Source organism: Niallia circulans (genome assembly GCF_003726095.1).
GTDB lineage: Bacteria > Bacillota > Bacilli > Bacillales > Cytobacillaceae > Niallia > Niallia circulans_A.
The window spans coordinates 3,863,994-3,921,664 of record NZ_CP026031.1 but is presented as its reverse complement, the minus strand read 5'-3'; the positions used below and the strand labels follow the sequence as shown (position 1 = coordinate 3,921,664).

Genomic DNA, 57,671 nt, shown 5'->3' with positions numbered 1-57,671 from the left:
GTTGGTCTACTTTTTTTAATGACCATTCTAACAGGATGTACAGAGTTTAATCAACCAATAACTTCTGAAAGTGAAGGGATTTGGAATGAATACATTGTATATCCATTATCTCAATTGATTATTAAAACAGCAGCATTCGCTGGGGGTAGTTATGGTATCTCTATTATTATCGTAACTATTTTAGTTCGATTGGTTATTTTACCGCTTATGATTAAACAAACAAGAAACAGTAAGGCAATGCAGGCAATCCAGCCACAGATGAAAGAGCTGCAGCAAAAATATAGCTCGAAAGACCAAAAGACACAACAAAAGCTTCAAGAAGAAACAATGAAGTTATTCCAAGAGAATAAAGTAAATCCATTAGCGGGTTGTTTCCCTCTAATCGTACAAATGCCTATATTGATTGGATTTTATCATGCAATTTCTCGTACAAGAGAAATTGCTTCCCATGATTTCTTATGGTTCAGTTTAGGACAGCCTGATCCAATCTATTTACTACCGATTATAGCTGGTGTAACAACATTTATTCAAACAAAACTATCAATGGCAGGAGCACCGCCAAATCCGCAAATGCAAATGATGGTTTGGATTATGCCAGTGATGATTTTAGTATTTGCTATTAATTTTCCGGCAGCATTATCTCTTTACTGGGTAGTAGGGAATATCTTTACAATTGTTCAAACGTATTTTATCAAAGGTCCTGAAATTAAAACTGCTGGACAAACTAGCAAAGCAGGAGGAGCGAAGAAGTGAAAGAAGTTACTGCCGTAGGACAAACAGTCGACGCAGCAGTGGAGTCAGCTTTAGCTCAGCTTAAGACAACAAAGAATCAAGTTGAAATCATTGTTGTTGAGGAAGGAAAAAAGGGATTTCTTGGTTTTGGTTCTAGAACAGCAAAGGTAATTGTAAAGAAAAAAGTGAATCCAGTGGAATTAGTAGAGGAATTTCTCAAAGATGTTTGCGAAAAAATGGGCGTTCCGGTTAAGATTCAAGTAAAACAAAATGGCAGAAATATATTGTATGAATTATCTGGTGAAAAAATTGCTCTATTAATCGGTAAAAGAGGGCAGACCCTTAATTCTATTCAATATCTAGCACAATTGGTCATTAATAGAGAATCAAAAGAATACTTAAAAGTATTATTAGATGCAGAAGGCTACCGTGAACGAAGAAAACAGGCGTTAATTCAGTTAGCGGAAAGAATTGCTTATAAAGCGGTTAAAATAGGCAAAGAGATTCCGCTCGAACCGATGCCCGCTGATGAAAGAAAAACAATTCATACTGCTTTGGTATCTTTCAAAGGAATAAAAACTTACTCTTCGGGAGAAGATGCGAAAAGGCATATAATTATTGCACCGATTAAGATGAAAAATAGATAGAAAAAGAGATTGTCTCTCAAGAAAGAGACAATCTCTTTTTTTGCCTTTAAAAGAAGTTAGTGGTTATTTCCCATTATGGATGGTTCGTTGGTTATTTAGTTTTGGAGGCAGAGCCATGAAAGAAGGAACAAAAGCAGTTATCGATTAAAAGTGATTTAGAAAAAAGTAATAGGAGCTAATAAACTGGATCTAAGCATCCATAAAATTAGTAAGAAGAAGGGCATTGCTTTTGTAATTTTATTTTTCGTTTTATTGTTATTCACATGTGGATAAGATAAAATGGTAAGTAATGATAAAAATGAATGTGGATAAGTGTGCGGATTTTTTTCTTTTTTTACATTTGTGGATATGTTAATCTAATCTATTGTAATCATGTCAAAGGTGAATACAATCATTTAAATAGATATTATTTTTTTGAATTGAGGTGAAAAAGATGGAATTAGATACAATTGCTGCGATATCGACGCCAATGGGCGAGGGAGCGATCGCAATCGTTCGATTAAGTGGACCGGATTCAATAAAAATCGCAGACAAGCTCTTTAAGAGTATAGGAAATAAAAAGTTAAGTGAGGTAGCAACTCATACGATACATTATGGACATATCATGGATCCAGCAACAAATGAGGTTGTGGAAGAAGTAATGGTATCGTTGATGAGAGGGCCGAAAACTTTTACAAAAGAAGATGTTGTCGAAATTAATTGCCATGGTGGACTTGCCTCGGTGAATCGCTTATTGCAGTTGACTACTTCTCATGGTGCAAGAATTGCCGAACCAGGTGAATTTACAAAAAGAGCCTTTTTGAATGGAAGAATCGATCTTTCTCAGGCAGAAGCGGTAATGGATTTAATAAGAGCCAAAACAGATCGAGCGATGAATGTAGCACTTGGACAAATGGAAGGAAGATTATCGAAATTAATCAAGCATTTGCGCCAAGAAATTTTAGAGACATTAGCTCAAGTAGAGGTTAATATAGATTATCCAGAGTATGATGATGTGGAAGAGATGACACAGCAAGTGATGTTCGAGAAATCGAAGTATATTAAGACGGAGATTGAAAAATTACTGCAAACATCACAACAAGGAAAGATTCTGCGAGAAGGTCTAGCAACCGTTATTGTGGGAAGACCAAATGTAGGGAAATCCTCTTTATTAAATAGTTTAGTGCAAGAAAATAAAGCAATCGTTACAGATATCCCTGGTACAACAAGAGATGTCATTGAAGAATATGTAAATGTGCGCGGAGTTCCTCTTCGTTTGCTGGATACTGCCGGTATTCGAGAAACAGAAGATATTGTAGAGCGAATAGGGGTAGAGAAATCTCGGAAGGTACTACGAGAAGCAGATTTAATTTTGCTTGTCTTAAATTATGCGGATGATTTAACAGAAGAAGATAAGAATATTTTTAAGGCAACAGAAGGTATGGATTTTATTGTAATAGTTAATAAAACAGACTTACCACAAAAGATTGATTTAGAAAAAGTAAAAGAACTTGCCGGTAATCGAAAAGTCATTACGACTTCTTTAGTAGAAGAAAATGGTGTAGATCAATTAGAAGAGGCAATATCCAGCCTATTCTTTGAAGGTTCCATTGAAGCAAGTGATATGACTTATGTTTCTAACTCTAGACATATTTCCTTATTGAATCAAGCATTAAATGCTATTAGTGATGCAATAGTAGGCGCAGAAACTGGAACACCAATCGATATTGTACAAATTGATTTGACAAGAACGTGGGAAATACTTGGTGAGATTATTGGTGAAAGTGTTCATGAAAGCTTAATTAATCAGTTGTTCTCGCAATTTTGTTTGGGGAAATAAATGAATTAACATAAATAGTACAGAGCCTCGAAATCAAGCTAAAAGAAAGACTTAGAAAGAAGGAGGCATCATGATGCAGTACGAAGCTGGAAATTATGATGTAATTGTTATTGGTGCAGGCCATGCAGGTTGTGAAGCAGGACTTGCGGCAGCAAGACTAGGCGCCAAAACATTAATGTTAACAATTAATTTAGATATGGTTGCTTTTATGCCATGTAATCCATCTGTTGGAGGACCGGCAAAAGGGATTGTTGTTAGAGAAATTGATGCCCTTGGCGGCGAAATGGGTAAAAATATTGATAAGACCTATATTCAGATGAGAATGTTGAATACAGGAAAAGGACCTGCAGTCCGTGCACTAAGAGCTCAGGCAGATAAATATATGTATCAACATGAAATGAAAAAGACATTAGAAAATGAACCTAATCTGACATTAATTCAAGGGATGGTAGAAGAATTAATAGTAGAGGATCAAGTTGCAAAAGGTGTCATTACGAAAACGGGTGCTACGTATCGTGCAAAAACAATTGTCGTCACTACTGGAACATATCTTCGCGGCGAAATTATTTTAGGGGAGCTTAAATATTCAAGCGGTCCGAATAACCAGCAGCCATCCATTCGATTATCAGAGCATTTACAGGAGCTAGGTTTTGACTTAGTTCGCTTTAAAACAGGAACACCTCCTCGTGTAAATAGTCATACTATTGACTACTCTAAAACAGAAATACAGCCAGGAGATGATGTTCCAAGAGCATTTTCTTATGAAACAACGAAATTTATTACAGAACAGCTTCCTTGCTGGTTAACATATACAAATGAAACAACACACCAAATTATTGATGCAAACTTACATCGTTCTCCGATGTACTCAGGGATGATTAAAGGAACTGGACCACGTTATTGCCCATCAATTGAAGATAAAGTGGTTCGATTTAACGATAAACCGCGACATCAAATTTTCTTAGAGCCAGAGGGAAAAAACACTCAAGAAGTTTATGTGCAAGGATTATCCACAAGCTTGCCTGAAGATGTTCAACAGGAAATTCTAAGAACGATACCAGGATTAGAAAATGTGCAAATGATGCGTGCGGGATATGCAATTGAGTATGATGCAATTGTGCCAACACAGCTATGGCCAACATTGGAAACAAAGAAAATCAAAAATCTTTATACTGCTGGTCAAATTAATGGAACTTCAGGATACGAAGAGGCAGCAGGGCAAGGATTAATGGCTGGGATAAATGCAGGCTTAAATGCTTTAGAAAAAGAAGAAGTTATTTTAAGTCGTTCTGATGCATATATTGGCGTTTTAATTGATGATTTAGTTACAAAGGGTACAAATGAACCTTACCGTCTTTTAACTTCTCGAGCAGAATATCGTTTATTACTTCGCCATGATAATGCAGATTTGCGTTTAACGGATATTGGCTATAGAATTGGTCTTATTTCTGAAGAACGTTACGCAAAATTCTCGGAGAAAAAGCAATTAATTGAAAAAGAAAAGCAACGTTTAAGCGAAGTCATGCTAAAGCCAAATGAACAAGTTCAAAACGTTATTAAAGAACAAGGCGGCAGTGAATTAAAAGATGGCATAAGAGCAGGAGACTTATTAAAGCGACCTGAAATGAATTATAGTCATATTGAAGGACTGGCACCTAGTGAGATAGAATTAACGGAAGATATAAAAGAGCAAGTAGAAATTCAGATAAAGTATGAAGGCTATATTGAGAAATCCTTACAGCAAGTAGAAAGACTAAAGAAAATGGAGAATAAAAAAATTCCTGAGAACATTGATTATGATGCTATCTCTAGTCTTGCAACAGAAGCAGTACAGAAATTAAAAAAAGTTCGACCATTGTCCATTGCGCAGGCATCAAGAATATCTGGGGTAAATCCAGCAGATATATCCATTTTATTAGTTTATTTAGAACAAGGGAAAATTGCTCGAGTTTAATCTCTGGATAGAAAGGGTTCATGCATGAATACGGAAGAATTTATTCAAATGCTCTCCGATAAAGGAATCACTTTATCGGAAAAGCAAATAAATCAGTTTGAGCTCTACTATGAAACATTGGTAGAGTGGAATGAAAAAATGAATTTAACAGCTATTACGGAAAAATCAGATGTTTATTTGAAGCATTTTTATGATTCCATTACTGCTGGATTTTACTATGAAGGGTTTCATCATCCTGCACAGCTATGTGATGTGGGAGCTGGGGCTGGCTTTCCAAGTATTCCTTTAAAAATTGTCTTTCCTGATTTAAAGGTAACAATTGTTGACTCCTTGAAGAAAAGAATTCACTTTCTTGAGCATCTAGCGTCCGTTTTAGAGTTAGAAGAGGTTAACTTTATTCATGACCGAGCAGAAACCTTTGGCCAAAATAAAGAGTATCGTGAAACATTTGATATTGTTACGGCCAGAGCTGTAGCAAGACTTTCCGTCTTAAGTGAACTTTGTCTACCACTAGTAAAGGTTGGAGGTACTTTTGTTGCTATGAAAGCAGCAAGTGCCAAAGAAGAACTGGAAGCTGGAAAAAAGGCTGTAAACCTATTAGGAGGAAAGGTGAATGCAACACACGCCTTTTTGTTGCCAATTGAAGAAAGCGAAAGAAATATCATCACAATCGCAAAGGAAAAGCCAACACCTAAAAAGTATCCTAGAAAACCAGGAACTCCTAATAAGGAACCAATCGAATAGGGAAAGCCTAAGCAATTTAGCGGGATGAAATGTTAGCTGTCTTAAAGCTAATTTCACGTCTTTCGAAGATACTCTTTTTTCCACCCCTCTTTAAAGTGAAGTTTGTCGAATGATAAGGGGTGGAATCTTACTATGAAGACAGTAAAAATAGGCGATTAATTTTAAGCTATTACGAAAGAGAAAAGAGAATGATATAATCATTCATAGGATTAGGACTATATCAATTATCATATCTACTATATAATATACCTATAATTGTCATATTCTATTAAATTTCGAGAAGTTTCTTTCTATAAGTTAGATGACTTTGCAGGGATTAATGTTTCATATAGAGAATAATTAATAGGGAGTTTTGTAAAGGTGGTGCAGGGTGATGAAGCCTTCTTTCTCACGATTTTTTGGACTAGGCGAAAAAGGAGATCCAATAGAAGATGCTAGTCAATTAGGTGCAGATGCTGCTCAAGAGGAGATCGAGAATATGGGAAACAGTGAAGAAGTTAGAAAAATCCCAATTCATCAGATTGTTCCTAACCGTTTTCAACCAAGAACGGTATTTGATGATGAAAAAATTGAAGAATTAGCTCGTACAATCCATACCCATGGTATTATTCAACCAATAGTAATTAGAGAGTATGAGCAAGATAAATTTGAAATCATTGCTGGAGAACGAAGATGGAGAGCAATGAAAAAGCTTGGTTGGGAAGAAGCGCCAGCTATCATAAAAAACTTGAGTGATACAGAAACTGCGTCTGTTGCACTTATTGAAAATCTTCAAAGAGAAGAGCTTTCTCCAATTGAAGAAGCAATTGCATATGGAAAATTATTAGAGCTGCACAATCTTACCCAGGAGGCCCTTGCGCAAAGATTAGGGAAAGGGCAATCGACTGTTGCGAATAAATTGAGACTTCTTAAATTGCCAGAAGAAATTCAAGAAGCTTTATTAAATAAAGAGATTTCTGAGCGTCATGCTCGTTCGATGATTCCATTAAAAGAACGCGAAAAACAAATTCAGCTTTTACAAGAAATCATTGAAAAGGGCTTAAACGTAAAGCAAACAGAAGAGCGTGTAGTGAGAATGCTCGAACAGACGAAGCAGAAGCCAAAGCCAAAAAGAAAGGCTTTTAGTAAAGATATGCGGATAGCTGTAAATACAATCCGCCAATCATTAAATATGGTTTCTGATAGTGGTATTAATCTGAATGCTCAAGAAGAAGAATTTGAAGATTTTTACCAATTTACGATTAAAATACCGAAAAAGAAATAATAGGTTAATAGATTTTATATAGCATAATTATTTATATTTCCTTGAAGATTTTGAGCTCTGTTAAATTCCATTTGTATTAAGAATTCCTTTTCGTCATTATATTTATTTAACAGAGCATATTTTTTGTGAGAATAATAGCCATTTATGCTGATTCTCACTTTTTTATAGGATGATTTTTTCCTCAAAGGACACCACAAATAAAAATTTAAAACCTCCATTGCTTATTTACGATGATTATTTTTAGGCCAATCAAATAGAGAAATTCTCCAAAAATACTTGTAATAATAAGGTTTTATCCCTTATTTTATTGTAGGAGTTTCTTTTCATTTTCCATCATTAATCGAGATTAAAAGAAAAAATAACGAAATTTAGAAGTTTTCATGATAAAATAATATACGTGATTACAATAGGTAGGAAATGAGCCATGTTGTAGTCTATTCTGTTTTTTTACTAATAAATTGTTTTATAGTTTTAAATGAGCTATTAAACGGTTCAATCATTTTATATTAAGTAGCCATCTTGCGTCGATTTATATTTCGTAGCTAGTATGGAATAAAAGGTAGGTGACATCATGGGTAAAATTATTACTGTTGCTAACCAAAAAGGTGGAGTTGGAAAAACAACTACATCAGTCAATCTTGGCTCTTGTTTAGCATATATCGGGAAAAGTGTATTATTAGTAGATATTGATCCACAAGGAAATGCTACTAGTGGTGTAGGTATTGAAAAAGCTGATGTTGATCATTGTATCTATGATGTGTTAGTCGATGATCTAGAAGCAAGTATGGTGATTAAACAGACAAATGTAGAGAATTTGGATGTTATTCCAGCTACTATTCAGTTAGCTGGGGCAGAAATAGAACTTGTTTCTACTATTTCGAGAGAAGTTAGATTAAAAAGGGCATTAGATGAAGTCAAACATAACTATGACTACGTATTAATAGATTGTCCTCCTTCTTTAGGGTTATTAACGATTAATGCATTAACTGCTTCAGATGCGGTATTAATTCCAGTTCAATGTGAATATTATGCGTTAGAGGGATTAAGTCAATTATTAAATACAGTTCGACTTGTTCAAAAACATTTAAATCATGATTTGGCCATAGAGGGTGTGCTGCTAACAATGTTAGATGCTAGAACAAATCTAGGTTTACAAGTTATTGAAGAGGTTAAAAAGTATTTCCAAGACAAAGTCTATAAAACAATTATTCCAAGAAATATTCGATTATCAGAAGCACCGAGTCATGGGGAACCAATTATCATTTACGATCCAAAGTCACGTGGTGCAGAAGTATATTTGGACCTTGCGAAGGAAGTGGTTACTAGTGGCTAAAGGACTTGGAAAAGGATTAGATGCCTTTTTTCCTAAAATAGATGTTGAGAAGGAAGAAAATGTTCAAGAAATAAGTCTAAATGAATTACGTCCGAATCCTTATCAGCCAAGAAAATTCTTTGATGAGGAAGCGATTGAAGAATTGAAGCTTTCTATACTAGAACATGGAATTCTTCAACCGATAATCGTTAGAAAGAGTATTAAAGGCTATGAAATAGTTGTTGGTGAACGTAGATATCGAGCAGCTAAAGAAGCTAGGCTAGAGACAGTTCCAGCAGTTGTCCGTCAATTAACAGAGCAACAAATGATGGAATTAGCAGTACTAGAGAATCTTCAAAGAGAAGATTTATCACCTATTGAAGAAGGACATGCCTATCAGACTTTAATGAAGAAGCTAAAGCTGACTCAAGAGGAACTTGCAAAGCGTTTAGGTAAAAGCAGACCCCATATTGCCAACCATGTTCGCTTATTGACTCTTCCAAAGGCTGTGCAAAATTATATTTCTGACGGTAAAATATCCATGGGACATGGAAGAACTTTATTAGGACTGAAAAATAAAGATAAGCTTCCAGCAATAGTTGATAAAATTATTAAAGACGGATTAAACGTGCGTCAGCTGGAACAATTGATTCAGCAACTAAATGAGAATGTTCCACGTGAAACAAAAAAAGAAAAAGCGCCTGTGAAAAATGTCTTTTTAAAAGAGCAAGAGTCATTTCTGCGTGAAAGATTTGGTACTACTGTTCATATTAAACAGAAGAAAAATAAAGGGAAAATTGAAATTGAATTTTTCTCTGAAGACGACTTAGCGCGTATTCTTCAATTATTTGAATTAGAAAATGAAAAGTAAAAAGCCACCTAAGAAAGGGGAGTTTACAGAGGATGTGAACTACACCTTTTTTAGGGGGCTTTTATATTAGAAAAGATAGAAGGCGATTAAACGGGTTCCTCCTTCACCTGATATTCTCTAGTATGCATATAGCGAAGGCTAGTATGATAAATGCCTTTTGAAATGATTTTGGCCATATTTAATACTAAGCTTAATCTAGTATTCTGAAGAACCAAGAATTCCATAAAACCACTAATATTTACTATCCCTGTAATATGAATATTTCCTACAGGAGGAAGCTCTTTATTGACACCACTACCCGGTTTTACAGGCCCATCACCAATTTGTACGATACCTACACTTTTCATTCTACCAAGACAAGCATCAATCCCTATAATGTAAGGATTTTTATGTTTTTCATGCACTTCTTTTAATTTTTCCTCTAAATTAAGAGCGTGTATTGGAGCATCTAGTGTTCCATAAACATGAAAAGGAGAAATATTCTTTTCGCTTAACAAGGTACCAATAAGCGGACCTAATGAATCTCCAGTAGAACGATCAGTGCCAATACACATAAAGACAATTGGCTGATTGATTGAAATGGATGGCAAATGTTTAGCTAATGAATCTGCAATCTTAAAGGCGGCTAATTGTTCATCATATGCTATTCTAACGGGAAGTTCATTTTTTTCGAAAAGGCTGGAATATAAGGTCATTGAATCTACTCCTTTTATTTAGGATTCGATAATATCTATAGGAGAAAGCAATTATTAAGTTAATGGATGTTTTGACCAACCATCAAAGATGGAAATCTATCGAACCATTAGTTGTTTTTAAGCAAAGTTATTGTAGTATTCAGTATATGGAAAAGAGACATATTCTATACATATCCATCAAAATAAAGGAAAAAAGAGTGAGACAAATAGGAGGGGAATTTATGGTAATAAGGGCAAAAGTCCTTTGTTTTAGGAAATATCGTACTACAAAGCAAATAGAAAAACTGTTAAAATAAACTTACCCAATATGAAGGCTTTTGAAGAGTAAAATAGAAAAATAGTTAGCATTATTTTTTATTTGATGTAACTTTATAGAAATTGTTTCATCCATTACGTTGCATGAATAGAGGATAAAAGGAAAATAATCTAGTAGAAGTTTATATTTAGAGGTGTTCTAAATGGATAAAAATATAAAAGAAGGTATAGATAGTCTTATGAATGAGAATTTGTGGAGGGATGTCGGCTTTGGCGCACTAAAACTTGTCCTTATTTTTCTAATAAGCGGAATTATCATCAGGATAGGGAAGGCTGCGGTACGGAATATATTTAAAGTAAGAACACATTCTGCCTTACGCGTATCTGAAAGAAGAGAAGCAACATTAATTAAGCTGTTAGAAAACACGATTACTTATGTTGTTTATTTCATAGCTATCATGATGGCATTATCTGTCTTTCATATTGATGTTAAAGCATTATTAGCAGGAGCAGGAATTGTCGGCCTAGCTATTGGTTTTGGAGCTCAAAGTCTTGTGAAAGATATTATTACTGGGTTTTTTATAATTTTTGAAGACCAGTTTTCTGTAGGAGACCAAGTACGTATAGGTACTTACGAGGGCGTAGTCGAGGAAATTGGATTACGTACAACAAAAATAAAAGGATTTACTGGAGAGGTAAACATTATCCCGAATGGAAGTATTGTGGATGTCACGAATTTCTCCATCAATAATAGTAAAGCGATTGTCGATGTAAGTATTGCTTATCAAGGTGATATTAATCGAGCAGAAAAAGTAATACAGGAACTAATCGAAAAATTACCAGAGCAATATGAAGATATTGTTGGTGTTCCTGAATTATTAGGGGTACAAAATATTCAAGCAGCAGAAGTAACCATTCGTGTTGTCGCTGAAACATTGCCAACGAAGCATCATGCTATTGCAAGGATATTAAGGAAAGAAATAAAAAATGTTTTAGATGAAAATGGAATTGAAAGTCCTGTCCCAAAATTAGTTATGTATTCGCAACCACAGTAATTCATTTTTTAGGAGGTATTATGGAACAGAAAGAATTTGCTCTAAATGATGTAGTTGAGATGAAAAAAGCCCATCCTTGCGGTACAAACCGCTGGAAAATAATACGATTAGGAATGGATATTCGCATTAAATGCGAGGGATGCGGGCATAGTGTTCTTATTCCGCGAAGAGAATTTGCAAGGAAAATGAAAAAGGTATTAGTAAAGCATGAACAAGAATAGACTATTTTTCTCAGAAAAGACTGCAAATAATATTTGTGGTCTTTTTATTGATGGGAAAGGAACACTACTTGTCTTTTTCTCTCGTTAAAACTATAATTGTTAGAGGTTTATAATAATAATGAAATTACTTTCTATTTTGTACGATAGAGGTAGAAAGTTTATATAAGGGAGTGGCATAATGGCGTTAACTGCTGGAATAGTTGGTTTACCCAATGTTGGTAAGTCTACATTATTTAATGCAATTACACAAGCAGGTGCAGAATCAGCAAACTATCCGTTCTGTACAATTGATCCAAATGTTGGAATTGTAGAAGTACCTGATCATCGTTTAACAAAATTAACAGAATTAGTACAACCGAAAAAAACAGTACCTACTACTTTTGAATTTACAGATATTGCCGGAATTGTAAAAGGGGCAAGTAAAGGAGAAGGGCTTGGTAATAAATTCTTATCTCATATTCGTGAAGTAGATGCAATTTGCCAAGTAGTACGTTGTTTTGCTGATGATAATATTACCCATGTCTCAGGAAAAGTAGATCCAATTTCTGATATAGAAACAATCAACCTAGAGTTAATTCTTGCTGATTTAGAATCGGTAGAAAAAAGAATTGCCCGAGTTGGGAAAATGGCGAAACAAAAAGATAAAGAAGCAGTTGCGGAATTAGAAGTATTAGAACTATTAAAAGCTGCTTTTGAAGAAGAAAAACCAGCAAGAACCGTAGAATTTACAGAAGAACAAGCAAAAATTGCTAAGGGGCTACATCTCTTAACCATTAAGCCGGTATTATATGTTGCGAATGTAGGCGAAGATGAAATTGCTGATGCAGCAAATAATGAATATGTAAAGCGAGTAAAAGAATTTGCTGCAAATGAAAATGCAGAAGTTATTATTATTTGTGCAAAAATCGAAGAAGAAATTGCGGAGCTTGAAGGGGAAGAAAAAGAAATGTTCTTACAAGAGCTTGGCATTGAAGAATCTGGTTTAGATCAGTTAATTCGTGCGGCTTATCATCTTCTTGGGCTAGCAACATACTTTACTGCTGGTGTGCAAGAAGTACGTGCTTGGACATTTGTACAAGGAATGAAAGCACCACAATGTGCAGGAATTATTCATTCCGATTTTGAAAGAGGCTTTATTCGTGCCGAAACCGTTTCTTATGAGGATTTATTAGCGAGCGGTAATATGGTTGCAGCAAAGGAAGCTGGTAAAGTTCGCTTGGAAGGTAAAGAATATGTTGTGAGAGATGGAGATATTATCCACTTCCGTTTCAACGTTTAATACAATAAATAGGAAAATCACTCCTGCTAAGGAATAGCGGGAGTGATTTTTTATATGGAAGAAGATAACTGTACAATCTTTTTACAATTCTTTAAAACTCTCCAAGCATTCGATTGTTAAAATAAATATAACATAAAATAGTTTGCTAAAAAGGGAGTGAGGCTTTTGAAAATTGCCATTTTTTCAGACACTTATTTTCCTCAAGTAAATGGTGTTGCTCAGACTTTAAAAAGACTTACTAATCATTTTGACAACAGACAAATAGCTTATCAAGTTTATTCTCCTGAAAATAAAACTTCTACTACATACCCTAATATAAACCAATTTCCAAGTCTTCCGTTTTTTCTTTATCCTGAGTGCCGAACTGTTATCACCAATCCAAAGAAAATAGAAAATAGTTTAAAAAAATTCCAACCAGACCTTATTCATCTAGCAACACCATACATGATGGGATTATACGGGTTATTTGCTGCTAAGAAATTAAATATTCCAGTGGTATCCTCCTATCACACCAACTTTGATCAATATCTTAAATACTACCATGCCTCCTTGCTAGAACCATTTTTATGGAAATATTTAAAATGGTTTCATCAAGCAACGGAAAAAATATTTGTTCCCAGTAAAGAAACACAAAGAAAGTTAGAGTCCTTACATTTTGATGGCTTAAAAGTTTGGGGAAGAGGGATTGATTCAAAGCTTTTTGCGCCTAATCATGATGCTAAAGAACAACTAAGAAAGAAATACCATATAAAAGAAAAATATATTTTATTGTATGTAGGTAGGTTAGCTCCAGAGAAAGATTTAGATACATTAAATAAAATTATTCATTTTCCTTCTGATATCAAAGATTCGGTCCATTGGCTAATTGTTGGAGATGGACCAAACAAAGTAGCCTGGAGGGAAAAAGAGAGAGTACAAAAAAATATTACCTTAACTGGTTATATAAAGGGGGAAGAGTTGGCAAGGATATATGCAGGAGCAGATCTTTTTGTTTTCCCTTCCTTTACAGAAACTTTTGGGAATGTCGTTTTAGAAGCCATGTCTAGCGGTACTCCGGCTGTGGTTGCGAATGCAGGAGGGGTAAAAGAGTTTGTAATGAACGATGTGAATGGAAGAATATGTGAACAGCAAAATGCTGAGAGTTTTGTTCATGCAATAAGTGAGCTATTGGAAGATGAAACGATGCGATTGAGAATGGGAGTAGAAGCTAGAAATTATGCTTTAACTCAATCATGGGATACTATTTTTGATGGGTTAATAAGTGATTACTATGAAGTTTTACAATCCAGTCGTAATATTAATCAAAAGTACGCTTAAAAGAGCTAGTACTTTTCATTATTTGTATAATAAAAAAGAAAAGATATCAGCTCATTTTCCTGCATTGCTATTTAGTATGAAGTATGCTATACTTTTACATTGTGAGTAATGTATAGTTGCTCCTTGCCCAATATGGGCCGTCTAGACCAAAAGGAGGTGAAAGTGATGAAAAAGTACGAAATTATGTACATCATCCGTCCAAATATTGAAGATGAGGCTAAGAAAGCTCTTGTTGAGCGTTTCAACTCTATTCTTACAGATAATGGAGCGGAATTAGCAGAATCAAAAGAGTGGGGTAAACGTCGCCTTGCATATGAAATCAATGATTTCCGCGATGGTTACTATCAATTAGTAAAAGTTAACGCTGCACCAGTAGCGGTTGAAGAATTCTCTCGTTTAGCTAAGATCAACGAAGATATCATTCGCCACATCGTAGTTAAAGATGAAGCAAAATAATAATAGATAAGTGATGTTTCACGTGAAACATTTAAAATGGAAGGGAGTTGAAACTGATGATGAATCGGGTAGTTCTTGTTGGCCGTCTAACGAAGGATCCTGACTTGCGTTATACACCGAGTGGAGTTGCTGTGGCATCTTTTACACTTGCGGTTAACCGTACTTTTACGAACCAGCAAGGGGAAAGAGAAGCAGACTTCATTAACTGTGTTATTTGGAGAAAACCAGCAGAAAACGTTGCTAACTTCTTGAAAAAAGGAAGTTTAGCAGGTGTTGATGGTCGTATTCAAACTCGTAGCTATGATGGACAAGACGGAAAACGCGTGTATGTAACAGAAGTATTAGCAGAAAGTGTTCAGTTCTTAGAACCTAGAAACAGCTCTGGTAATAATAGAAGTGACAACATGAATTATGGGGCCCCAAGAGAACAAGATAATCCTTTTGGAGGATCAAATAATTATCAGAATCAGCGACCTCAAACAAATAGAAACAATCAAGATTATACAAAAGTGGATGAAGATCCATTTGCAAATAGCGGTCAAATCGATATTTCAGATGATGATCTACCGTTCTAAACAGTAATTTTGATAATAAAAAGGAGGTTAATCTCATGGCAATGGGTGGACGCAGAGGTGGCCGTGCAAAGCGTCGTAAAGTATGTTACTTTACAGCTAACGGTATCACTCACATCGATTATAAAGATGTAGATTTACTTAAAAAATTCATCTCAGAACGTGGTAAAATTTTACCTCGTCGTGTAACTGGTACAAGCGCTAAATATCAACGTAAATTAACGATTGCTATTAAACGTGCTCGTACTATGGCTTTACTACCATACGTAAGTGGAGAATAATTAGCCTATACAAAACCCTATTAGACATTTGTTTAATAGGGTTTTTATATTATCTATATGAAAACACTTGCATTTTATTTTTTTTGTTCGCTATACTCACGTTGTAACTAAATTGAAGAAGTAGATAAATGATAGTAAAATATTAGATGAAGATGCAAACCCTTTCTTCTGGTAAAATCCCTTTTTCTAATGCCATAATAAGAAATTAATTATGTGGAAAATCTTATTCATCCATCATGGAGTAAACGAACAGAGATAGACCTTTTTATATTTTAATTTAGTATAATGGGGTATAATAGTATCAGGTTTAATGAATACATAGTAAGGATTATGTGAAAATCTCACGAGTTTTAGGAGGAGAAAAATTGCCTACTTTTTTAGAGAAAGGATCCATACGGTATCCATTAATAAGTTTAATCGGTATTACCATTATCATGCTTGGAATCCTCTCTTTTTATAATTGGTTCTTTTCCTTAATTGGGTTATTTCTTTTTGTTATTCCTTTTTATTTTATTTTACGAATAGATAGTCGTCAGAGAAAGGAAACGGAAGAATATATAACCACTCTTTCCTACCGTGTTAAAAAAGTAGGGGAAGAGGCATTAATGGAAATGCCAATAGGAATCATGCTTATAAATGATGATTATTATATCGAATGGACAAATCCCTTTTTAGCATCTTGTTTTACAGAGGATACACTTGTTGGAAGGTCTTTATATGATGTTTCTCCATCCATTATCCCATTAATTAAACAAGAGGTAGAAACAGAAATCATTACATTACATGAAAGAAAGTTCCGAGTCATTCATAAAGTGGAAGAACGACTATTATACTTTTTCGATGTGACAGAGCAAACGGAAATTGAAAAGCTGTATGAAGACGAACGTACCGCAATTGCCATTATCTTTCTAGATAATTATGATGACTTAACGCAAGGTATGGATGATCAGACAAGAAGTAGCATTAATAATACAGTCACAGCCATTTTAAATAAATGGGCTACAGATAATGGAGTCTTATTAAAACGGATTTCCTCTGATCGTTTTATTGCTATTTTCAATGAACATATTCTACAAAATTTGGAAAAGGGCAAGTTTACAATATTAGATGATGTTCGAGAATTAACTACGAAGCAAAATGTACCTTTAACACTTAGTATTGGAGTTGGATCTGGTGTATCTTCCTTGCCTGAGCTGGGAAATATTGCACAATCCAGTCTTGATTTAGCCTTAGGAAGAGGGGGAGATCAAGTAGCGATAAAGCAGCCAAATGGAAAAGTGAAGTTTTTTGGAGGTAAAACAAATCCTGTAGAAAAACGAACTAGGGTTAGAGCACGTGTAATTTCTCATGCTTTAAAGGAATTAGTTTTAGAGAGTGATAAAGTCATTATTATGGGACATAAGAACCCGGATATGGATGCAATTGGCGCAGCGATTGGGATACATAAAGTAGCCCAGATGAACCAAAAGGAAGCATATATAGTCATTAATTTTCAAGAGATAGATACAGCTGTTCGAAGGTTGATGGAAGAAATAAAAAAACAAGAGACCTTGTTTACGAAATTTATCACACCTGATCAAGCATTAGAAATCGCTACAGGCGATACACTTCTAGTAGTAGTTGATACCCATAAGCCTTCTTTAGTGATTGAAGAGCATTTATTGAATAAAATAGAAGATGTAGTAGTAATTGACCATCATCGTCGTGGAGAGGAATTTATAGAGAATCCGATCCTTGTCTATATGGAACCATATGCTTCCTCTACTGCCGAACTAGTAACAGAATTACTAGAATATCAGCCGAAAACTGTTAAAATTGAAATGTTAGAAGCAACAGCCCTTTTAGCAGGAATTATTGTGGATACAAAAAGCTTTACTCTTAGAACAGGGGCACGAACATTTGATGCTGCTTCTTATTTAAGAGGGCAGGGAGCAGACACTGTACTTGTTCAAAAATTCCTAAAAGAGGATATTGAAAACTATGTGAAAAGAGCAAGAATTATTGAAAATGTTCAATTTTATAAAGAGGGAATTGCAATAGCAATAGCGAAGGAAGAAGAAGCAGTAGATGGTGTTTTAATTGCCCAAACAGCTGATACACTATTAACAATGGATGGTATCATCGCCTCCTTTGTTATAGCACCTAGAGGGGAAACGATGATAGGAATTAGCGCACGCTCCTTAGGAGAAATCAATGTCCAAATTATTATGGAAAGTCTCCATGGTGGTGGCCATTTGACCAACGCTGCTACACAGCTATCCAATATGCCGATGGAAGAAGTAGAGGCAAGGCTTAAGTTAGCGATTGATGAGTATTTTGAAGGGAGAAGAAAAGAATGAAAGTTATTTTTCTAAAAGATGTAAAAGGAAAAGGGAAAAAAGGGGAAGTTAAAAACGTAGCAGATGGCTATGCACATAACTTTCTTTTAAAAAAAGGTTTGGCTGTAGAGGCGAATGCTTCCGCTGTTAGTACATTAAATGCACAAAAGAAAAAAGAAGAGAAAGAAGCTATTGAAGAGCTTAATAGAGCAAAGGAATTAAAAGAAAAGCTAGAAAAAGTAACAGTAGAGCTGCATGCTAAATCAGGTGAAGGCGGCAGATTGTTTGGGTCGATTACAAGTAAGCAAATTGCTGAAGAGCTAAATAAAAAGCATCAAATTAAAATCGATAAACGAAAAATTGAATTAAATGATGCTATTCGTTCATTAGGTGTGACAAAGGTTCCAGTAAAGCTTCATCATGAAGTGTCTGCAACATTAAATGTACATGTAAAAGAATTAAGCTAATATTGGAAGTTCCATTTGCCGCTAAACATGTTAAAATAGAATAAGCTTAAGAAAATGTGATACAGGTTGAGCTGGTCACATTTTTTGTTTGACTGTTTTTAATAGAAAATATTTAAAAGAAATGAAAAGGGCACAGCGGATACAAAAATCTCTTTAGGCAAATGAAAGAATCTTTTTGTATAGATTGTTGCTTTTTTTCACCTAGGCTATGTTTATTATCATATCCTCTCATTTAAGGAGGTTTTATAGATTGAGTGAAATGTTAAATGATCGAATGCCCCCTCAAAATATCGAGGCTGAACAGGCCGTATTAGGGGCCATATTTCTTGAACCACAAAGCTTAACACTAGCTTCTGAAATATTAATACCGGAAGACTTTTATCGTGGCGCACATCAAAGAATATATTCAACGATGCTTAAATTAAATGATGAAGGAAAAGCAGTCGATTTAATAACTGTGACGTCTGAATTAGCAGCTACTAATAACTTAGAAGATACAGGTGGAGTTAGCTATTTGAGCGAGCTGGCAGCATCTGTGCCAACTGCTGCCAATATAGAATATTATGCGAAGATCGTAGAAGAGAAGTCATTGCTGCGCCGATTAATTCGAACAGCAACAAATATTGCCCAAGACGGATATTCCCGCGAGGATGAAGTAGAAGCCCTTCTAAGTGAAGCGGAAAAGAATATTTTAGAAGTAGCACAGCGGAAAAATGCCGGTGCGTTTCATAATATCAAAGATGTTCTCGTGCGAACATACGATAATATTGAAGAGATGCATAATCGTAAAGGAGATATAACAGGGATAGCAACAGGGTTTGCTGAGCTTGATAAAATGACGGCTGGATTCCAGCGCAATGATCTAATTATCGTTGGAGCGAGACCATCCGTTGGTAAAACGGCCTTTGCCTTAAATATTGCTCAGAATGTTGCCGTAAAAACAGGAGAAAATGTAGCAATCTTCAGTTTGGAGATGGGAGCAGAGCAACTTGTTATGCGTATGCTTTGTGCAGAAGGTAATATAGATGCACAGCGTCTTCGTACAGGGTCATTAACGGACGAGGACTGGGGCAAGCTGACAATGGCAATGGGGAGTCTATCCAATGCTGGTATTTTCATTGATGATACACCAGGGGTGAAGATTACCGATATAAGAGCTAAATGTCGCCGCTTAAAGCAGGAGCATGGCTTAGGAATGATATTAATTGATTATCTTCAGCTTATTTTAGGAAGTGGGCGAGCAGGCGAAAATAGACAGCAAGAGGTTTCGGAAATTTCCCGTTCCTTAAAACAGCTTGCACGTGAGCTTCAAGTGCCTGTAATCGCCTTGTCGCAGCTATCACGTGGGGTAGAGCAAAGACAAGATAAGCGTCCGATGATGTCTGATATCCGGGAATCAGGAAGTATTGAGCAGGATGCCGATATTGTAGCATTCTTGTACCGTGATGATTACTATGACAAGGAATCAGAAAGCAAGAATATTATAGAGATCATTATTGCGAAACAGCGTAATGGACCAACAGGAACAGTACAATTAGCTTTTGTTAAAGAATATAATAAATTCGTCAATTTAGAACGGCGCTTTGAAGATGGGGCAATGCCGACAGGCGCTTAGGGAAAAAAGATTAGTAGCTAAAAAACTATATCTATTTATTAAAATTACATGCACCTGATAAAGAAGTAACTTTTGATATGTTATTACGTATGTACAATAATTCCTAATTAGTACGACATATGCACGTTAAAATGATATTGGAGCTAACATCTTAATTAGAAGAGTTTTATTAGGAAAATCTAATTTCTCTTTTGACGAGCACCTTGAAAAAAACCATAACCATCTTAACCCAAAAAATTAAGATGGTTATGGTTTTTTCTTATCTTTACCTTAGTAACACTGGTTGATTTCTTCCCTAATTTCTCAAATTGTTTTAAAAGATCCTTCGGGATTTTTTCTCCCCTTAAAATCGATTTAGCCATATATTATCCTCCTACCTTATGTAAATATTCGTCTAGTTAAAGTTTGTCCAGATTTCTAGATTATATACATTCTAATCCTCTCTCCCCTCTCATACTCTAGCAATATAACAATTTGACACTGAGATAAAAGACCAAAATATAAGAAGCAGAGGGGAAAGAGGAAGAGATGAAACAAATGGAACTACTAAATCCTATATTCAATATCAGCAACCGTCCAAAAGAAATTCCATCTATTAAAGAGAATGTTCGGAAACGGTCTATAACCAAAGAAGAAGGCAGACAAACAAGGAGCGATAAAAAGAAAGATGTGAAGATTCCTCTTTCGGAAGAGGAAAGGCAAATGGTAAAAAGAGTAGCAAGAAGAAGAGGTGGAGCCTGATAATGAATTTATTGTGGAAGATATTTTACGGTTACTTTACAGTGATTTTATATAGCAGTATAAGTCTGGAAATTTAAAAAACAGCATTCCAAATATAATTAGAAGGTTAAATCAATGAGGACTGATAAACTGTTTTCAAAAAGTTTATATTCTATGAGTATGTTATTATTATAATGGAAAAATGTCTCCATTTAATTTTGGTTTTTAAACAAATATCTATAGAAAAGCAGTAGACTAAAAGAAATTTTATTAATGCAAAGATCCATTAAATATTCATAATAAAAATAACGAGGGGAATTTTAATGAGTTCAATTAACAATAAAATTGCTAAACTGTCTCCCAAAAAGTTAAAAGTAAGGAACAGGTTAAAAAATAAATCCATAAAAGATTATGAATTTCCCCCTGTTTCTAGATTAATTTTATTATACTTGACAAGTTTAATTTTTTATTTTTTTAATATCATTTCGGGATTTATTTTTGTTACTGCTTTACTATTTTTGTTTATATTTTTAATAATTCACTATTCTAATTTAAGAAAAAAAAGTAATTCCAACCGGGTATTTGTTATGCCATTTTTACTCCCATTTTTGATAGTATTATATGAATTTCCGATTATATTCTTTGACGAGTACAAATTCCTAGTTACGAGTTTCAATCAACCAGAAGAAATAATTAGTGGTACTAATATATATTTTTTATCGGTTAAAGAAGATACGGTAAGTAATATACAAAATGAGAAAGAAGTTAGAAATATTTATGCTACTAATCATCAAGAGATTTATGAAATAGTTCCTGTTACCAACTTTATTCGATATACCAGTAAAAACCAATTCATTTATGAGTTAGTAGGATTAAAAAATCCCGAATTTGAACAATATTATCAGGACATTTCAGCATATATAGGATCAGATAATACTCTTATTAAAGAATTTTTGTCACGAAAAAATTCACAAGGAAACAGTGCTGGCCTAGCGTTAGTCTTATCTAGTTATCTAATTGAACAGAATTTCCAGAATGATATATTAATCGGAGTTACTGGATCAGTTAATAAAAGTGGAAAGGTCGAAGAGGTAGGTTATATAAAAGAAAAGATATTAAGTGCAGAGAGAAGTGGTCTCACGTTTATAATAGTTCCAAATAAGAACATTATCGAAGCAAATGAAATAAAAGACGATTTAAACCTCTCGATAAATATAATTGGTGTTAGTAAAATTGACGAAGCGATTCAACTTATAGAAGATTTGCATAATGGTAAAAATTAAATTTGCAAGCATTACTGATTTATTAAAGAACACTTAAGTTAAAACTTTAAAACTTATTATAGTGAAAGGGTCTCAAAAAAGTGTCATATAATCGAAAAATTGTAGTTATGACACTTTTGCGACCCTTAAGTATAGCTAAATTGACCAATTTACCACTCAGCTTAAAGGAAAAGTTCCCTTTTCCAGTGTAGAACGCTTTTTAAATTACTCTCTTGCTATTGCTGGAGAACCCATTCCTACCCTCATTGAAGAAAAGGAAGTAGAAAAAAAACAGAAATAGAAAAAGTCCCCAAAGAAAAAAACATTGTTATAGGAAGCTTATACCCCAGAAACGGAACCACTTTTGTATCATATCTGATAGCAAGAAGTATCGCCCATTATCAGGTAAGCACGTTATATGTTGAGGACTCTCTTTTAGTTCCATATACATATGACCGGTTTTATGGACATGAATTTGCTCCTTATGCAAATGGGGGAAGCAGCAAGAAGATCTTCCTGATATCCAAGATGAATGGGTTAGAGATGAGTGGAGCTACTATGTCATAATCCTACAATGTCAGAGATATTAAATAGACTGCTAGCTACTAGTCTTTTTTTACCTTTTCAGATGGATAGAAGCCTTAATCGGAGCAAATACTTCAACTTATATCGTTTTTTATTAATCTCTTTTCACGAACATAATATTAAAATATCAAAAAGATTGTTCGTGTTTTATTGACTTTTATCTTGAAAAATTGATAAAATAGGAATGTTGATTAAGGATATAATAAAAAGATATAGAAACCTGTGGAGGTGCTCTAGGATATGTCATCAGTAGTGGTCGTAGGAACGCAATGGGGAGACGAAGGAAAAGGTAAAATTACCGATTTCCTATCTGAAAATGCAGAAGTGATTGCACGTTATCAAGGCGGTAACAATGCAGGTCATACAATTAAGTTTAATGGAGAAACTTATAAGTTACACTTAATTCCATCTGGGATATTTTATAAAGAAAAAATTAGTGTGGTTGGAAACGGAATGGTCGTTGATCCAAAAGCGATCATTGAAGAATTAAAATATTTACATGACCGTAATATCAATACAGATAATTTGAGAATTAGTAATCGTGCACATGTTATTCTTCCCTATCATCTAAAATTAGATGAGGTTGAGGAAGAAAGCAAAGGTGCTAATAAAATTGGAACAACGAAAAAAGGAATTGGACCAGCTTATATGGATAAAGCGGCGCGTACTGGTATCCGTATTGCTGACTTATTAGATAAAGAAGTATTTGAAGAAAAGCTTGCAAGAAATTTAATTGAAAAAAACCGTTTATTAGAGCGTATTTATGAAACGGAAGGCTTTAAATTAGAAGATATTTTAGATGAATATTATGAGTATGGGCAGCAAATTAAGAAATATGTTTGTGACACTTCTGTTGTATTGAATGATGCATTAGATGAAGGCCGCAGAGTATTATTTGAAGGTGCTCAAGGGGTAATGCTTGATATCGATCAAGGTACGTATCCGTTTGTTACATCTTCTAATCCAGTGGCTGGAGGGGTAACAATTGGTTCAGGTGTTGGTCCAACGAAAATTAAACATGTAGTTGGTGTATCCAAAGCCTATACATCAAGAGTAGGGGATGGACCTTTCCCAACAGAACTAAATGACGAAATTGGACATCATATTAGAGAAGTTGGCCGTGAATATGGAACAACAACTGGTAGACCACGCCGTGTCGGCTGGTTTGATAGTGTCGTTGTACGTCATGCACGTCGTGTTAGCGGTATTACTGATCTTTCTCTGAATTCCATTGATGTTTTAACAGGAATTGAAACAGTAAAGATTTGTGTTGCTTATAAATACAAAGGGGAAGTAATGGAAGAGTTCCCAGCAAGCCTTAAAGTACTAGCTGATTGTGAGCCAGTATATGAAGAATTACCAGGCTGGTCAGAGGACATTACTGGATGTAAAACATTAAGTGAGCTTCCTGAAAATGCCCGTCATTATTTAGAAAGAGTTTCACAGTTAACAGGGATCCCATTATCCATGTTCTCAGTTGGTCCAGATCGTACACAAACAAATGTGATACACAGCCCTTGGAGACAAATCTAAACATGGTAAGAGGTCGTTCTAAACGTGTTAGAACGACCTTTTCTTTTCTAAATAGATAATAGAAGCAGGCTGGCTTGATTCGTTTACAGAAATGGCATGAGGGTATGATAAGTATACAGCATTCTTTATGTTGGGTATTTAATTTTAGTAACCTTGCGGAGGAAAAATAGTTACGTAGGAGTTTAAAAATTTTTTTGAAAAAAACTTTTAAAAAAAGTATTGCTTTTTATTTTAATAATATGCTAATATAAAAAGCGTCGCAAATGACAAAAAATACGAGCCATTAGCTCAGTCGGTAGAGCATCTGACTTTTAATCAGAGGGTCGGAGGTTCGAATCCTCCATGGCTCACCATTTCTTGTAATAATTCACGGCCCATTGGTCAAGCGGTTAAGACACCGCCCTTTCACGGCGGTAACACGGGTTCGAATCCCGTATGGGTCATAATATCTTTTTAAAGGTATTAATAGTAAAAAATGGTCCGGTAGTTCAGTTGGTTAGAATGCCTGCCTGTCACGCAGGAGGTCGCGGGTTCGAGTCCCGTCCGGACCGCCATTTTTTCTTCCTATGCATTTGCATATTTAATATATATTTTTTATCTAATACATATTGAAGACAAGTAAGAATTTCGACCTGTGCTGCTAGTAAGCATCTGTCACAATAGTTTGGCTCAGTAGCTCAGTCGGTAGAGCAAAGGACTGAAAATCCTTGTGTCGGCGGTTCGATTCCGTCCTGAGCCACCTTGATTTATCATTACAACGACTGTTCGTTGTTTTTTTTATGCCAAATTATTTCCCCGTAAATAAATGTGAAGAAATCCGCGATTATTACAAATCCCCACAGAACATATAAATTTAACAACAATTTTATTACAATATAATAGCAAACCATTTTTCTTTATAAAAGTATGATAAAGTTAATGTATATGTCTTCTTTGAAAGGAACTTTATAAAATAATGAAGTGAATGGAGTAGAGACAGAAGAGTTTTATTTAATTTAGAAAAAACGTATGTAAGAGGATGCTATAGACAAAAAAAGGACAAGGGATCCATTCTATTAAAAAGGATATCCTTGCCAAAATTAAGGGAAAATGAAACTCATATATATAGACGATTAACTCGTCTAAAAGGTTTCAATAATTTATCCATCTATCTATGTATTTTTTCTTATTGTAAAATAATGCTCTCATTAATCTTTTTCTACAGAAAGAAGACATATAGAAGCCTAGTATGTATTGATGATGTATACTTTTAGTTCCCATGCATATGAATAAAACACTAATAAGGAAAAATAAGTAATTCTCTCTTTAATAGAGAGATTTTTTATTCGGGGATGGAAGGAATGGTCAGTGGGCTAATGAAAAGCTTCACTGTTTTTTTATGTGGGACTATTTAGTGAATAGCCGTTCTTTATAGACTTTTGTCTTCCTGTTAACTATTTTTGGTTTCGCTTGGTAAAGGGAGATGAAAGCGGGATAAACTTATAATAGAAAAAAAGTGATTATATAAATTTAAAATGGTAAAGTAGACATTAGAAGTAAACAATAAAAGAATGAAATAACCATAGATAAAACTTGATATAAGGAGAATAGCGGAATGAACAAAAAGATTCTAGTTGTAGATGATGAAAAACCAATTGCGGATATTTTGCAATTTAATTTAAAGAAAGAAGGATTTGAAGTTTATTGTGCTTATGATGGCAACGAGGCGTTAGAGAAGGTAGAAGAACTTCAGCCGGATTTAGTATTATTAGATATTATGCTGCCACAAAGAGATGGAATGGAAGTATGTCGTGAGGTTAGAAAGAAATATGAGATGCCGATTATTATGTTAACGGCTAAGGACTCGGAGATAGATAAGGTATTAGGCCTTGAATTAGGGGCTGACGATTATGTAACAAAGCCTTTCAGTACGAGAGAGCTGATTGCACGTGTTAAAGCAAATCTTCGTAGACACCAGCAAGTTTCTTCTGCTGCAGAAGAGGAGAAAGAAACAAATGAAATTGAAGTGGGTTCCCTTATAATTCACCCAGATGCTTATATCGTATCAAAAAGAGGTGAAATGATTGAGCTGACTCATCGTGAATTTGAATTGCTTTACTATTTAGCAAAACATATCGGACAAGTTATGACGAGAGAGCACTTGCTTCAAACTGTATGGGGTTACGACTACTATGGAGACGTAAGAACAGTAGATGTAACAGTAAGAAGGTTAAGAGAAAAAATTGAAGATAATCCTAGTCATCCAACTTGGATTGTGACAAGAAGAGGCGTTGGATACTATTTGAGAAATCCTGAGCAGGAGTAAATTTATTAATGAAAAAAGTGAGTTTTTTTCGTTCTATTCATTTGAAGCTTGTGGTAGTAATTGTTTTGCTTATTCTAATTTCTATTCAGATTATTGGAGTCTATTTTGTAAAGACTTTACAGACAACCTTATTGGATAGTTTTAAAGTATCGATTCAAGAGAAAGTAAATATCTTATCGATTTATTTAGAAGAGCAGCTTGTAAAGGAAAGAGTCGTCGAAAATGGGGATTCAACGTTAGAAGATGATATTAGAAGAATTCTAAGTGATAATAATTCTTCTGATATTAAGGAAATTAGAGTAGTGAATAGTAATGGTATTATAGTTGGAACTTCGGACCCGGAAAATCAAAATTTAGTTGGCCAGAGAATGGTCGACTATTCGGTAAGACGAGTTTTATCTAATTCTTCCCAGCCAGATAATCCGATCAAGCAGAAAAATGGCGAGAAAATCTATGAGCTGATTACTCCTATAAAGACAAATGGAGATGAAATAGTCGGAGCCATTTATTTGGTAGGGAAAATTGAGAATGTGTATAAACAAATTGATAAGATCAATCAAATCTTCCAAAAAGGAACCATTATTACATTGGTTGTTACCGCTATTTTGGGAGTCCTGTTAGCAAGAACGATCACTAAGCCAATCTCTGATATGCAAAAGCATGCCTTTGCTTTATCCAAGGGGAATTTCTCTCGAAAGGTAAAAGTGTATGGATTTGATGAAATTGGCCAGCTGGCGATCACTTTTAATAATTTGACTAAGAAGCTTCAAGAGTCACAGGCTACAACAGAAAGTGAAAGAAGAAAACTATCTTCAGTATTAGCCTATATGACAGACGGAGTAATTGCGACAGATAGAAAAGGACGGATTATTCTTATTAATGAGCCAGCTGCAAAAATGCTGGATGTTTCACGTGAAACAGTCCTTTCTGAACCAATTGTTAATCTTCTTGATCTTAATGGAAAGTATACATTTGAGGAACTTCTCGAGGAAAGAGAATCGGTTATTTTGGATTATAGTACCCATTATGAGCCATATGTATTACGGGCGAATTTTTCGGTTATCCAAAAAGAAACAGGATTTGTAAATGGTTTAATTACGGTTCTCCACGATATTACCGAACAAGAAAAGATTGATATGGAAAGAAAAGAGTTTGTGGCAAATGTTTCCCATGAATTGCGCACGCCGTTAACAACAATGCGCAGTTATGTAGAGGCTCTATATGATGGGGCATGGAAAGATGACGAATTAGCTCCGAAATTCCTTAATGTTACACAAACGGAAACAGAGCGTATGATACGTCTTGTAAATGACTTATTACAGCTTTCTAAATTGGATAGTCGTGATTATCAGTTAAATAAAGAACTTGTTGATTTCATCGTATTTTATAATCGTATTATTGATCGTTTTGAATTGACGAAGGAACAAAATGTTATTTTTATAAGAAAATTGCCTAAGAAAGCAGCCTTTGTGGAAATTGATGAAGATAAATTGACACAGGTTCTTGATAATATAATTTCTAATGCCTTGAAATACTCTCCTGAAGGTGGGAAAATTACTTTTTCTATAAAGGAGCAAGAACAGCAAATTATCGTAAGTGTATCGGATAATGGCGTAGGTATTCCAAAAGAAAACATTGATAAAATATTTGATCGTTTCTACCGTGTTGATAAAGCGAGAACACGTAAGCTTGGCGGAACAGGACTTGGCCTTGCTATTGCGAAAGAAATGGTAGAGGCACATGGGGGAAGAATTTGGGCATCCAGTAAAGAAGGAAAAGGAACAAAAATATCTTTCACCCTACCGTATATTCAATCGGAAGAGGATGATTGGGGATGAAATATGAGAACGTAAAAAGTGGCATTTTAATCTTGCTGGTAGCATTAAGCGTGTTATTATATTATCTCCTTTGGACAGACCAAGGTGCAGAGTTTGATGCGATGGATACTAGTGGTTCTACTATGAAGCAAGAGGCATTAGGGGCTAAAAAGGAAGTCAGTGAAGTAATAAAACCTGATGAAATTTACCAACACATCGATGGGCAGCATTATGGTACAATTTCCAAGGAGGAAGTAGATCATATTCTAAATAGATTGAAAGAATTTGATTATGGGAATTTCCGTAATATATCTTCCACCATTCCTAGTATAGCTACTTTTTTAGAAAAGCAGAATAATGGTCTAGAAATAAGGTTTCCAGGGCAAGTTCCTTTTCGCATTTACAAAGATATTTTAAGAATTGATCAAGATAATTCCTTTGATTTTGATATGATTTTGTTTTCTTATAAAGATGGAAATGTTTATTTTCTGTCTAAGGAAACAGGGAAAGTATATGAAACATCGATAAATACAACTTATATAGAGCAGCTTAATAAATTGAAAGAAAATGTTTATGCGGAAAAGACAGTGTACTCCACTTATTTTTCTTATAAACCTAATGACCAGTATTTAATTTACTTGCCTAATGGTAAGCAGGAAGTAAATAAATATAAATACTTTACAAGACAAATTGAATCTATTCGCTTAAGCAGAGCATTATTTGAAGAGCCTAGTATTGCTCAAAAAGAAATTCTGACAAATTGGGAAGAGTATACGGATGATTCAGGTTTATTACGAATATATAAAGATACCCATATAGTTAGTTTCTTTAAACCTGCAGGCATTTCGAATGAAATGACTCAGAACCATATAATAAATAATAGTATTGAATTGATTAATGAACGTGGCGGCTGGATTAATGACTATCTTTATGTAGGACGAGATGAAGATAGAAAGGTTACCTTTCGTTTATACAATACAAATGGGATGCCTGTGTTCAATCTAAATACGGAGTTGTCCGATATTCGATTATACTGGGAAGATAATAAGGCAAAGCGCCTGTTAACGAGTAATTTAATTATTATTAATACAACCACTCCGTTTGATTTTTCGAAAGAGACTGTCTCATCAGGAGAGGATGTTCTAAAATATCTTAAAAGCAATAAAAAACTGAAGATGGAAAAACTCCAGAAGATCGTACTGGGATACGATATGCAGGTTGATTCGCAAAGTATCGTTTCTTTACAGCCAACTTGGTTTTACCAATATGATCATAAATGGTATTCCCTATATTCGGAAGGAACAGGGGGCAGCTTAGATGGACTGGAGTAAGATAAAGACGATATTTATCATTGCCTTTTTACTATTAGATGTTTATTTAATTTATGAATATGTAAAAATTAAGGAGTACCAGCGGGCCGATGATTTACCAACAGAACCACCAACACACACATTGTCACGGCTAGGAATTGATTACGATAAAGAGAAACTGCCAGTGAATAATGTGAAGGATCAATATTTATCTGCCAAATCGAAGAAATTTACCGATGATGAGATCAAGAAGTTGGAAAAGGGATTATTAAGCGGTCAAGAAATTACGGTAAGAGATAGCATATATCTTCAAGCAGTCCTAGAGAAACCGATCAGTATAGATAAAGAATTCGATCCCGATGAGTTGTCTGATTTTCTGCTTAATTCCGTACTTAACGGTGCAGAGTATCGCTTTTTGGAAAAGAAGGGGAACACGATAAAGTTCTATCAGCAGCATGCAGGAAAGACATTGTATCGTAATCCTAAAGCGGAGCTTACCTTTAATGTCAATGAAGAAAACAAAATTGTTTCTTATAACCAGACGTATTTAGAAAACATTAAAGAGATGGATAAAGAAGAGGTCATTATGCAGCCGCCTGATGCTATTCTTAACTTATTTAAGAATAATTTCATTGAAAGTGGTTCATATGTAAGTCATATAGAACTAGGGTATTATACACAGCTTGATACTTCGGCACAGCTGCTTGCGCCAACTTGGAAAGTAACAGTGAACGAAGAAGATTTTTATGTGAACGCGCTAGATGGACAAGTTATTCAGCCAGAAACAGAGGAAATGAAAGTGGAGTGAGAGAAAATGCGGTTTAGTGTTCTCGCAAGTGGCAGTACAGGAAATGCCATTTTTGTTGAATCAGGAGAACATTCCTTTTTAGTGGATGCCGGATTAAGCGGAAAGCAAATGGAAGGCTTATTCCAAGGCATTGAACGAAAAATGAGTGATCTAACAGGCATATTAGTAACACATGAGCATAGTGACCATATTAAAGGGGTAGGTATTGTTGCAAGAAAGTATAAACTGCCGATCTATGCGAATGAAAAAACATGGAAAGCAATGGATCCACTCATTGGGGAAATTCCCGTCGAGCAGAAATTTCATTTTGATATGGAAACAGTAAAGACATTCGGCAATGTCTCCATTGAATCCTTTGGTGTATCTCATGATGCAGCAGAGCCAATGTTTTATGTATTTCATGAAGGGGAGAAAAAGCTCGTTCTTATCACAGATACTGGGTACGTAAGTGATCGAATGAAAGGAATTATTTCCAATGCAGATTCGTATGTATTTGAAAGCAATCATGATGTGCAGATGCTGCGGATGGGAAAATATCCATGGAATATTAAAAGACGTATCTTAAGTGATGTGGGACATGTCTGTAACGAGGATGCTGCGATAGCCATGAGTGAAGTGATTGGAGATCGTACAAAGCATATATACCTTGCGCACTTAAGCTTAGATAATAATATGAAGGATCTAGCAAGGATGTCAGTTGGGCAGACATTAGAAAGCCGTGGCGTTGGATTGGGGGAACAAGTTCATTTATTTGATACCGATCCAAGAATACCAACAAAGCTAATGGCTATATAGCAGGATCGAAAAAAGCGGATAGTCAGATATTCGCTTTTTTTACTAGAGAAATAAAAGTATGGCAGGAAGGCTTTTGGGCATGATAGGGAGAAAACTTCTTGAAGTATTTCGTTTGTTTTTTTGAAAAATAGGAAAAATAATAAGGATATAGGTTAAGGATGATTTTTAGATTATGTCTTTAGAAAGGAATGAAGCTTGTGGAGTATGATTACGGTAATCGGGGAGATGGGCCAAAGAGAGGCTCAAGAAGAGGCTATTTCTTCTCTGGATTTATAGGTGCGGTGATAGGAGCATTACTAGTATTATTATTAAGCCCCCGTTTGACGGACTTAGCAATTTTTCAGAACGGAAATGAAAATGAGCAAATCGTAACTAATTCTGATGGAATAAAAACACAGAATATTTCATTGAACGTGGAAACGGATATTACTAAGGCAGTGGATAAAGCAGCGGACTCAGTTGTCGGTATTACCAATCTGCAGTCCTCTAATTTCTGGGCAGATGAAACAACAGCCCAAGAAGCGGGCACAGGTTCTGGAGTTATTTATAAGAAAAGTGGCGGCAAAGCATTTATTGTCACAAATAATCATGTAGTCCAAGGAGCAACGGAACTTGAGGTCACGTTATCCGATGGAAAAAAAATTAACGCTAAGCTAATAGGTGCCGATATTTGGACAGATTTAGCAGTAGTTGAAGTAGCTGCAAAAGAGATAACAAAAGTAGCAGAGTTTGGCAATTCCGACAGCTTAAAGACAGGAGAACCAGTCATTGCAATTGGGAATCCTCTCGGATTAACGTTTTCTGGTTCTGTCACGCAAGGAATCATATCTGGCTTACAGCGAACTATCCCTGTCGATATAAATGAAGATGGGACACCTGATTGGCAATCAGAAGTTATTCAAACAGATGCAGCGATTAATCCAGGAAATAGTGGTGGTGCACTGGTTAATATCGAAGGACAGCTTATCGGCATTAATAGCATGAAGATTGCTGAATCTGCGGTAGAGGGAATTGGACTTGCGATTCCCATTAACTCAGCGATTCCAATTATTGAGGATTTAGAACAACATGGAGAAGTGCAGCGCCCTTATATGGGGGTAGAACTGCAATCTGTTAGTGATATTCCAGGCTATTATCAGCAGGAAGCTTTGAAATTACCGAATGATGTTACAACAGGCGTTGCGGTAAAAGATGTTTCACGAAATTCTCCAGCGCAAAAAGCAGGATTAAAAGAGCTAGATGTTATCGTAGAACTAGATGGGGAAGAAATAGTCGATTTAATTGCGTTAAGAAAGCATTTATATACGGAGAAGAAAATCGGCGATAAAATGGAAGTGAAATATTATCGAAACGGTAAACTAGAAACAACAGAGCTTACGTTATCAGAGGAAGAAATGTAGTTAAGAAAGTAGAGCGAAGCCTTATTTAGGTATCGCTCTACTTTTTTTATGTGTACGTATTTTTTGAATGGAGATACTATTGCTGAATAGATGTAATGGAGCGAAATAGTTTCTGAAAAAAATAAAGAAATGCTTGTGGATAAGGTTTTATCGAAAAAAGCAGAGGAATTTCATTAGAGTAGTTGCAGTTTTTAGGTAGAATGATAAGATGGAATGTGGATAACTAATAATAAGGTCAAGAAGAAATATTATCCACAATTATTTTTAGAAGAATGAAAACAGTAAGAGGTAAAAGGAGAAGAAGATATGATTTATAGTTGTGCTGAACACGTTGATATAGCAATAGATTCCGTTGTAAATGAGTATAAAACCTTTCCGATTTTAGAACAAATTTCAGAAGAAAAAAAGTTATCAACAACCTGTGAATATTGTAAAAATAATGCCATATATATGGTGGCGAACAAGTGATTCCATACTATATGTGGATTAAAATTGTGGATATGTGGATAAGTATTGTGGATATCTTGTTTGTAAAGTGAGGAAAGCATGTGAATATCTCAATTATTACAGTAGGAAAGTTAAAAGAAAAATATTTAAAGCTTGGAATCGAAGAATATACAAAAAGACTTTCAAGCTATTCTAAAATAGAAATTATTGAGGTGCCAGACGAAAAGGCACCCGAAATCTTAAGCGATGCCGAGATGCTGCAAGTGAAGAAAAAAGAAGGAGAAAGAATCCTTGCCAAAGTTCAAGCTGATGCACACGTTATTGCACTTGCGATAGAGGGCAAGCAAAAGTCATCCGAGGAGTTAGCCGACACACTAGATAAGTTAGGTACATACGGGAAGAGCAAAGTGACATTTATTATTGGCGGATCGTTGGGATTAAGCGATGAAGTGTTAAGGCGAGCAGATGATAAGTTGTCGTTTAGCAAGATGACATTTCCCCATCAGCTGATGCGGTTGATTTTGGTGGAGCAGGTTTATCGGGCTTTTCGGATTATGAGGGGAGAACCGTATCATAAATAGAGGCAAAAAAAGTTGAAGATAGGGCGGATATTTACCATTACCATTAGAAGCAGGGATAGAAGGTGTTGATAAGCCTTCTTTTTCTGTTTCTAAATAGAGCATGTGGATAAGTGTAAACGTATTTGAAAGGTTCACTTCCATAAAATCAAATTCAAGCTCAACCTTATCAATTTGACGTAGCTGATCATTTGTTAGTTCAACAGTGATCTGTTTAACCAACAGCTGTAGCAATTGCTTTTGTTTATCTCTAGTAGAGGACTTATAGACTTCTACAAATTTTCCTAATAGAAGATGTACCAATTCTGGAGGAATAACTTTTGTATCGGATTTACTTATTTCTGTTATTAAGTTATTCCTCTTTTGTTCAATTGCACTCTTTTCGATAGCCACTTGCTGTAAGCGTTCTTGCAAAACCGTAACAGGAAAAAGATTTTGTTCAAAAGCTTCTAGATATCTATTCTGAAGTGCTAGTGTTTCCTCTAACTTTAAATCAGTTTCTTCCAGTTCTTTTTTTAGTTTTTTTATGGATTCAATTGAGGTTTTTGTTAGTGAGTTAATAGTTTCATAAAACTTTTGTTTATTGGATAAAAATCTCTCTATACGATGAAACAGAGCGTTTTCAGCATCATAAGCTTTAACTAAATTGGCTTTACAGGCTGCTGATCCCTTGTTGTGAAAATCACTACACACATAATATCTGTGTTTTCTTTTGGTACCGTCAATTAAAGTATATGTAGTAATTGAAGGTACCATCCCTTGTCCGCAATCAGGACAGCGTAAGATACTGCTCAATAGAAACGGTTCGTTAGATTGTCTTTGCTTGAACGATTTACTTTTCCTTCGAGATTGAACAAGACTCCAGAGTTCATCATTGATTATAGCTTCATGCTGACCTTCTACTAGAATGGGATTATCATTTCTACCTTTCCTTCTCTTCTTATCCCAGTTTTCAACCTTTAACCAACTAATTTTTCCGTTATAGACGGGATTGTCTAAAATAGTTGCTATTCCATTTATAGAAAAATGACGGTCACGTTTGGTTCGATACCCATTTTTATTGAGCTGATTTGCTATGGCTTTTAAGCCCTTATCTTGTGAATAAAGAGTGAATATCATTCTTACTACTTTTGCTTCCTCTGCGTTTATTACAAGTTTCTTTTCGATAGAATCATAACCAAATATAACACCACCATTCCATGAACCTTCTAAGGCTCGTTGTTTCATACCAAGCTTAACGTTCTCGGCCAATGTATTTCGTTCCATTTCGGCAATAGAGGCCATTAGCTGAACGACTAGGCGGCCTATGGGACTACTGGTATCAAAGTTCTCGGAATAAGAGATAAACTTTACTCCGTAATCTTCAAATTTATCTAACAGAGTAAGAGTATCTAACATATTCCGCGATAAACGTGAGATTTTCCAGACAAGTACCGCCTGAAATTTTTCCTGCTCAACGTCTGCTATAAGTCTTTGCATAGCAGGGCGGCCGGTAATATTCTTTCCGGAAATCCCTTCATCCACATACTCGTCGACGATTTCCCAATTATAAAGTTGTGCATATTGTCGTAGAGTTTGTAATTGAGCGCTAATACTATAGCCTTCCGAGGCTTGTTCTTCAGTACTTACTCTTACATAAATAGCTACTTTTTTTATATCCATCTCATTACCTCCTTCAAGTTGATTTTACAATGAAATATTAGAAAGGAGAAATGAAGGTTCTGAGATAGCTTCATCATATTCTTTACGAATTGTCATAAGAATACTAATTAATGTCAACATGCTTACCATTAGAAGGCCAATATTTTTAAGTTTAACAGTTTCTACTCCCTTCTCTTTAACAAAGAATTAGTCTTTAATTTAATTGAACGACATACTTCAAAATACCCCTTGAATTTCCAATTTATGATAAAATTTTCTTTAAGGGGGTGGTTATCTTGGCTCAAATTCCATTTGCTGACACTAACAATTCCTTGTCAGTTGAAGTCCAATTGAAACATGCTGCTGATGTGTTTCTGGTGGATAGTATCAACTTACAGCACTATAAAGCTGGACGGAAATTCAAGTATTATGGCGGCCACTATACTCGCACGCCTGTAAATATTTCTGTCGAAGGAGCTGGAAGGTGGTATCTTATTGTCCATGGTGGAGGACAGTACAAATACCGATTCTATAATATTCATCTTTTTTGGTCTATCGTTTTATTGCGGTAGTTTCTTTTATCATTTAAACTAAGGTTCAAAAAAAGCTATTGCTTTAAATATATTTGTCCTAAAGATGGAAGACTTATATTCAAAATCAAAGTAAAGGGGTCGCTATTATGAGTGCTACAATGTATCGGAACAAAGTTCAGGGTTTAGAAAAGGAGATCGCTAATATTGAAAAGGATATAGGTAAAGAGCAAGAAAAGTTGGCAAAAGCATTAAAAACTATACAGAGTACAAAAAGTGCCTCGACTCTTAATTCTAAACAAAGAGAACTGATTAATACCCAAAAAAAAATAGGTGACCTTAAAGGAAAAAAGGCTAATAAAATTAAATCTTTAAATCACGCGTTGGATCAATTACGGCGCTCAGAAGATAGAGAATTAAAGAAGAATAAAACTGCTGAGTTAAGACATACAAAAGCTATTACAGATGAGTTAAAAAAACAACAAAGAATTAGCCAAGAAATATCAGCCAATCCCATTTCAATTAACTTCGAGTCACTTCCAGAAAAAATAAACGTTCTATTCTTAGCATCCAATCCTATTGACCAAAGTTCATTAAGATTAGATCAGGAAATTCGTCTCATACACGAAAAGATTCGTGCTTCTGAATACCGAGATTCAATCAATTTACAATCTCGATGGGCAGTACGTTCCAATGATATTTTGCAAGCTATAAACGAAGTAAAACCTCATATAATTCATTTTAGTGGTCACGGTTCTTCTGACCATGATATTGTACTAGAAACGCCGGAAGGGTCTACAAGTCTTCTATCTAAAGAGGCGGTTACCCTATTAATGAAGACAATGTCTGATTCAATTAAACTCGTTATTTTTAATAACTGTTTTTCAAGTGGACAAGCAGAAGCTGTAACGGAACACATTGACTGTGCAATAGGTATGAATGAAGCCGTCTACGATGATGCTGCAAGAGAATTCGCTGCACAGTTTTATTCTGCTATTGCTTTCGGAAAATCCGTACAAAATGCCTTTGAACAAGGGAAGCTTGCTTTAATGTTAGCGGGGCTAGAAGGAGAAAAAATACCTGAGTTATACACTCGGACGGGCCTTAAACCTAATGAAATAATATTAGTCAAACCTGAACTGTAAGCTATATTTCTTTTAGTAGTTATATAACAAAAACTCTAATTTTCTTAACTTATTTAAAAGCAATAGCAGTCTATTATAAAATAGACTGCTACCTTCACCTGTAATAGATGGTGATTTAGCAACTAGCTTGCCTTAAAGATTGACCATACTCATTAAATTCATCTTCAGTAAAGTGAAAGATTACGTTTTTAATTAATCTATCCTTTGGTTTTGGTCCATTTGTAACATGCACCTCTTTAATAATACTGTGAAATAATAACTTCTTTTCTTCTTCGGATATAATATTTATAAATTCTTTTAAATGGTTAGCTACATATTCAATATTAGTTTTGATATTTAAGTTGTTTTGTAGGTTAATCTCCTTATTTAATTTATTTAATCGAGATAAAGTATCTGCCTCTTCCTTTTCATATTCATCAATGAGATAGAAAAACGTACTTTTATTATTTTTAGTAGAATCTTTATCATTGTCCAAAAATAAATCTGCAGCCCTTTTTATTTTCTTGCGAATAGATTTTAATGATCTATTTAATAGAACGACTTCATCAGTAAGGGATTTAAGATTACTTACTAGATTAGATTTTATAATACTAAACAGTAGTGGAGATAAATGTAATTTATCAATATAGGTAATTAGATTAACAAGTACAACTTCATCCGCATTTTCCTTTAAAACTAGATTAGCGGAGCAAGCTTTTCTCCCGCTGTTTTTATTTTTATTACACTGGTAATATTTATACTTTTCACTACTATTCCCTTGAACCATGGGAGAACCACATTGAGGACACTTTAATAACCCTGAAAGTGGAAAAGTTCCCGGATGTATCTTAGTGGGTGTATAGGATTTTTTCGCTCTAAGCTCTTGTGCTTTATTCCAAAGTTCTTCAGAAATGATGGAATCATGTTGCCCCTTTGTATATTTGTTTCTCCATTTGATAAAGCCAATGTAGATTTTATTTTCTAATATGGTTTTAACAGCATTGATGGTCCAGTCGTTCTTTCTTTTTGTCTTAAACCCTTGAAGGTTTAGGTTGCTTGCTATTTTCTTGTAACCCCATTGTTCATAAACGTATTTATTAAAAATATACTTAATTACCGCTGCTTCCTCTGGAATAATCCTCAGACACTTACTTATAGATTCATAACCAAATACTTCACCACCATTAAAATTACCATCAGCAGCATTTTTTTCCATTCCAAAGTTTGTTCTAAAAGCAATATCTTCCCTTTCCATATCTGCTTTCAAAGCATTTACTAGGAACATCATTTTAGCATTCGGTTCTTTTGTATTAATATTATCTGTAATTGAAATAAAATGTTTATTTTTCCTTTTTAATTGATCCCAGAAGAAAATTGAATCTAGGAAGTTTCTAAAGAGACGATCTAATTTAAACACAATAATATACTCAATTTCCTCATTGTTAATAAAATGTTTATACATCTTTTTGAATACTTCTCTACCATCAATATTTTTCGCTGATGCTTCTTCTTCATATATATAAACTATTTCAAAACCTTGCGCTTCACAATATTCTTCTAAAGTTTCTATTTGCTTTGAAATAGAAGTATTGTTAGTTTGCTTATCAGTACTAACACGAACATATATAAGTACTTTTATCCTTTTCATTTATATTTTCCTTCCGTATCTCTATTTCTTATTTCAATTTCCTCATTATATTTAAGTATTAAATCTGAAAGAAAATTTATTAGCTCAGCTGCCATCACTATGCCCATTTCATCTTTAGTAACCAATACTGAGTCATAATAGTTTTTGTAATCATAATCTATATTTTTATGCATCTTACATCCCTCTATAATTCGGTTATATTAACCAAATAATTGCCGGCTATATCTGGTTGAAAGACATAGTACCTTCGGAATTTGAATATTTTAAGATATTAAGAGAAAAAAATTAAGTTTAAATATTTTGAAAAGTATAATGGTATTTATGGGTGAAAGGATTGGTTAAAAATGCTAAAATGAGGAAAGCAAGGGATTAAACCCCTTGCTTCCATATGGCAAGGCCATTGTGGAATTAGAGCAAAATAATCCACCCTAACGATTCACAGTGTAGCGGGGTGGATTATTTATTTACAGCAATGTTTTTATATAAGAAAAATAACATGATGTTTAAATCTATGATTTCTTTTTATAAATTAAGAGGGGACAGGGGACGAATATGTATTTGTTACTATTTTTCGTAGTTCTTATGGTATTACTTCTTCTAATTGTTATAAAGAGAAACAATAAAAAAGTAGTCATAGTTTTAGCTGTTATACTGTTTCTGCTTACTATTGGTGGGATTATGTTTATTAGAGATGTTGTGCAAAATTTTGCCCCATAGTTTATAAACAGAGATAAGAATACAAACAGGAGTATGTATAATGAAAAGTTCAAATAAAATAGTTGTTGCCCTTAAAGGTGTCATTGTAAATGAAGGCAGGGTATTAATAGTTCAACGTGCAAAAGAAGATAAAATCGGTGCGGGACTTGGGAATGTGTAGGTGGGAAAATAGAGTTTGGAGAGGATTTAGAATCTGCACTCTTACGGGAAATTAAAGAAGAAGTAGGGTTATCTGTTACAGTAGAGAAACTTTTATATGCTACTACATTCAAAACTGATCCAATAAGACAAGTTGTTATTTTGACTTACCTATGTAGTAGCAATAGTAGTAATACTATTCTTTCTAAGGAACACTCTAGTTTTAAGTGGGCCACTAAAGAACAACTGAAATTATTATTGTCTCCGGAAATAATAACTGATTTTGAGAAAAATAATGTTTTCTCTATAGAAGTATTGAATTAATATCATTTTCCTTGAAAAATGATTGTATCAATAAGTGGTTCACTTATCTTGTGGGAAAATCATAACAAAACAATCACAAAATAATTTAAGTTAGAACAAATAGTAAGAGGGAAAACAATTTGATAAGATACGTAATTAGTATAATTAGCTGCCTTCTTCTATTTTTGAGTGGACTATACAATATTATTACTTATGGATTTCCATTTCTACTTCTACTTCTTTCTATGGGAGGTTTTATTTATTTTATAAAGTGAAGAAAAAAGAAGCTTAACAACCTTATGGACTGAATCATAACTTTAGATTAGCGATGAAAGAACGTATCATTGATTTTGTTATTGATCGTATGGACGCAAATGAAAAATATACACATGAAATTTTAGGCGACCAAGAATTCCAATCATACTTTATTGATAAGATTATTACTGAAGTATATGCAGAGATTTACGCTGGATAACTTTATAAGAATTAGAATAACAAAAATGAAGGGTGGTTTATCAACCCTTCATTTTTATTGTAGAAAAGGTGGAGTGCGGAAATTACCATTATCGCACTCCCGTATTAAAACATTTATTCTTATAAGAATCATACAAGAAATGTGCAGTTCACTTAGGATTTTTTCAATATAAAAAGGGTAAGATCAGTTCACTCTCCTTTAAAGACTCGTGAACATCTCAAACCCTGTCGCTAGTGTATTTAAGTATATGCAAAATTAATAATAATTATAACTGGAAAGTAATTTTTAAAGTAACTCCATATAATTTAACTTTCTAAAGAAATAATATCATACTTATATATAATATGCAATAATTAAAGTAAAAGTTCGTCATAAGGAGTTAAATTAGAATATGTATGATATTGAGAAGTTAATGCAAAACTATAATCCCTCGTTAAAATCTCATGAGCAGTATTTCATTCTAAGGTGGTCGGAACTACTTGAGGGAGGTCCTCTACATTTTAGAAAGCTTATTAACCCATGTACAAGAGCATTAATTAGTGAGTTTATTGGGGTGACTAATCTGTTTAATGCAGGGGTATTAAAGATTTATAATATTAATAATGCTGCAAAAGAATTAAAGATCGCTTTAAAAAACGATAAAATAATTAAAGGTTTTCTAAATAATGATTATACATTTATTATTGGGAAGTTAAGTAACTTTATTTCTCAATTAACATCTGAACAAGAATCTTCTAATGCAGAAGAAAATAAGAGATTAATAAAAGAGATTGACATAATTAATGAGTTTATAAAGGCTTTCTTAAATAAATTAGAGTCAAAAAATATAATAGAACTATATTCAATTTATTTCAGAGAACACTTACCCACTGATTCTTATAGTTATTCAAAAATAGATAGAGAACTATCAATGCTTATTAGTGAATTACTTTATGAAGGAAATTCAAAAGCGTACCTTTATAGGTGGGGCGCAGGTGTATTTGTTTATGATAGAGAGAAAACAACATTAATAGAGAAGTTAGAGAGATTGGGACAAGACTTAGGAAAAAAAAACCTTAGAACGTTTAAATGTTATTTACAAGCAAATTTACCAAATATATATGATTTCTGGGAGAAGTTAGAGGGGAAAATTAAGATCTTTAAAGACTCTAATGAAGCAAGATTAGGATTGGAAGAGATATCTCAAAATGCATTAGAAAAATCAGTTAACGATTATTTTAATATTGATAATAGCCTGAAGATCCTCCAAATTGAAATAGAAGCAGCCGATGAAGAAGCAGCAATAAACCAGGCAAGGATTTTACTGTTAACAAAGTTATCCTTGATTAATCTTGACAAAAAATCAAAGGTTTATATTCCTTCTGTTAAAAATAGAGTAGTATTATTGGATACTAGATCCAATAATATATCAATAAGAACAGATAATGATGATGGTGATGGAATAAAAATTGCTAAATTCTCAGATTACTTACATATCCTCTTTACAGCGAATGAAAATAAATATAAATCATTAAATAGACTAATGGGGTGGCTTCGAGTTGTTCAAGATTCACCGAAAGAAACCGCACTTGTAGCTATGTGGAGCATGATGGAGCTACTATTTGTACATGATTACAGCGACAAGAATAATAAAGTAATCAGTCAAGCAAAACCATATATATCTCATTATTTTGCTAAGAACATGGTAGTAAAAGCTACACAAATATTAAAAACCAAAGAGGCAAATTATAACCTATTAAAAGAGAAGATAAAGGAAGAATATGGGGATGTTGCTCTAAGGAGACAAGACAATAATATAAAATTAGAATATTTACTTGATTATATTAAACTACATGAGAACGAGGTGCTAAATGTATATGATAATTTAATTTTGGAGCAGCGTTATATACAATATTTAAATTCATTTACAACAGTAGTGAAAGAAAGAAAACATCAGGCATTTATTCACTTAAAAGGATACATACTGCAATTGGAAGAAAATATGGACAATGATCTTGCCAGAGCATATAGGATAAGGAATATTCTTGCTCACGAAGCTTCAATTCAGTCAGATTTCTTTGAAGATATTTATGAGAAAATGGTCTTTTATCTTCAAATAATCCTTGACGATATATTGTTTTCAATGATTAAGCAGAATAAGAATACAATTGAGCAATTGACAATGATTAAAGAGGAAAGTTATAAACAATATATCAAACACCTTGATAATGTTGCCAAAGTATTGTTAGCAACCAACGATGATTTAAAGGATAAAGATGGAGAAGTGATGGATGAAGAGAAAGAAAGTCAAAAAACACAGGAAAGATTAGATATCTATAAAGGAATTGTAAATACTAAAAACCTTTTAATTTAATAATCAGTCCCTATATTAAGTCACAAATAAGTATAATATAAAATTATATGGAACTATTGAAATAACAAGGAACTATTAGAGTGCGAAAATAGATATTATCGCACTCTCATTTTTCTGCAATCATTTCAGATTGGTGAAGATAAAGGTAAAAATAGAATAAGATAGTGAAGAGATGTATTCAAAGTAAAGCGCAGAATGCAGAGTGATAGAACAGTCAAATACTTCTATCAGAGTGTCATAACTAAGTCATATAATTAAATACCAATATTTTCATATAGGAAAATTTAAAAAGTATAACTAAAAGCAGTTGTGTATAGATAACTTATATTAATTTTTCACTGCTAGTCAATTAAAAACTTCCAAATAAACAGAGATTCCATTGTTCTTTTTCTACTCGATGCCATCTGTAATGAATTGTTATAAGATGTTTTCCACTTAATTTTTTTGTTTCTTCATATTCCTTTTGAGAGTATCCTAGAATATATGGAATTACAGGATCGTGTGAAATATCCCAATGGAAGAAATAGTTTTCTTCCATGTCATCCCAATCAATATCGTATTGTTCATGAAAGCAATTTAGATTTTCAAGTACATAATTAAGAATCTTTTCTTTATCCTTTTGGAAAGCAGCTGCATGAATATTATTAAAGCTGTGACGTTGTAATTGTAAAACTTTAAGTTTGAGATGTGGGTCAATTTGATTTATTGAATTACTCATTTTTTGTTCTCCTTCTAATATTTAATTTAAAATATTATATATAAATATTGAAAGGATTTTAAGATGTCATAAGTAAAAAGTGGTTGCGAAGGGCATGTATGATAATCATCTTACCAATCTATGCTGGCCTCTATTTGATCGTTTCAACATTTAATTTATGTAAATCTTTGTAGTTTCTATTCCATATTCAATTAAAAACGAATTTGAAATTTATACCAATTTGGGATGTGTTGTGGTCTACACTATCGGGGCAGTTAGTTTAATAGTGGATTAATAGTTTATCCTCAATTCTAAAAAAATAATTTATCTGTTGACAAATTGCAAGCGTTTTTATATTATGAACTCACAAGGTGTTATCGAAAGAGCATCACTTGATTGTTAATTAACAAATCAAATTAAATATCCATAGGGTGTTATTATTCTTATAAGCAAAACCTAGTAATGATTCTTATTACTAGGTTTTTTATGCTTTTTTGGGAAGGGGGGAAAGAATATGAAAATAGTTAGCATTCTAAATAATAATGCTTTATTAGTTGAAGAACAAAAAGGCGTTGAATTTATTGTTATTGGTAAAGGAATAGGATTTGGAAAAAAGAATGGTGACTTAGTAGATAAATCCAAAGTTGATAAAATATTTGAATCTAATAATAAGAAAACTAATGAATTACTAGACTTATTAGAATATGTACCAACTGAATTCTTTGAAAGTGTCACAATAATTGTGCGACATGCTAATAAAAAGTTAGGTAAAGAATTAAATAAAGGTATTTATGTGACACTTACAGACCACATACACAGTGCTATTGAGAGATATAAAGAAGGAAAAACACTAAACTTTGCATTAGTCTCTGAAATGCATCAACTATATCCTAATGAGTATAAAGTTAGTGAATGGGCAGTTGATTATTTGAATGCAACCTATGATATTGAGTTACCAATTGATGAAGTAGGTTTCATAACAGTCCATATCATTGCTGCTACTATGGATAATGATAATTTATCATTAGTTAAAAAGGTGACCAAAATAGTAAAGAATATTACTGATATAGTAGTAGATCACTATGGTTCCGATATTAACAAAGATAGTATTAACTATACAAGATTCTTAACTCATCTAAAGTTTTTTGCAATACGCTTTTTAAGTAAAGAACAATTTAGGGAACAATCAGATATAAATTTTGTGATTAATGAAGAAGGTTTGAAAGAAACAAGCTTAGTTATTCACAAGATCGACGATTTTATGAAAGTGTCTTATGGAAATGAACTAACCGTATACGAAAAAAAATACTTAATATTGCATTTATTAAGGCTAAATATTAAATAGAGTGTTACTACTTTAAGTAGGCAAAATCTAATCATCTGTATATTTAATGTACAGTTAATTAGATTTTTTTATTGTCTTATTTTAAATCTAAATGTTATTTAATGAATTTTCAGGTGAAAATTTGCTAAAAAACAAATTTATAATAAACTAACAATTTTTTAAGGGGGATATAACATGAATTTCCATGACACCGCAAAAGAAATTTTAAGTTCTATTGGTGGAAGTAATAATGTTTCAGACGTTACACATTGTATGACTAGATTAAGAGTAAGTGCAGCTGACCCAACAAAAGTAGATATTGAGAAGATTGAGAATGTCGATCTTGTAAAAAAAGTAATTCAAAGGGGACAAAACTTTCAAATTGTTATTGGTGAGGAAGTTGATGATGTTTATGAGGAATTTGTCAAATTAAAAGAAGAAGGAAAAGATTCGAAGGTTGAAGTGGATAAAGATTCTGCTAGTACTAACCAAGCAGATTTTAAGAAGCCGAATCCAATATTAAGAGTTATTGATACCATTTCTGGATGTCTTGTGCCGATTCTTCCAGCATTAATTGCTAGTGGTTTATTTTCAGGGATATTATCCTTAGTTACATCATTAGGATGGGTGGATAATAAGACTTCTACCTATACAATTTTGAGTGCATTCAGCTCAGCACCACTATATTTCTTACCATTTTTACTTGCTTATAGTAGTTCTACTAGATTAAAAGTAAATCCTGCTATTACATTAGGAGTTGCAGCTATTTCATTATACCCGCAATTAACTCAATTGTTTGCGTCTGGAGATCCAATAGATTTATTCGGTTTACCAGTAAGTGCAGTAACTTATTCTCAGAACTTAATTCCTATACTATTAATTGTTTGGATACAGAGTTTAATTGAACCGAAATTAAGTAAAGCAATACCTACTTATTTAAGAACTTTATTTTTACCTTTGATTGAATATATAGTACTAGGAGCTATAATGCTATTGATTGTTGGACCAATAGCGGGGTTACTAAATGATGGACTATATAATCTTTTCCATACATTATCCCAAGGATATAGCTGGTTAATTGTTTCTGTACTAGGTGGTTTTAACGCTATTAGAATTGGTGCTGGTTTGAATCATTCTATATTACCGATAGCAGTAGCTAACTTTTCAGCGTTAGGTTATGACAATATTGTAGGACCTGCAATGCATGCAACTGTATTCTCTTTAGCTGGTGCATGTTTCGGATTAATGTTTAAGTCAAAAAATCCTACGGTAAGACAAACCTCAGTATCTGCTGGATTCACAGCTTTGATGGGGATTTCAGAGCCTGCTGTTTTTAGTGTTATGTTAACAAATAAACGAACACTACTGGCTACTTCTATAGCAGGATTTGTTGGGGGATTAGCAATGGGTATTTTACATGTGTCGGTTAATGCCCTAGGTACTAAAGGTATACCAGGAATAGCCTTGCTAATTGGGCCAACATTTATTTCTGGAATAATTGGTTGTGTAATTTCTTTTGTATTAGCATTTATCCTGGCATATGTGCTAGGTGAAGATAAAAGACTTAGTCTGTAAATTGGAGGAACTTTAAATGAAAACCAATCTTATTAGCCCAGTATTAGGAACTGTAAAGGATATAGCAGAGAGTTCAGATTTTATGTTTGCGGAAAAAATTCTAGGAGATGGGATTTTCGTTTCTCCAACTGATTCATATGTAATTGCCCCTTGCGATGGGAAAATTAATTCAATTACTAAAAGTAAACATGCAATTACCCTATATACAGATAATCAGGTTCCCGTTCTGCTTCACATCGGAATTGATACAGTAGAGCTTAATGGTAAAGGATTTGATTTATTTGTTAAAGAAGGTCAGTTAGTAAAAGCAGGACAGAAATTAGCAAAAGTAGATTTTGATTTTATTAAAGAACAGGGTTATGACAATGCAACAATTATGATTATTCCTGAAAAAAAATATAAAGTAGATAAAATGAATTTAGATAAAAATTTAGTATCATATGAACAAATTTTAGAAGTTTATTAATGAAAGGAGATTATTATGAATTTTCCTAAAGATTTTTTATGGGGGGCAGCTATTGCTGCTAACCAGGCAGAGGGAGCATGGAACATTGATGGTAAAGGTGTCAGTGGGCCAGATATTTATGCATTTGGTGGTAAAAATAATCCTAGAAGAATTACTAGAGTAATCGAAGAGAACACATTCTATCCAAGTCACGAGGCAGTAGATTTTTATCATCATTATAAAGAAGATATTGCTTTATTTGCAGAAATGGGACTTAAAATTTTTAGATTTTCTATTAATTGGACTAGAATCTTTCCAACTGGTGAAGAACCAGAACCTAATGAAAAAGGACTTCTTTTCTATGAGCGTGTCATAGATGAATGTCTAAAACATGGTATAGAACCACTTATTACTATCTCTCACTACGAAGTGCCATATGCTTTGACAGAGAAATATAATGGATGGTCTAGTAGAGATATGATAGATATTTACTTGAATTTTTGTAAGGCTTTATTTACTCGTTATAAAGGAAAGGTAAAATATTGGATTACATTTAACGAGATAAATAGTGCAACAAGAAAGACTGGAGGATTTAGAAATCAAGGGATTTTGAATCCAGGAACGACTAGTAATAGAGATATAGATGATATTCCTCAGTTAAGATTTCAAGGCTTGCATCATCAATTTTTAGCATCTGCAAAAGCAGTGAAACTAGCTCATGAAATTGATCCTAACTATCAAGTTGGGTGTATGATTCTTTTTGGTACAGCATATCCACTTACATGTAAACCAGAGGATGTTCTAATCACTCAAAGTAAAAACCAAATTACTAACTGGTTTTGTGGAGATGTAATGGTTAGAGGAAGTTATCCAACCTACATGAAGAGATATTTTAAAGAAAATAACATTACAATTGAATCCCAAGAAGATGATTCAAATATATTGTTAGAAGGAGTAGTAGACTTTTATAGCTTTTCCTATTATATGTCTATTTGTCATACTTCTGACGAGGGATTACCAAAAACCCAAGGTAATATGCTTGGGGGAGCTTCCAATCCGTACCTATCAGAAAGTGAATGGGGTTGGCAAATAGACCCTATAGGCTTGAGATATACATTAAATGAAGTATATGACAGATACCAAATTCCATTAATGATTACAGAGAATGGTCTTGGGGCTACTGATACAGTTAATGAAGATGGAACAATAGATGATGATTATCGAATCTCGTATTTAAAGCAACACATTGAACAAATGGGAGAAGCTATTGAAGATGGCGTTGATCTATTAGGATATACAGCTTGGAGTTGTATTGACATGGTTAGTGCTGCTTCTGGAGAAATGGAAAAACGATATGGCTTTATTTATGTAGATGCTGATAATTTGGGAAATGGAACAAAGAAAAGAATTAAGAAGAAATCATTTCATTGGTACAAGGAAGTTATTGAAACTAACGGGGAAAGTTTGAAAAAAGATTTTTAATAAAAGTACTATCATATTAGATTAAGGTAGACAAAACTATGTCTGCCTTTTTAATTTAATTAATAATTTCTCTTGAACTGTAACAACTGTGGAATACTCTACTCAACTAACCTATTGGTAATCTCAATATAAATAGTCAATAACTTGACTATTTATATTGAATAAGCTATTATTATCTAAGTGCGAGTTAGTATTATATAATATTATAGTCAATTAGTTGACTAAATTAGGAGGTCTAAATGGAACATTTAAAAACGGATATCACTTTAGATTTTTTTAAAATTTCTAATCTTTTAAGTAGATATGGTTCAAAAATGGTTTCTGAAGTTGGTTTAACTAGTATACAACAATGGATTATCCTTCGAACTATTATTGAAAAAGGAGATATTTCTATTGGTGAATTAAAAGAAGAGACTCTAGTAACAAAACAAAACATGACTGGCATGATGAATCGCCTTCAAGAGTCTAGTATTGTTTTGTTATATCCAGATCCTGAAGATAAAAGACGTACTAGAGTAAAACTTACAGAGGAAGGACTTCAGATTTATGAACAATTAAAATCATCACGTAATGATTTTAATATGCAAACTTATAGTATCTATACGGAGGAAGAAATAATAGTTCTCAATGACCTACTTAGTAGACTGGTCAATCATTTAAAAATGAACTAATGTAATTTAGAAAGAAGGTTAAAGCATGAATAAGAAATATTTAATATTATTTACTGTCATCATTGGAGCTTTTGTAGGTAACCTAGAAGCAGTTTTACCTAATACGGCAGTAAGTGTTATAAGTCAAAGTCTTGGTACTTCTGTAGAAGTGACTACCTGGGTTCTAACTATCTATACATTGCTTTTTGCTACTTTTATGCCACTTGCTAGTAAAATTGGTAGTATTATTGGTAATCGTAATTTATATATTTGGAGTTTAGCAATGTTCACTCTATTTTCATTGTTATGTGGTTTTACAAATAGCTTAGGACTATTAATAATATTTAGAGCTCTTCAAGGAATTTCTATTGCAGCTTGTCTTCCATGTGCAATGGTCATTATTTCTCAGCACTTTGATGCAAAAGAACGAGGAAAAGCAATGGGGATTTTGGGGATGGTTGTGGCAAGTTCAACAGCGATTGGTGCTCCACTAGGAGGTATTTTGACTGACTACTTAGGTTGGCATTCTATTTTTTACATTATTGTACCTGTTACTGTAATAGGTTTCCTTTTAAGTCTGTATGTCTTACCGAAAGAAGAGGTTACAAGAACAAGATCGTCCTTTGATTTAAAAGGAGCAATATACTTTTCAGCATTTATTATCTTTTTAATGTTGCTTATCTCAAATGCAGGTAAATATGGTGTTGTTTCTCTTGTTAATGGTATTTTTGCAATATTAATTATTGTTGCGTTTATAGCTTTTATAAGAACTGAAAAACAAGTGAATTCACCTTTTATTCCATTGGATTTATTCCAAAACGGAGCTTTTAATAGTGTCTCTATAAGTAGAGCGTTACAAATGGCAATGTTATACGGCGCATTATTTTTAATCCCTTTATATTGGAGTAATGTATATAATTTAACTCCAAAAGAAACAGGGTTAGCACTTTTCTTACTTCCGGTTACAATTATGATTATCTCCCCAATTGTTGGTGGATTAATTGACCGATTTGGTAGCAAACCTTTCATGGTAATTGGGATGATTTTTACTTCTCTAGGCTCATTAGGCTTAGTATTTATGCCAGGAACAATCTGGAGCATAAATATGACCATAAATCTTATACTGTTAGGAATAGGATTTGCCATGATGCAATCTTCATCTATGGCTGCAGTAACACTTGTTTTACCAAAGAACTTATTAAATGTAGGTGTGGGTATTTTTAATATGTTAACTTTTACAGGAGGTACTCTTGGACTAACTATATTTAGTTCTCTTGTGAATTATATACACTTTAAAGGAGTTTTTCTGATTATGTTGATTGCTGGCCTATTAGGGGTATTGATATTATTAAAAGTGAAAGCATCTTCTAAAGTAGAATCTCAAAAAATGGCATAGTTAAAGCAATTACTTATTACGAAATAGAAAGGGTGAGATAATTGAAAATTCTAGTCAGTAAAGAAGCTATAAAGTGGTTTAAGGAAGAAGTTGGATTGGAAGAAGGAAGTGCAATTAGATTTTACTCTCAGATATACGGAACAAGTCCCATTCAAGAGGGATATGCTCTAGCTTTTACCATAGATACTCTTCATGAAGATGTTGCTGTTCAAACAGTTTCAGAAGGTTTGACCTTTTTTATAGAAGATGCAGACTTATGGTTTTTTAATGGCCATGATTTGTATGTGGAATATAATAATAATATTGATGAATTAGAATATAGATATGTAAAATCTTAAAACAAGAACAAAAAGAGCATTAATCACTATGGATTAATGCTCTTTTTCAAACAAATTGGCAGCGTCCATGTAATAAAAAACATTATTATGTGGTATGGTATTTGTGAATAGGATGTACTTAAACTAACAGGTACTTTACTGAAATAAGGAATAAAACTAATTGAGATGAATTATACAAGATTCTATACACTACTTGTAAATTTCAGCTCTTTTTTATATTTATAAAACATACTGCTATAAATAGCTTTATTAATCATAGTAGATGATACTGAGTTTTAATTTAATTTTAAATAAGTGTTTCACTTAAATAAGCAAAAAATCTGTCATGTTAATTGACAGACAAAGGTGTTCACAAGGTAAGAGAGTACACTGAAATGGAGAACTTTTTAAGAGAAATACACGAGAAAAAGAGATAATTTATGGAGAAAAAACGTTAATTGCAATCAGCGGGTTGACCCATAAGTAAGAGAGTACACCAAAATGGAGAACTTTTAGGAGAAAGTATATATAAAAGCCAGTTATTCATAAGACTAGAATAACTGGCTTTTATCGATTTGTTTCTTATTAGCATTGTAAAGAAGAAGTTTACCTTTGGATATATCATCTATAGCAACGAATACTATATTGTCTATATCCATTCCGTTATTATCAACAATTTCTTTCGTTATCTTATTGGTGACTACTTTCTTTGTTTTCCGAATGACATCATTTAATAGTTCCTCTTTTCTTTTATACAATGCCAATATCTTTGCATTGTATTTGAACCGACCATCGGCTGTAGGAATTGCATAATATGCCAACCTCTCCATGTCTTTTACGTTTCCTTCTCTAATAAATACAGGAATAAAATATTGTTCGTATTTATCTTCTGTATCCTGATAGTATTTAAACAAAAAGTCTGGAATAAAGTTTAAATTGTTTGCTAATATTCCATGAGCTTGATATGAGAGCTTACGGACAAGCCTGAATTTTAGGTTTTTCCAATTTGGTCTTAACCCGGTCATAATTAAAGTGATAAATGCTTCTTTGTATACTTCATAGGTGTCTGATTTTATGTTAGTATTCAGTTCTTTACTTACTGCTTCTACAACTGAGTAAAATCTTTTCATACCGGTAACATAAATCTCGATTTTCCAGTCTTTGTAGTCGTTCATATGAGCAATTTCATGTTTTAAGTTGGCAATACGAATGTCTTTGTTGCTATGGATGTTCTTGGTTATTACCACATCACTATCATCCATTAAAGCGAAGATAACTTTGTGGTTATGCTCTCTATCGTTCCTAGCCAACTCTTCATAACGGTACAGTTTTCCTTCGATAGATCTTACATCATGCTTTTCAATTATAGTATTGGTATGATCACGTTTTGTTTTAATTTTTTCATTTCCACTATCCACTTCGATGTAGAGGAATGTGTCCCTAATTTTAAATATCCAATCTGGTATTAATCCAGTCCTTTCACCAAGTTGCTCTTTAATATGGGGGAATTCCTGTGGTACAAAAGATTGCAGCACACCTAATTCTTTGTGTCTGTCGATGAAAGTAGCATTGTACTGGGATAACGATTTTAAAGAGGGAATAAGGTCATTACCGAAATTTTGCTTTTTAAAGATAATAATAGGTTGTTCTAAATCTTCATAGTTATCTTCTTTGAACGGAATAACATACTTTCCTCCATCAGCGATATAAAAAGGCTCTTTCTGACTAATGCACTTTAAAACTTCTATAACAGATTGTTTAATAGCGAGTGTGTGATCTAAGTTGCTCTTTGCTTGGTATTTCAGTTTTTCTTCCATATCCAAGTAACCGAGTTTTTTGAGAATTGTTTGACCTGCAGGTGTTAAGTTGATGATTGCCATTTCATATCCATTTTGCATTTTTTCTTTTCTTTTTTCTATAATGTTAGCATTGTCCCAACGGCTCATTTTTCTTCGGAAAGCAGCATCACTTATATGTTTTAAGAGAGAGTAAAATTCATAAAACTGAGGTTGTGATAATATGCCCTGTTCGTTCAAGAAAAGAAGTGCGTATATATCTATGCTTTCTAATTGAATACGCCGTTTTTTTGATTTAGATAAATAATAATATACTTTCAAATTCCTAATCTCCTTTTTTACTTTCATAAGATAAAGGCACACTCCCTAGAGGAAAATGTGCCATCGGGTTTACGACCTCTATATTCTTTTCGTAAATCGCATCATACTCCTTTTTATTTAATATCACATAAATTCCTCCAATGTATTTTATGCAAAAATAAAAGCCCCATAGTTAAGTTTAGACGCAATAGTACGTTCGTTTAAACTCAACTATGGGGTTTTCCCTTATTCCATTTTAAATTTATATAAATTACACGCATCGATGATTTATGAATGGTTTAATTAAAATGACATGTAACTTAAAGGAAGTTAAAAAGTGTTTTACTTTTTTCTGCCGGAGAACCATCTATCCCAAAGTTCTTGAAAAAGTGTATTTCTTTTAATCATGACAACATATCCAATTGCAAGCATAGCAATAGCAACAGGCTGAACAGGGAGTCCGAAAATAATGTTAAATATAATAATATATGTCAAAGCTACGGTAAAACAGATACCTAGTATGTTGGCATATAGAATTAGTTTGTTGAAGTCCATGGGCCGTCCTCCCTTAAATTATATCCTAAATATTTCTATATTGTGATTATAAATTAGTAGCATCCTAGTTACAATCTAATATACGTAATAATATCCGAATGATTTGTGTAGGTTTAATTTATATCAAAAAGGTCTTTCTTTTTCAATATAGTCGGCATTTAAAAGGAGTGACCTTATGGAACATAAACCATTGATATTACTGGTATTAGAGAAAGAGATAGTATACTCGTTGAACGGACCCTTTTAACGGATATATTTCAACGTGCATAGTTATCCTTTCTGTTGCTTGAAAAGCATACTTGATCTAACTTTTATATGCCTCTTTACACTATAAGTTTATTATTGGAAATTGCCATCATATAAATCTAAAAACGTCTCAATTGCTTTGTTAACAATGAATTTCTTCTCAAGTCCACTAGTGTTGGCAAAGTCGTCTAGTCGCTGCATTACATGCTCTTGGACTGGAACGTTCAGCTGTTTTGTTAAGGAATCTGTATTCCTATAAGCAGCATGTTCAAACAGAAGTTTTCCAAACAATTCGTATTTTAGCGTTTCAGTCTCCCTTTCATAATTCCCTTTTATATATTCCTCCACAATTTTCTTTAGGGTGGTTAATTCCTCCTCATTCAAATCTAAACTTTCAACGGTGGTTTTTGATCTATCTTTTGAGTAGGATATTGTCCAAAATTGCTTAGTTAGGATACTTGGATCAATTTGGGTGAAGTTCCATTCGCCGTTGAACTCACAGGTGGCTCCAACGGCTTTTAATCTATTAGAAACAGTGGAAGCAGCTTTGTAGCCTTTCGAGTTACATATTTCTTGTTCTGTAGTTCCACCTTCAATTAGTAAAATGATTTCTTGTAAAGTTGCTTTATCGATGTCTATCTCCATTTTAATTATTCCCTCCTTTCATTTAAAGGTAAAAACATTTTAGCTTGAACTTTTTCCAAATCGAATAGAAAATAAAAATTATTTACTTAATCTTGAATTTTTATTGGTGTTTCCTTTTAATGAAGTTAAAACAAATAGATGTTAGTTTTTTCTAATGAAACTGATTAAGTTATTGCTAAGTTTCATTTAAGTTAAAGTAGACTTTAATAAAATTTAATAGTTAGTAGGACAATGAGCACGTTTTAAATCCAAAATCTATTGATTCATAGAAATTGAAATTTTTTTTTGAAAAGGGGTTCGAATATCAAAAACAATAATTATAATATTTTAAGATTTTAGCTTGAAATTAAATTATCAAAGTAGTAAGAAGGAGTTACTTTATATAAGTTGTCTAATAATTTTCTTGCTAAAAAAATATAAAAAAAGGGAGAACCCCAAACTTGGTTAAGATTGGCCTTATGACCATCTTTACTTGTTTGGGGTTTTTATTTTGGAGGAAGAAGTATGAATAAAAAGAACAAATTCGAAAATGAAGCCAAAAATCGAAAAAGGTCCAGTGTAGGAAGAAGTATAGGCCTATATAATGATGTGATGGTGGGCATTGAAGATTCTCCTGTGCGTAATGAACCGGATAATAATAAGCAGAAAGATAATAATTTCCAGTCTCAGTCTGCTTTGTATCCAACAAGAGAAAATATCTTTAATAGTAATCTTCTTCGAATTAATAATGAAAAGAAATATTATTACGTACGAGTAAAAACAGAGGAAAAAACGTATAAAGAAAATCCAATCTCAAATTTTATTGTAGTACCACTCTATACGACTGTAAAACAAGGTGGCAAACAGATTTATATGTTAAAACTAATCTCTGACAATCAGGCAAAAGTGGTCGAATTTGATGGTGAGACTTTAGCAATTCACACAGCTTTTAAAAAACATTGCATGAATAACGGAAGGTTTAATTGGTTTGGTAAACAAGCAAACCTAGATAGTCTGATAAACATGATTTTTACAAGCCCTATGAAAGAACTTGAGTTTATACCATATATGGGGTGGAATGAAAAGGAGGGGATCTGGATTTACCCATCACAAGCGTATTATCGTGATAAGGTAATTTTTGCAGATGAAGATGGAATTATAGCAATAAACGGGAAGTATTTTAAAGTGGATGTTGATAAAGATGACGAATATAGAATACATCCACATATTGATACTTCACCTTCTAAGGAGGATTTGGTCTCTTACTTTAAGTGTCTTAAACTACTCTATGGTCAATATTCAATTCTAGCTTTCGGTTATATTGCTGGAACTATGAATGTAGATGCTATTGTAAACGAAACGGATTATTTTCCGTTTTTATACCTATACGGAAAACATGGTCAAGGCAAGAGTACAGCACTTAAAGAGTTTACTAAAATGGCAGGTATTAATGTATCGTTGAACACCCCACCATCTTTGGATAGTTTAAGAAAGGGTATGAGTCGAAAATCTTCTATGCCTTTTGTCGTGGATGAAGCTGAAAATAAAAATGACAGTAGTAAGGGAATAGATTTTATTAAGACCTGTTCAGATTCACTAAAAAATAATGTTTATATGAGGCAGGATTTCATTAGAGGACATAAAGAGGAATCTACTATTATTCGATTTCCCGTAAAGGCTACTTTAATGTTAAGTGGGGAAGTATTGACAAGCGTGCCATCAATAATTCAAAGATCCGTTTTATTTGATGCTTCAAAAATTACTTTTAATGAAGAGGCAATTAGAAAAGTCAAAGCCCTAAAAGAAGTACCATATTGGGTAGGACAGTATTTGATGAGAACATCTTATAGATGGAAGCATAACTTTTTACGACTATATCATGAAATCCATGATTATTTTAGCAGTAGGGGATGGACTAATATTCACATTCGAATTCGATCCCATTATGCGATGTTTCTTGCTTCATCCTTTGCAGCCTTTGCCCAGTTAAATGATTTTTTGGAGGATGAAATATTTTTTTCTAATCCAGAAGAAAGAATTGAAATTTATCAATTTGTATATCAGGAGATGAAAGAAACGCAACAACTTACAATTGAAGACCACCCTGCTATGGATTTTTTACGCAAGATTGGTTTACTGGCTAAGAAAGGCCAATTACAGAATAATAGTGATTATAAGTGTGTAAAAGAGGATGGTTATATCTATTTATACTTGGCTCCATCTAATATTTATGAGGCTTACAGGGTGTCAGAAAGAACCCCATTCTACCCGTCAAGTAATAAAGTCGTTAAAGATTTACAAACGTATTCATTTTTTATTAAAAAAGTTAAACATAGAATCGGTGCTAGTAATCCTACTGCGTGGTTAATACAATTATCCGATCCGGGCAATCCAGAATCAATTAAAGAAGGCATTGTTCATCCAGAGTTGCCTGATACAATGATTTACTTCTATAAATAGGATAGGGTGGAGTTCCAAATTTCGTTCTGCAATTAATCGAAAAGACGGAACCTTAGAAAGTCAGTAATATCAAGGTTTAATAACATATTGTTCCAATGTTCCAACACATTGGGGTGTATGTTAGTATACAAAATATATTTGTATTTTAACATTCTTTTTCAAAACAGTAAAAGATTCAGTATTACAGAACATATTACAGATTTACTCATGAAAACCCTTGTATAGAAGGAGAATCGATTAAGGAGTCTAGTTCCGAATGGGGTATATTATTCGGAACCTGTTCGGAACAAAAATAGAATATGAAAAATTCAACTTTTTGAAAAGTGAAGACTAATATTTTTATAATCTGAGTAAAAAAATTAGCGATGTTTAGAGATATAGTAAAAGTTATTGAGGAAAAAGTATAAAAGGCAGTCCAATTCATAAAAGAGTCGGACTGCCTTTTATATTTTATATGGATATTATTCTTTAATACTGGAAAATAAAAAGATGTACAATGCTCTTTTTTGTTCAAACGTCATCTTTGAAACTAACTCTCCGATTTTATGCTCAATTTCTTTGTTCGCATCAACAGGTTCCTCTAAGTCAATTACAGGGGATGTTTGATGATATATGCTATCCCTTTCAACCATCTGAAAAAATTGACTTCTAGTAATTCCAAATTCATGACAAATAGATTCTAACAGGTAAAATGATAATTCTTGTCTACCTGATTCAATCTTAGATAAGGATGGCTGGGATATTTTAATTTTCTTAGCAAAGTCAACCATTGTCATATTATTTTTCTTTCTAAGTTCCTTGATTAGTCTTCCAATTAATAAATCACTCATATTTTAACCCTCTACAAATCTTTATTAGTAATCGTATCGTTTTTGAATTTTACAATCAATTTATATCGTGTTATATTCTAATTAAGAATATATTACTTATAAGAATAATTAAAGGGTGGTATTTAATGATCGATGGATTTCAAAAGGTAGTAAACAAGTTAATTGAAGAAAGACTCGAACAAATTATTACAAGTGAAGAGTATGTTATGTACTCAGAATTGCTTCATAAGGATCTAGATGAAAAGCTTGCACAATTCGAAAAGTTCGAGGATGAAACAAAAAAAGATGAATTTATTGATGACATTAGAGCTAACATTTTTGAGCAGGTACATATCCAAACGAAATTAGCATATCGCACTGCTTTTAATGATGCCCTCATGTTTGCAATAAACACCTTAGTAAATCCGCAGAAAATGTTTTAATGGGAGGCTTATATTTGGCATATTCTAAACATTTAGGATTTATTCAAGTGGACTTATATAGAATTACTGAAATATATCAGGATCCTCGTACCGATATTTATGATGAACTTTTAATGGATATAATAACCGTCCTTGCAAAGTACGAGGTTGTAACTGAAAACTTTATTTTTGACTTTACTAGTAGTGAAG

General features: G+C 33.5%; 52 protein-coding genes, 4 tRNA genes and 2 pseudogenes (1 of these 58 only partly in view). 48 read left to right on the top strand and 10 right to left on the bottom strand.

Annotated elements, in window-relative coordinates:
* Positions 1-18 precede the first annotated feature (18 nt).
* The 8 genes from spoIIIJ (at position 19) to C2I06_RS18670 (ending at position 9,343) form a co-directional block, all read left to right on the top strand.
* Complete coding sequence (gene spoIIIJ / locus C2I06_RS18710; protein WP_369988879.1) at positions 19-753, top strand: YidC family membrane integrase SpoIIIJ; 735 nt, start codon at positions 19-21, stop codon at positions 751-753.
* The gene (gene jag / locus C2I06_RS18705) at positions 750-1,379 is read left to right on the top strand and encodes an RNA-binding cell elongation regulator Jag/EloR (RefSeq protein WP_095333227.1); all 630 of its coding nucleotides are present in this window, start codon (positions 750-752) and stop codon (positions 1,377-1,379) included. Before spoIIIJ ends, jag begins: the two co-directional genes overlap by 4 nt.
* Before the next feature lie 433 nt (positions 1,380-1,812).
* Positions 1,813-3,198, top strand: coding sequence for a tRNA uridine-5-carboxymethylaminomethyl(34) synthesis GTPase MnmE (gene mnmE / locus C2I06_RS18700; RefSeq protein ID WP_095333229.1), 1,386 nt, complete (start codon positions 1,813-1,815; stop codon positions 3,196-3,198).
* Between the two features lie 73 nt (positions 3,199-3,271).
* Entirely contained in the window at positions 3,272-5,152 is a 1,881-nt protein-coding gene (gene mnmG, locus C2I06_RS18695; protein WP_123258651.1) for a tRNA uridine-5-carboxymethylaminomethyl(34) synthesis enzyme MnmG, read from the top strand.
* A 24-nt stretch (positions 5,153-5,176) separates the two neighbouring features.
* Positions 5,177-5,896: a 16S rRNA (guanine(527)-N(7))-methyltransferase RsmG gene (gene rsmG / locus C2I06_RS18690; RefSeq protein WP_095333233.1), complete on the top strand. Its 720-nt coding sequence runs from the start codon at positions 5,177-5,179 to the stop codon at positions 5,894-5,896.
* A 373-nt stretch (positions 5,897-6,269) separates the two neighbouring features.
* On the top strand, positions 6,270-7,160 hold the full coding sequence (noc, locus tag C2I06_RS18685) for a nucleoid occlusion protein (RefSeq protein WP_095333235.1): 891 nt from the start codon (positions 6,270-6,272) through the stop codon (positions 7,158-7,160).
* 571 nt (positions 7,161-7,731) lie between these two features.
* Positions 7,732-8,493, top strand: a complete 762-nt coding sequence (locus C2I06_RS18675; protein ID WP_047944597.1) for a ParA family protein — start codon at positions 7,732-7,734, stop codon at positions 8,491-8,493.
* On the top strand, positions 8,486-9,343 hold the full coding sequence (locus C2I06_RS18670; RefSeq protein WP_123258650.1) for a ParB/RepB/Spo0J family partition protein: 858 nt from the start codon (positions 8,486-8,488) through the stop codon (positions 9,341-9,343). The genes C2I06_RS18675 and C2I06_RS18670 overlap by 8 nt, the downstream gene beginning before the upstream one ends.
* Positions 9,344-9,429: 86 nt before the next feature.
* On the opposite strand, the gene yyaC is transcribed toward C2I06_RS18670, so the two are convergent.
* Entirely contained in the window at positions 9,430-10,038 is a 609-nt protein-coding gene (yyaC, locus tag C2I06_RS18665; RefSeq protein WP_123258649.1) for a spore protease YyaC, read from the bottom strand.
* 458 nt (positions 10,039-10,496) lie between these two features.
* Between yyaC and C2I06_RS18655 the strand changes: the two genes are divergently transcribed.
* From C2I06_RS18655 to dnaB, 10 genes are all read left to right on the top strand, one after another.
* Positions 10,497-11,348 carry a mechanosensitive ion channel family protein gene (locus C2I06_RS18655; protein WP_095333241.1) on the top strand — a complete coding sequence of 284 codons (852 nt, stop codon included), beginning with the start codon at positions 10,497-10,499 and terminating at the stop codon, positions 11,346-11,348.
* A gap of 20 nt (positions 11,349-11,368) precedes the next feature.
* Positions 11,369-11,569 carry a DUF951 domain-containing protein gene (locus tag C2I06_RS18650; protein ID WP_095333243.1) on the top strand — a complete coding sequence of 67 codons (201 nt, stop codon included), beginning with the start codon at positions 11,369-11,371 and terminating at the stop codon, positions 11,567-11,569.
* 178 nt (positions 11,570-11,747) lie between these two features.
* Positions 11,748-12,848, top strand: coding sequence for a redox-regulated ATPase YchF (gene ychF, locus C2I06_RS18645; protein ID WP_095333245.1), 1,101 nt, complete (start codon positions 11,748-11,750; stop codon positions 12,846-12,848).
* 165 nt (positions 12,849-13,013) lie between these two features.
* Positions 13,014-14,165, top strand: coding sequence for a glycosyltransferase family 4 protein (locus C2I06_RS18640; RefSeq protein ID WP_123258647.1), 1,152 nt, complete (start codon positions 13,014-13,016; stop codon positions 14,163-14,165).
* Between the two features lie 165 nt (positions 14,166-14,330).
* A complete protein-coding gene (gene rpsF / locus C2I06_RS18635; RefSeq protein ID WP_047944590.1) occupies positions 14,331-14,621 on the top strand; it encodes a 30S ribosomal protein S6 in 291 nt (96 codons plus the stop codon).
* A 56-nt stretch (positions 14,622-14,677) separates the two neighbouring features.
* A complete protein-coding gene (gene ssb, locus C2I06_RS18630) occupies positions 14,678-15,196 on the top strand; it encodes a single-stranded DNA-binding protein (protein ID WP_047944589.1) in 519 nt (172 codons plus the stop codon).
* A 41-nt stretch (positions 15,197-15,237) separates the two neighbouring features.
* Positions 15,238-15,474: a 30S ribosomal protein S18 gene (gene rpsR, locus C2I06_RS18625; protein WP_047944615.1), complete on the top strand. Its 237-nt coding sequence runs from the start codon at positions 15,238-15,240 to the stop codon at positions 15,472-15,474.
* Positions 15,475-15,839: 365 nt separating this feature from the next.
* On the top strand, positions 15,840-17,813 hold the full coding sequence (locus tag C2I06_RS18620; RefSeq protein WP_123258646.1) for a DHH family phosphoesterase: 1,974 nt from the start codon (positions 15,840-15,842) through the stop codon (positions 17,811-17,813).
* The gene (gene rplI / locus C2I06_RS18615) at positions 17,810-18,259 is read left to right on the top strand and encodes a 50S ribosomal protein L9 (protein WP_123258645.1); all 450 of its coding nucleotides are present in this window, start codon (positions 17,810-17,812) and stop codon (positions 18,257-18,259) included. Before C2I06_RS18620 ends, rplI begins: the two co-directional genes overlap by 4 nt.
* A gap of 250 nt (positions 18,260-18,509) precedes the next feature.
* On the top strand, positions 18,510-19,874 hold the full coding sequence (gene dnaB / locus C2I06_RS18610; protein ID WP_047944586.1) for a replicative DNA helicase: 1,365 nt from the start codon (positions 18,510-18,512) through the stop codon (positions 19,872-19,874).
* A gap of 224 nt (positions 19,875-20,098) precedes the next feature.
* Here dnaB and C2I06_RS25170 read toward each other — a convergent pair whose 3' ends face one another.
* Positions 20,099-20,236, bottom strand: coding sequence for a hypothetical protein (locus C2I06_RS25170; RefSeq protein ID WP_163185934.1), 138 nt, complete (start codon positions 20,234-20,236; stop codon positions 20,099-20,101).
* Between the two features lie 166 nt (positions 20,237-20,402).
* On the opposite strand from C2I06_RS25170, the gene C2I06_RS18605 reads away from it, so the two are divergent.
* The 15 genes from C2I06_RS18605 to rlmH all read left to right on the top strand — a co-directional run bounded on the left by C2I06_RS18605 (position 20,403) and on the right by rlmH (position 33,437).
* Entirely contained in the window at positions 20,403-20,615 is a 213-nt protein-coding gene (locus tag C2I06_RS18605; RefSeq protein ID WP_095333251.1) for a hypothetical protein, read from the top strand.
* Between the two features lie 302 nt (positions 20,616-20,917).
* Positions 20,918-21,877 carry a S16 family serine protease gene (locus tag C2I06_RS18600; protein WP_047944585.1) on the top strand — a complete coding sequence of 320 codons (960 nt, stop codon included), beginning with the start codon at positions 20,918-20,920 and terminating at the stop codon, positions 21,875-21,877.
* An 804-nt stretch (positions 21,878-22,681) separates the two neighbouring features.
* Positions 22,682-23,974, top strand: coding sequence for an adenylosuccinate synthase (locus C2I06_RS18595; RefSeq protein ID WP_047944584.1), 1,293 nt, complete (start codon positions 22,682-22,684; stop codon positions 23,972-23,974).
* A gap of 277 nt (positions 23,975-24,251) precedes the next feature.
* Positions 24,252-24,327 (top strand) — tRNA-Lys (locus tag C2I06_RS18590).
* An 18-nt stretch (positions 24,328-24,345) separates the two neighbouring features.
* Positions 24,346-24,417: transfer RNA gene (locus C2I06_RS18585), tRNA-Glu, on the top strand.
* 34 nt (positions 24,418-24,451) lie between these two features.
* Positions 24,452-24,528, top strand: a tRNA-Asp gene (locus C2I06_RS18580).
* A gap of 112 nt (positions 24,529-24,640) precedes the next feature.
* Positions 24,641-24,713 (top strand) — tRNA-Phe (locus tag C2I06_RS18575).
* A gap of 855 nt (positions 24,714-25,568) precedes the next feature.
* A complete protein-coding gene (yycF, locus tag C2I06_RS18570; RefSeq protein ID WP_047941026.1) occupies positions 25,569-26,279 on the top strand; it encodes a response regulator YycF in 711 nt (236 codons plus the stop codon).
* An 8-nt stretch (positions 26,280-26,287) separates the two neighbouring features.
* Positions 26,288-28,117, top strand: coding sequence for a cell wall metabolism sensor histidine kinase WalK (gene walK / locus C2I06_RS18565; protein ID WP_095333252.1), 1,830 nt, complete (start codon positions 26,288-26,290; stop codon positions 28,115-28,117).
* Positions 28,114-29,427, top strand: a complete 1,314-nt coding sequence (locus C2I06_RS18560) for a YycH family regulatory protein (RefSeq protein WP_123258644.1) — start codon at positions 28,114-28,116, stop codon at positions 29,425-29,427. The genes walK and C2I06_RS18560 overlap by 4 nt, the downstream gene beginning before the upstream one ends.
* A complete protein-coding gene (locus C2I06_RS18555; RefSeq protein WP_123258643.1) occupies positions 29,414-30,214 on the top strand; it encodes a two-component system regulatory protein YycI in 801 nt (266 codons plus the stop codon). The genes C2I06_RS18560 and C2I06_RS18555 overlap by 14 nt, the downstream gene beginning before the upstream one ends.
* Positions 30,215-30,220: 6 nt before the next feature.
* On the top strand, positions 30,221-31,009 hold the full coding sequence (locus C2I06_RS18550) for an MBL fold metallo-hydrolase (protein WP_047941022.1): 789 nt from the start codon (positions 30,221-30,223) through the stop codon (positions 31,007-31,009).
* 188 nt (positions 31,010-31,197) lie between these two features.
* Positions 31,198-32,409, top strand: coding sequence for a S1C family serine protease (locus C2I06_RS18545; RefSeq protein WP_095333257.1), 1,212 nt, complete (start codon positions 31,198-31,200; stop codon positions 32,407-32,409).
* A 306-nt stretch (positions 32,410-32,715) separates the two neighbouring features.
* The gene (locus tag C2I06_RS18540; protein ID WP_123258642.1) at positions 32,716-32,877 is read left to right on the top strand and encodes a CxxH/CxxC protein; all 162 of its coding nucleotides are present in this window, start codon (positions 32,716-32,718) and stop codon (positions 32,875-32,877) included.
* A gap of 80 nt (positions 32,878-32,957) precedes the next feature.
* The gene (gene rlmH / locus C2I06_RS18535; RefSeq protein ID WP_095333261.1) at positions 32,958-33,437 is read left to right on the top strand and encodes a 23S rRNA (pseudouridine(1915)-N(3))-methyltransferase RlmH; all 480 of its coding nucleotides are present in this window, start codon (positions 32,958-32,960) and stop codon (positions 33,435-33,437) included.
* Between the two features lie 609 nt (positions 33,438-34,046).
* Here the strand turns inward: rlmH and C2I06_RS18530 are convergent.
* Positions 34,047-35,096, bottom strand: a pseudogene (locus C2I06_RS18530) (recombinase family protein); the annotation flags it as partial.
* 275 nt (positions 35,097-35,371) lie between these two features.
* Here C2I06_RS18530 and C2I06_RS18525 point away from each other — a divergent pair.
* Together C2I06_RS18525 and C2I06_RS18520 are read left to right on the top strand one after the other, a co-directional pair.
* On the top strand, positions 35,372-35,647 hold the full coding sequence (locus tag C2I06_RS18525) for a DUF1883 domain-containing protein (RefSeq protein WP_123258641.1): 276 nt from the start codon (positions 35,372-35,374) through the stop codon (positions 35,645-35,647).
* A gap of 107 nt (positions 35,648-35,754) precedes the next feature.
* Positions 35,755-36,750: a CHAT domain-containing protein gene (locus C2I06_RS18520; RefSeq protein WP_123258640.1), complete on the top strand. Its 996-nt coding sequence runs from the start codon at positions 35,755-35,757 to the stop codon at positions 36,748-36,750.
* A 115-nt stretch (positions 36,751-36,865) separates the two neighbouring features.
* Here C2I06_RS18520 and C2I06_RS18515 read toward each other — a convergent pair whose 3' ends face one another.
* Both C2I06_RS18515 and C2I06_RS25165 read right to left on the bottom strand, forming a co-directional pair.
* Positions 36,866-38,377, bottom strand: a complete 1,512-nt coding sequence (locus C2I06_RS18515) for a recombinase family protein (RefSeq protein WP_123258639.1) — start codon at positions 38,375-38,377, stop codon at positions 36,866-36,868.
* Positions 38,374-38,550 carry a hypothetical protein gene (locus C2I06_RS25165; RefSeq protein ID WP_164463740.1) on the bottom strand — a complete coding sequence of 59 codons (177 nt, stop codon included), beginning with the start codon at positions 38,548-38,550 and terminating at the stop codon, positions 38,374-38,376. Before C2I06_RS25165 ends, C2I06_RS18515 begins: the two co-directional genes overlap by 4 nt.
* Before the next feature lie 584 nt (positions 38,551-39,134).
* On the opposite strand from C2I06_RS25165, the pseudogene C2I06_RS18510 reads away from it, so the two are divergent.
* The 3 genes and pseudogenes from C2I06_RS18510 to C2I06_RS18505 all read left to right on the top strand — a co-directional run bounded on the left by C2I06_RS18510 (position 39,135) and on the right by C2I06_RS18505 (position 42,363).
* Positions 39,135-39,556: pseudogene (locus C2I06_RS18510) on the top strand (NUDIX hydrolase).
* A gap of 307 nt (positions 39,557-39,863) precedes the next feature.
* Positions 39,864-40,010 (top strand): hypothetical protein, encoded by a 147-nt coding sequence (locus C2I06_RS25160; RefSeq protein ID WP_164463739.1) that lies wholly within the window; start codon positions 39,864-39,866, stop codon positions 40,008-40,010.
* A 391-nt stretch (positions 40,011-40,401) separates the two neighbouring features.
* Complete coding sequence (locus tag C2I06_RS18505) at positions 40,402-42,363, top strand: hypothetical protein (RefSeq protein WP_123258638.1); 1,962 nt, start codon at positions 40,402-40,404, stop codon at positions 42,361-42,363.
* A gap of 349 nt (positions 42,364-42,712) precedes the next feature.
* Here C2I06_RS18505 and C2I06_RS18500 read toward each other — a convergent pair whose 3' ends face one another.
* Positions 42,713-43,081, bottom strand: a complete 369-nt coding sequence (locus C2I06_RS18500) for a hypothetical protein (protein WP_123258637.1) — start codon at positions 43,079-43,081, stop codon at positions 42,713-42,715.
* A 493-nt stretch (positions 43,082-43,574) separates the two neighbouring features.
* Here C2I06_RS18500 and C2I06_RS18495 point away from each other — a divergent pair, with 493 nt between their 5' ends.
* The 7 genes from C2I06_RS18495 (at position 43,575) to C2I06_RS18465 (ending at position 50,270) form a co-directional block, all read left to right on the top strand.
* Entirely contained in the window at positions 43,575-44,405 is an 831-nt protein-coding gene (locus tag C2I06_RS18495) for a PRD domain-containing protein (RefSeq protein WP_123258636.1), read from the top strand.
* Between the two features lie 174 nt (positions 44,406-44,579).
* Positions 44,580-45,959 (top strand): PTS transporter subunit EIIC, encoded by a 1,380-nt coding sequence (locus C2I06_RS18490; protein ID WP_123258635.1) that lies wholly within the window; start codon positions 44,580-44,582, stop codon positions 45,957-45,959.
* 16 nt (positions 45,960-45,975) lie between these two features.
* Positions 45,976-46,425, top strand: a complete 450-nt coding sequence (locus C2I06_RS18485) for a PTS sugar transporter subunit IIA (protein WP_123258634.1) — start codon at positions 45,976-45,978, stop codon at positions 46,423-46,425.
* 15 nt (positions 46,426-46,440) lie between these two features.
* Positions 46,441-47,886 carry a glycoside hydrolase family 1 protein gene (locus tag C2I06_RS18480; protein WP_123258633.1) on the top strand — a complete coding sequence of 482 codons (1,446 nt, stop codon included), beginning with the start codon at positions 46,441-46,443 and terminating at the stop codon, positions 47,884-47,886.
* Between the two features lie 239 nt (positions 47,887-48,125).
* The gene (locus C2I06_RS18475; RefSeq protein WP_123258632.1) at positions 48,126-48,557 is read left to right on the top strand and encodes a MarR family winged helix-turn-helix transcriptional regulator; all 432 of its coding nucleotides are present in this window, start codon (positions 48,126-48,128) and stop codon (positions 48,555-48,557) included.
* A 25-nt stretch (positions 48,558-48,582) separates the two neighbouring features.
* Positions 48,583-49,932 (top strand): MFS transporter, encoded by a 1,350-nt coding sequence (locus C2I06_RS18470; RefSeq protein WP_123258631.1) that lies wholly within the window; start codon positions 48,583-48,585, stop codon positions 49,930-49,932.
* 41 nt (positions 49,933-49,973) lie between these two features.
* Positions 49,974-50,270, top strand: a complete 297-nt coding sequence (locus C2I06_RS18465) for a HesB/YadR/YfhF family protein (RefSeq protein ID WP_123258630.1) — start codon at positions 49,974-49,976, stop codon at positions 50,268-50,270.
* A gap of 530 nt (positions 50,271-50,800) precedes the next feature.
* Here C2I06_RS18465 and C2I06_RS18460 read toward each other — a convergent pair.
* The 3 genes from C2I06_RS18460 to C2I06_RS18450 all read right to left on the bottom strand — a co-directional run bounded on the left by C2I06_RS18460 (position 50,801) and on the right by C2I06_RS18450 (position 53,791).
* On the bottom strand, positions 50,801-52,366 hold the full coding sequence (locus C2I06_RS18460) for a replication-relaxation family protein (protein ID WP_123258629.1): 1,566 nt from the start codon (positions 52,364-52,366) through the stop codon (positions 50,801-50,803).
* A gap of 321 nt (positions 52,367-52,687) precedes the next feature.
* On the bottom strand, positions 52,688-52,900 hold the full coding sequence (locus tag C2I06_RS18455; RefSeq protein ID WP_123258628.1) for a hypothetical protein: 213 nt from the start codon (positions 52,898-52,900) through the stop codon (positions 52,688-52,690).
* 339 nt (positions 52,901-53,239) lie between these two features.
* Positions 53,240-53,791: a hypothetical protein gene (locus tag C2I06_RS18450; RefSeq protein WP_123258627.1), complete on the bottom strand. Its 552-nt coding sequence runs from the start codon at positions 53,789-53,791 to the stop codon at positions 53,240-53,242.
* Positions 53,792-54,295: 504 nt separating this feature from the next.
* Between C2I06_RS18450 and C2I06_RS18445 the strand changes: the two genes are divergently transcribed.
* Positions 54,296-56,230, top strand: coding sequence for a hypothetical protein (locus tag C2I06_RS18445; protein ID WP_123258626.1), 1,935 nt, complete (start codon positions 54,296-54,298; stop codon positions 56,228-56,230).
* Between the two features lie 461 nt (positions 56,231-56,691).
* On the opposite strand, the gene C2I06_RS18440 is transcribed toward C2I06_RS18445, so the two are convergent.
* The gene (locus C2I06_RS18440; protein ID WP_123258625.1) at positions 56,692-57,060 is read right to left on the bottom strand and encodes a helix-turn-helix domain-containing protein; all 369 of its coding nucleotides are present in this window, start codon (positions 57,058-57,060) and stop codon (positions 56,692-56,694) included.
* A gap of 125 nt (positions 57,061-57,185) precedes the next feature.
* Here C2I06_RS18440 and C2I06_RS18435 point away from each other — a divergent pair, with 125 nt between their 5' ends.
* Both C2I06_RS18435 and C2I06_RS18430 read left to right on the top strand, forming a co-directional pair.
* Complete coding sequence (locus tag C2I06_RS18435; protein ID WP_123258624.1) at positions 57,186-57,482, top strand: hypothetical protein; 297 nt, start codon at positions 57,186-57,188, stop codon at positions 57,480-57,482.
* Positions 57,483-57,496: 14 nt separating this feature from the next.
* A protein-coding gene (locus C2I06_RS18430; RefSeq protein WP_123258623.1) for a hypothetical protein crosses the window boundary here: on the top strand, positions 57,497-57,671 show its 5' portion. 77 nt of this gene lie beyond the right edge of the window; the window shows 175 of its 252 coding nt (coding positions 1-175); its start codon is at positions 57,497-57,499; the stop codon falls past the right edge of the window.

Excerpts from the sequence above, each read along its gene's own strand:
- yycF (WP_047941026.1), top strand. The coding sequence starts at position 25,569 with ATGAACAAAAAGATTCTAGTTGTAGATGATGAAAAACCAATTGCGGAT.
- noc (WP_095333235.1), top strand. The coding sequence starts at position 6,270 with ATGAAGCCTTCTTTCTCACGATTTTTTGGACTAGGCGAAAAAGGAGAT.
- C2I06_RS25160 (WP_164463739.1), top strand. The coding sequence starts at position 39,864 with ATGAAAGAACGTATCATTGATTTTGTTATTGATCGTATGGACGCAAAT.
- C2I06_RS18655 (WP_095333241.1), top strand. The coding sequence starts at position 10,497 with ATGGATAAAAATATAAAAGAAGGTATAGATAGTCTTATGAATGAGAAT.
- mnmE (WP_095333229.1), top strand. The coding sequence starts at position 1,813 with ATGGAATTAGATACAATTGCTGCGATATCGACGCCAATGGGCGAGGGA.
- yyaC (WP_123258649.1), bottom strand. The coding sequence starts at position 10,038 with ATGACCTTATATTCCAGCCTTTTCGAAAAAAATGAACTTCCCGTTAGA.
- C2I06_RS18475 (WP_123258632.1), top strand. The coding sequence starts at position 48,126 with ATGGAACATTTAAAAACGGATATCACTTTAGATTTTTTTAAAATTTCT.
- C2I06_RS18435 (WP_123258624.1), top strand. The coding sequence starts at position 57,186 with ATGATCGATGGATTTCAAAAGGTAGTAAACAAGTTAATTGAAGAAAGA.
- rsmG (WP_095333233.1), top strand. The coding sequence starts at position 5,177 with ATGAATACGGAAGAATTTATTCAAATGCTCTCCGATAAAGGAATCACT.
- C2I06_RS18550 (WP_047941022.1), top strand. The coding sequence starts at position 30,221 with ATGCGGTTTAGTGTTCTCGCAAGTGGCAGTACAGGAAATGCCATTTTT.
- C2I06_RS18600 (WP_047944585.1), top strand. The coding sequence starts at position 20,918 with ATGAGTTCAATTAACAATAAAATTGCTAAACTGTCTCCCAAAAAGTTA.
- rpsF (WP_047944590.1), top strand. The coding sequence starts at position 14,331 with ATGAAAAAGTACGAAATTATGTACATCATCCGTCCAAATATTGAAGAT.
- mnmG (WP_123258651.1), top strand. The coding sequence starts at position 3,272 with ATGCAGTACGAAGCTGGAAATTATGATGTAATTGTTATTGGTGCAGGC.
- C2I06_RS18515 (WP_123258639.1), bottom strand. The coding sequence starts at position 38,377 with ATGAAAAGGATAAAAGTACTTATATATGTTCGTGTTAGTACTGATAAG.
- ychF (WP_095333245.1), top strand. The coding sequence starts at position 11,748 with ATGGCGTTAACTGCTGGAATAGTTGGTTTACCCAATGTTGGTAAGTCT.
- C2I06_RS18605 (WP_095333251.1), top strand. The coding sequence starts at position 20,403 with ATGAAACAAATGGAACTACTAAATCCTATATTCAATATCAGCAACCGT.
- C2I06_RS18490 (WP_123258635.1), top strand. The coding sequence starts at position 44,580 with ATGAATTTCCATGACACCGCAAAAGAAATTTTAAGTTCTATTGGTGGA.
- C2I06_RS18450 (WP_123258627.1), bottom strand. The coding sequence starts at position 53,791 with ATGGAGATAGACATCGATAAAGCAACTTTACAAGAAATCATTTTACTA.
- rplI (WP_123258645.1), top strand. The coding sequence starts at position 17,810 with ATGAAAGTTATTTTTCTAAAAGATGTAAAAGGAAAAGGGAAAAAAGGG.
- C2I06_RS18495 (WP_123258636.1), top strand. The coding sequence starts at position 43,575 with ATGAAAATAGTTAGCATTCTAAATAATAATGCTTTATTAGTTGAAGAA.
- C2I06_RS18480 (WP_123258633.1), top strand. The coding sequence starts at position 46,441 with ATGAATTTTCCTAAAGATTTTTTATGGGGGGCAGCTATTGCTGCTAAC.
- C2I06_RS18455 (WP_123258628.1), bottom strand. The coding sequence starts at position 52,900 with ATGGACTTCAACAAACTAATTCTATATGCCAACATACTAGGTATCTGT.
- C2I06_RS18560 (WP_123258644.1), top strand. The coding sequence starts at position 28,114 with ATGAAATATGAGAACGTAAAAAGTGGCATTTTAATCTTGCTGGTAGCA.
- rpsR (WP_047944615.1), top strand. The coding sequence starts at position 15,238 with ATGGGTGGACGCAGAGGTGGCCGTGCAAAGCGTCGTAAAGTATGTTAC.
- C2I06_RS18505 (WP_123258638.1), top strand. The coding sequence starts at position 40,402 with ATGTATGATATTGAGAAGTTAATGCAAAACTATAATCCCTCGTTAAAA.
- C2I06_RS18545 (WP_095333257.1), top strand. The coding sequence starts at position 31,198 with ATGAAGCTTGTGGAGTATGATTACGGTAATCGGGGAGATGGGCCAAAG.
- ssb (WP_047944589.1), top strand. The coding sequence starts at position 14,678 with ATGATGAATCGGGTAGTTCTTGTTGGCCGTCTAACGAAGGATCCTGAC.
- C2I06_RS18520 (WP_123258640.1), top strand. The coding sequence starts at position 35,755 with ATGAGTGCTACAATGTATCGGAACAAAGTTCAGGGTTTAGAAAAGGAG.
- walK (WP_095333252.1), top strand. The coding sequence starts at position 26,288 with ATGAAAAAAGTGAGTTTTTTTCGTTCTATTCATTTGAAGCTTGTGGTA.
- C2I06_RS25170 (WP_163185934.1), bottom strand. The coding sequence starts at position 20,236 with ATGGCTAAATCGATTTTAAGGGGAGAAAAAATCCCGAAGGATCTTTTA.
- C2I06_RS18500 (WP_123258637.1), bottom strand. The coding sequence starts at position 43,081 with ATGAGTAATTCAATAAATCAAATTGACCCACATCTCAAACTTAAAGTT.
- C2I06_RS18540 (WP_123258642.1), top strand. The coding sequence starts at position 32,716 with ATGATTTATAGTTGTGCTGAACACGTTGATATAGCAATAGATTCCGTT.
- C2I06_RS18445 (WP_123258626.1), top strand. The coding sequence starts at position 54,296 with ATGAATAAAAAGAACAAATTCGAAAATGAAGCCAAAAATCGAAAAAGG.
- C2I06_RS18675 (WP_047944597.1), top strand. The coding sequence starts at position 7,732 with ATGGGTAAAATTATTACTGTTGCTAACCAAAAAGGTGGAGTTGGAAAA.
- C2I06_RS18485 (WP_123258634.1), top strand. The coding sequence starts at position 45,976 with ATGAAAACCAATCTTATTAGCCCAGTATTAGGAACTGTAAAGGATATA.
- C2I06_RS18595 (WP_047944584.1), top strand. The coding sequence starts at position 22,682 with ATGTCATCAGTAGTGGTCGTAGGAACGCAATGGGGAGACGAAGGAAAA.
- C2I06_RS18470 (WP_123258631.1), top strand. The coding sequence starts at position 48,583 with ATGAATAAGAAATATTTAATATTATTTACTGTCATCATTGGAGCTTTT.
- C2I06_RS18650 (WP_095333243.1), top strand. The coding sequence starts at position 11,369 with ATGGAACAGAAAGAATTTGCTCTAAATGATGTAGTTGAGATGAAAAAA.
- C2I06_RS18555 (WP_123258643.1), top strand. The coding sequence starts at position 29,414 with ATGGACTGGAGTAAGATAAAGACGATATTTATCATTGCCTTTTTACTA.
- C2I06_RS18440 (WP_123258625.1), bottom strand. The coding sequence starts at position 57,060 with ATGAGTGATTTATTAATTGGAAGACTAATCAAGGAACTTAGAAAGAAA.
- C2I06_RS25165 (WP_164463740.1), bottom strand. The coding sequence starts at position 38,550 with ATGCATAAAAATATAGATTATGATTACAAAAACTATTATGACTCAGTA.
- spoIIIJ (WP_369988879.1), top strand. The coding sequence starts at position 19 with ATGACCATTCTAACAGGATGTACAGAGTTTAATCAACCAATAACTTCT.